Source organism: Mycobacterium sp. Soil_C_30 (assembly GCF_057656995.1).
In genome coordinates, this window is sequence record NZ_JBDGJH010000007.1 from 280119 (window position 1) to 337789 (window position 57671).

Annotated in this window: 52 protein-coding genes and 1 pseudogene (2 of these 53 cut by a window edge); 30 read left to right on the top strand and 23 right to left on the bottom strand. The window is 67.2% G+C overall.

The features are described 5' to 3' along the window. The 7 genes from AC3A6P_RS16185 to AC3A6P_RS16215 form a co-directional block, all read left to right on the top strand. Positions 1-356, top strand: partial view of a phosphatidylinositol mannoside acyltransferase gene (locus tag AC3A6P_RS16185; RefSeq protein WP_487692665.1) — the final stretch only. It extends 547 nt beyond the left edge of the window; 356 of the gene's 903 nt are visible here — the last part of the coding sequence; the start codon falls outside the window, past its left edge; its stop codon occupies positions 354-356. After that, positions 357-1481: a glycosyltransferase family 4 protein gene (locus AC3A6P_RS16190; RefSeq protein ID WP_487692666.1), complete on the top strand. Its 1125-nt coding sequence runs from the start codon at positions 357-359 to the stop codon at positions 1479-1481. 2 nt (positions 1482-1483) lie between these two features. Continuing rightward, a complete protein-coding gene (locus tag AC3A6P_RS16195) occupies positions 1484-2518 on the top strand; it encodes an NUDIX hydrolase (protein ID WP_487692667.1) in 1035 nt (344 codons plus the stop codon). A gap of 73 nt (positions 2519-2591) precedes the next feature. Further along, positions 2592-3521 (top strand): pyridoxal 5'-phosphate synthase lyase subunit PdxS, encoded by a 930-nt coding sequence (gene pdxS / locus AC3A6P_RS16200; RefSeq protein WP_487692668.1) that lies wholly within the window; start codon positions 2592-2594, stop codon positions 3519-3521. A gap of 39 nt (positions 3522-3560) precedes the next feature. Further along, a complete protein-coding gene (tesB, locus tag AC3A6P_RS16205) occupies positions 3561-4406 on the top strand; it encodes an acyl-CoA thioesterase II (protein WP_487692669.1) in 846 nt (281 codons plus the stop codon). Beyond that, positions 4403-4993, top strand: coding sequence for a pyridoxal 5'-phosphate synthase glutaminase subunit PdxT (gene pdxT, locus AC3A6P_RS16210; protein ID WP_487692671.1), 591 nt, complete (start codon positions 4403-4405; stop codon positions 4991-4993). Before tesB ends, pdxT begins: the two co-directional genes overlap by 4 nt. Positions 4994-5142: 149 nt before the next feature. Continuing rightward, complete coding sequence (locus AC3A6P_RS16215; RefSeq protein WP_487692672.1) at positions 5143-5898, top strand: YebC/PmpR family DNA-binding transcriptional regulator; 756 nt, start codon at positions 5143-5145, stop codon at positions 5896-5898. An 18-nt stretch (positions 5899-5916) separates the two neighbouring features. Here the strand turns inward: AC3A6P_RS16215 and AC3A6P_RS16220 are convergent, their stop codons facing one another. Beyond that, positions 5917-6750, bottom strand: a complete 834-nt coding sequence (locus tag AC3A6P_RS16220) for an alpha/beta fold hydrolase (protein ID WP_487692673.1) — start codon at positions 6748-6750, stop codon at positions 5917-5919. Between the two features lie 66 nt (positions 6751-6816). Between AC3A6P_RS16220 and AC3A6P_RS16225 the strand changes: the two genes are divergently transcribed. Beyond that, a complete protein-coding gene (locus AC3A6P_RS16225) occupies positions 6817-7428 on the top strand; it encodes a TetR/AcrR family transcriptional regulator (protein WP_487692675.1) in 612 nt (203 codons plus the stop codon). On the opposite strand, the gene AC3A6P_RS16230 is transcribed toward AC3A6P_RS16225, so the two are convergent. From AC3A6P_RS16230 to AC3A6P_RS16240, 3 genes are read right to left on the bottom strand one after another with little or no spacing between them, the layout of a single operon-like run. Further along, complete coding sequence (locus AC3A6P_RS16230; RefSeq protein WP_487692676.1) at positions 7379-8917, bottom strand: GMC family oxidoreductase; 1539 nt, start codon at positions 8915-8917, stop codon at positions 7379-7381. The genes AC3A6P_RS16225 and AC3A6P_RS16230 overlap by 50 nt on opposite strands. Continuing rightward, positions 8892-10412 (bottom strand): APC family permease, encoded by a 1521-nt coding sequence (locus AC3A6P_RS16235; RefSeq protein ID WP_487692677.1) that lies wholly within the window; start codon positions 10410-10412, stop codon positions 8892-8894. Before AC3A6P_RS16235 ends, AC3A6P_RS16230 begins: the two co-directional genes overlap by 26 nt. 31 nt (positions 10413-10443) lie before the next feature. Then, positions 10444-11922 carry an aldehyde dehydrogenase family protein gene (locus AC3A6P_RS16240; RefSeq protein ID WP_487692678.1) on the bottom strand — a complete coding sequence of 493 codons (1479 nt, stop codon included), beginning with the start codon at positions 11920-11922 and terminating at the stop codon, positions 10444-10446. Positions 11923-12051: 129 nt separating this feature from the next. Between AC3A6P_RS16240 and AC3A6P_RS16245 the strand changes: the two genes are divergently transcribed. Continuing rightward, positions 12052-12414: a hypothetical protein gene (locus AC3A6P_RS16245; RefSeq protein WP_487692679.1), complete on the top strand. Its 363-nt coding sequence runs from the start codon at positions 12052-12054 to the stop codon at positions 12412-12414. A 6-nt stretch (positions 12415-12420) separates the two neighbouring features. On the opposite strand, the gene AC3A6P_RS16250 is transcribed toward AC3A6P_RS16245, so the two are convergent. Further along, on the bottom strand, positions 12421-13959 hold the full coding sequence (locus AC3A6P_RS16250) for an acyl-CoA carboxylase subunit beta (protein ID WP_487692680.1): 1539 nt from the start codon (positions 13957-13959) through the stop codon (positions 12421-12423). 116 nt (positions 13960-14075) lie between these two features. Between AC3A6P_RS16250 and ruvC the strand changes: the two genes are divergently transcribed. The 7 genes and pseudogenes from ruvC (at position 14076) to AC3A6P_RS16285 (ending at position 20009) form a co-directional block, all read left to right on the top strand. After that, positions 14076-14630 (top strand): crossover junction endodeoxyribonuclease RuvC, encoded by a 555-nt coding sequence (gene ruvC / locus AC3A6P_RS16255; RefSeq protein ID WP_487692741.1) that lies wholly within the window; start codon positions 14076-14078, stop codon positions 14628-14630. Continuing rightward, positions 14627-15220, top strand: a complete 594-nt coding sequence (gene ruvA, locus AC3A6P_RS16260) for a Holliday junction branch migration protein RuvA (RefSeq protein ID WP_487692681.1) — start codon at positions 14627-14629, stop codon at positions 15218-15220. The genes ruvC and ruvA overlap by 4 nt, the downstream gene beginning before the upstream one ends. Then, on the top strand, positions 15217-16278 hold the full coding sequence (ruvB, locus tag AC3A6P_RS16265) for a Holliday junction branch migration DNA helicase RuvB (protein WP_487692682.1): 1062 nt from the start codon (positions 15217-15219) through the stop codon (positions 16276-16278). Before ruvA ends, ruvB begins: the two co-directional genes overlap by 4 nt. 265 nt (positions 16279-16543) lie before the next feature. After that, on the top strand, positions 16544-17725 hold the full coding sequence (locus AC3A6P_RS16270) for a Cmx/CmrA family chloramphenicol efflux MFS transporter (RefSeq protein WP_487692683.1): 1182 nt from the start codon (positions 16544-16546) through the stop codon (positions 17723-17725). Beyond that, positions 17722-17916 (top strand): annotated as a pseudogene (locus AC3A6P_RS16275) (helix-turn-helix domain-containing protein); the annotation flags it as partial. The gene AC3A6P_RS16270 and the pseudogene AC3A6P_RS16275, both read left to right, overlap by 4 nt. Positions 17917-18125: 209 nt before the next feature. Further along, on the top strand, positions 18126-19406 hold the full coding sequence (locus AC3A6P_RS16280; RefSeq protein ID WP_487692684.1) for an HNH endonuclease signature motif containing protein: 1281 nt from the start codon (positions 18126-18128) through the stop codon (positions 19404-19406). Positions 19407-19625: 219 nt separating this feature from the next. Then, positions 19626-20009 (top strand): DUF1304 domain-containing protein, encoded by a 384-nt coding sequence (locus tag AC3A6P_RS16285; RefSeq protein ID WP_487692685.1) that lies wholly within the window; start codon positions 19626-19628, stop codon positions 20007-20009. Between the two features lie 63 nt (positions 20010-20072). On the opposite strand, the gene car is transcribed toward AC3A6P_RS16285, so the two are convergent. Further along, positions 20073-23588 (bottom strand): carboxylic acid reductase, encoded by a 3516-nt coding sequence (gene car, locus AC3A6P_RS16290; RefSeq protein WP_487692686.1) that lies wholly within the window; start codon positions 23586-23588, stop codon positions 20073-20075. Between the two features lie 349 nt (positions 23589-23937). On the opposite strand from car, the gene AC3A6P_RS16295 reads away from it, so the two are divergent. Then, positions 23938-24573 (top strand): hypothetical protein, encoded by a 636-nt coding sequence (locus AC3A6P_RS16295; protein ID WP_487692742.1) that lies wholly within the window; start codon positions 23938-23940, stop codon positions 24571-24573. A gap of 65 nt (positions 24574-24638) precedes the next feature. On the opposite strand, the gene gabT is transcribed toward AC3A6P_RS16295, so the two are convergent. Further along, on the bottom strand, positions 24639-25979 hold the full coding sequence (gabT, locus tag AC3A6P_RS16300; RefSeq protein WP_487692687.1) for a 4-aminobutyrate--2-oxoglutarate transaminase: 1341 nt from the start codon (positions 25977-25979) through the stop codon (positions 24639-24641). A gap of 527 nt (positions 25980-26506) precedes the next feature. Here gabT and yajC point away from each other — a divergent pair. The 6 genes from yajC to AC3A6P_RS16330 all read left to right on the top strand — a co-directional run bounded on the left by yajC (position 26507) and on the right by AC3A6P_RS16330 (position 34698). Further along, a complete protein-coding gene (gene yajC / locus AC3A6P_RS16305) occupies positions 26507-26845 on the top strand; it encodes a preprotein translocase subunit YajC (protein WP_487692688.1) in 339 nt (112 codons plus the stop codon). Between the two features lie 121 nt (positions 26846-26966). Then, positions 26967-28778, top strand: a complete 1812-nt coding sequence (gene secD, locus AC3A6P_RS16310; RefSeq protein ID WP_487692689.1) for a protein translocase subunit SecD — start codon at positions 26967-26969, stop codon at positions 28776-28778. A 4-nt stretch (positions 28779-28782) separates the two neighbouring features. Beyond that, complete coding sequence (gene secF, locus AC3A6P_RS16315; protein ID WP_487692690.1) at positions 28783-30042, top strand: protein translocase subunit SecF; 1260 nt, start codon at positions 28783-28785, stop codon at positions 30040-30042. A gap of 5 nt (positions 30043-30047) precedes the next feature. Then, on the top strand, positions 30048-31709 hold the full coding sequence (locus AC3A6P_RS16320; RefSeq protein ID WP_487692691.1) for an ABC transporter substrate-binding protein: 1662 nt from the start codon (positions 30048-30050) through the stop codon (positions 31707-31709). A 14-nt stretch (positions 31710-31723) separates the two neighbouring features. After that, positions 31724-32248, top strand: coding sequence for an adenine phosphoribosyltransferase (locus AC3A6P_RS16325; protein WP_487692692.1), 525 nt, complete (start codon positions 31724-31726; stop codon positions 32246-32248). A gap of 95 nt (positions 32249-32343) precedes the next feature. After that, positions 32344-34698, top strand: a complete 2355-nt coding sequence (locus AC3A6P_RS16330) for a RelA/SpoT family protein (protein ID WP_487692693.1) — start codon at positions 32344-32346, stop codon at positions 34696-34698. Positions 34699-34764: 66 nt separating this feature from the next. Here AC3A6P_RS16330 and AC3A6P_RS16335 read toward each other — a convergent pair whose 3' ends face one another. From AC3A6P_RS16335 to AC3A6P_RS16350, 4 genes are all read right to left on the bottom strand, one after another. Beyond that, positions 34765-35421: a DUF2161 domain-containing phosphodiesterase gene (locus tag AC3A6P_RS16335; protein WP_487692694.1), complete on the bottom strand. Its 657-nt coding sequence runs from the start codon at positions 35419-35421 to the stop codon at positions 34765-34767. A 49-nt stretch (positions 35422-35470) separates the two neighbouring features. Continuing rightward, a complete protein-coding gene (locus tag AC3A6P_RS16340) occupies positions 35471-35803 on the bottom strand; it encodes a hypothetical protein (RefSeq protein WP_487692695.1) in 333 nt (110 codons plus the stop codon). Positions 35804-36130: 327 nt separating this feature from the next. Beyond that, entirely contained in the window at positions 36131-37147 is a 1017-nt protein-coding gene (locus AC3A6P_RS16345) for a peptidylprolyl isomerase (RefSeq protein ID WP_487692696.1), read from the bottom strand. 8 nt (positions 37148-37155) lie between these two features. Beyond that, the gene (locus AC3A6P_RS16350) at positions 37156-38046 is read right to left on the bottom strand and encodes a peptidylprolyl isomerase (protein ID WP_487692697.1); all 891 of its coding nucleotides are present in this window, start codon (positions 38044-38046) and stop codon (positions 37156-37158) included. A 109-nt stretch (positions 38047-38155) separates the two neighbouring features. Here AC3A6P_RS16350 and AC3A6P_RS16355 point away from each other — a divergent pair, with 109 nt between their 5' ends. Further along, a complete protein-coding gene (locus AC3A6P_RS16355; RefSeq protein WP_487692698.1) occupies positions 38156-38710 on the top strand; it encodes an MBL fold metallo-hydrolase in 555 nt (184 codons plus the stop codon). Positions 38711-38725: 15 nt separating this feature from the next. Then, positions 38726-39994 (top strand): histidine--tRNA ligase, encoded by a 1269-nt coding sequence (hisS, locus tag AC3A6P_RS16360; protein ID WP_487692743.1) that lies wholly within the window; start codon positions 38726-38728, stop codon positions 39992-39994. Positions 39995-40086: 92 nt separating this feature from the next. On the opposite strand, the gene AC3A6P_RS16365 is transcribed toward hisS, so the two are convergent. From AC3A6P_RS16365 to urtA, 6 genes are all read right to left on the bottom strand, one after another. Next, on the bottom strand, positions 40087-40626 hold the full coding sequence (locus AC3A6P_RS16365; protein WP_487692699.1) for a hypothetical protein: 540 nt from the start codon (positions 40624-40626) through the stop codon (positions 40087-40089). Between the two features lie 112 nt (positions 40627-40738). Continuing rightward, positions 40739-41431, bottom strand: coding sequence for an urea ABC transporter ATP-binding subunit UrtE (gene urtE, locus AC3A6P_RS16370; protein WP_487692700.1), 693 nt, complete (start codon positions 41429-41431; stop codon positions 40739-40741). Next, positions 41432-42250, bottom strand: coding sequence for an urea ABC transporter ATP-binding protein UrtD (gene urtD / locus AC3A6P_RS16375; protein ID WP_487692701.1), 819 nt, complete (start codon positions 42248-42250; stop codon positions 41432-41434). Further along, positions 42247-43356: an urea ABC transporter permease subunit UrtC gene (urtC, locus tag AC3A6P_RS16380; RefSeq protein WP_487692702.1), complete on the bottom strand. Its 1110-nt coding sequence runs from the start codon at positions 43354-43356 to the stop codon at positions 42247-42249. The genes urtD and urtC overlap by 4 nt, the downstream gene beginning before the upstream one ends. Next, positions 43353-44237, bottom strand: coding sequence for an urea ABC transporter permease subunit UrtB (gene urtB / locus AC3A6P_RS16385; protein ID WP_487692703.1), 885 nt, complete (start codon positions 44235-44237; stop codon positions 43353-43355). The genes urtC and urtB overlap by 4 nt, the downstream gene beginning before the upstream one ends. A gap of 11 nt (positions 44238-44248) precedes the next feature. Beyond that, the gene (gene urtA / locus AC3A6P_RS16390) at positions 44249-45514 is read right to left on the bottom strand and encodes an urea ABC transporter substrate-binding protein (RefSeq protein ID WP_487692704.1); all 1266 of its coding nucleotides are present in this window, start codon (positions 45512-45514) and stop codon (positions 44249-44251) included. Positions 45515-45802: 288 nt separating this feature from the next. On the opposite strand from urtA, the gene AC3A6P_RS16395 reads away from it, so the two are divergent. Both AC3A6P_RS16395 and AC3A6P_RS16400 read left to right on the top strand, forming a co-directional pair. Continuing rightward, positions 45803-46228 carry a hypothetical protein gene (locus AC3A6P_RS16395; protein WP_487692705.1) on the top strand — a complete coding sequence of 142 codons (426 nt, stop codon included), beginning with the start codon at positions 45803-45805 and terminating at the stop codon, positions 46226-46228. Positions 46229-46293: 65 nt separating this feature from the next. Then, positions 46294-47310, top strand: a complete 1017-nt coding sequence (locus AC3A6P_RS16400; RefSeq protein WP_487692706.1) for an Rv2578c family radical SAM protein — start codon at positions 46294-46296, stop codon at positions 47308-47310. Positions 47311-47319: 9 nt separating this feature from the next. Here AC3A6P_RS16400 and AC3A6P_RS16405 read toward each other — a convergent pair whose 3' ends face one another. From AC3A6P_RS16405 to AC3A6P_RS16415, 3 genes are all read right to left on the bottom strand, one after another. Further along, on the bottom strand, positions 47320-47751 hold the full coding sequence (locus tag AC3A6P_RS16405) for a nuclear transport factor 2 family protein (protein ID WP_487692707.1): 432 nt from the start codon (positions 47749-47751) through the stop codon (positions 47320-47322). Positions 47752-47817: 66 nt separating this feature from the next. Then, the gene (locus tag AC3A6P_RS16410) at positions 47818-49059 is read right to left on the bottom strand and encodes an acyl-CoA dehydrogenase family protein (protein WP_487692708.1); all 1242 of its coding nucleotides are present in this window, start codon (positions 49057-49059) and stop codon (positions 47818-47820) included. Beyond that, a complete protein-coding gene (locus tag AC3A6P_RS16415; RefSeq protein WP_487692709.1) occupies positions 49056-50192 on the bottom strand; it encodes an acyl-CoA dehydrogenase family protein in 1137 nt (378 codons plus the stop codon). The genes AC3A6P_RS16410 and AC3A6P_RS16415 overlap by 4 nt, the downstream gene beginning before the upstream one ends. Before the next feature lie 132 nt (positions 50193-50324). Here AC3A6P_RS16415 and AC3A6P_RS16420 point away from each other — a divergent pair, with 132 nt between their 5' ends. Further along, complete coding sequence (locus AC3A6P_RS16420; protein WP_487692710.1) at positions 50325-51206, top strand: acyl-CoA thioesterase; 882 nt, start codon at positions 50325-50327, stop codon at positions 51204-51206. Position 51207: 1 nt separating this feature from the next. On the opposite strand, the gene AC3A6P_RS16425 is transcribed toward AC3A6P_RS16420, so the two are convergent. Together AC3A6P_RS16425 and ypfJ are read right to left on the bottom strand one after the other, a co-directional pair. Further along, the gene (locus AC3A6P_RS16425) at positions 51208-52848 is read right to left on the bottom strand and encodes a DUF885 domain-containing protein (RefSeq protein ID WP_487692711.1); all 1641 of its coding nucleotides are present in this window, start codon (positions 52846-52848) and stop codon (positions 51208-51210) included. Further along, positions 52841-53728: a KPN_02809 family neutral zinc metallopeptidase gene (gene ypfJ, locus AC3A6P_RS16430; protein ID WP_487692712.1), complete on the bottom strand. Its 888-nt coding sequence runs from the start codon at positions 53726-53728 to the stop codon at positions 52841-52843. Before ypfJ ends, AC3A6P_RS16425 begins: the two co-directional genes overlap by 8 nt. Positions 53729-53804: 76 nt before the next feature. Here ypfJ and AC3A6P_RS16435 point away from each other — a divergent pair, with 76 nt between their 5' ends. Then, positions 53805-55310, top strand: a complete 1506-nt coding sequence (locus tag AC3A6P_RS16435) for a carboxylesterase/lipase family protein (RefSeq protein ID WP_487692713.1) — start codon at positions 53805-53807, stop codon at positions 55308-55310. Here the strand turns inward: AC3A6P_RS16435 and AC3A6P_RS16440 are convergent. After that, positions 55296-55802 carry an SRPBCC family protein gene (locus tag AC3A6P_RS16440; protein WP_487692714.1) on the bottom strand — a complete coding sequence of 169 codons (507 nt, stop codon included), beginning with the start codon at positions 55800-55802 and terminating at the stop codon, positions 55296-55298. The genes AC3A6P_RS16435 and AC3A6P_RS16440 overlap by 15 nt on opposite strands. Before the next feature lie 171 nt (positions 55803-55973). Between AC3A6P_RS16440 and aspS the strand changes: the two genes are divergently transcribed. Further along, a protein-coding gene (aspS, locus tag AC3A6P_RS16445; protein ID WP_487692715.1) for an aspartate--tRNA ligase crosses the window boundary here: on the top strand, positions 55974-57671 show its 5' portion. 93 nt of this gene lie beyond the right edge of the window; only the first 1698 of its 1791 coding nucleotides appear in the window; it begins with the start codon at positions 55974-55976; its stop codon lies off the right edge, out of view.

Below are 57671 nucleotides of genomic sequence, written 5' to 3' on the forward strand. Positions count from 1 at the left end.
AACGGCTGCAGCAGAACATGTTCGTGTGCCTGATGGCCGAGCGCGACCTGACCCGAAGCGGCGTCGAGGTCAAGTTCTTCGGTGCCAAGACCCGGATGCCGGCCGGCTCGGCGAAGCTGGCGATCGCCACGGGCGCCCCGCTGCATCCGGTGCACGTGTACTACGACGGCGACGACTGCGTCGTCGAGGTCCACGATGCCCTCGACACCAGCTCCGGTGACGTCAACGTCGTCACGCAGGCGCTGGCCGACAGGTTCGCTGCCAACATCGCCGCCCACCCCGAGGACTGGCACATGCTGCAGCCGCAGTGGCTCGACGATCTGTCCGAGGCTCGCCGAGCGCGGCTGGAGGGCTAGATGCGCATCGGGATGGTGTGCCCGTATTCGTTCGATGTGCCCGGCGGTGTGCAGTCGCACGTGCTGCAGCTGGCTGAGGTCATGCGCGAGCGCGGGCACATGGTCAGCGTCCTGGCGCCCTCCTCCGCCGATGTGGAACTGCCCGACTACGTGGTCTCCGGTGGAAAGGCGGTGCCCATCCCGTACAACGGGTCGGTGGCCCGGCTGCGGTTCGGGCCCGCGACCCACCGCAAGGTCAAACGCTGGCTCGCCGAAGGTGAGTTCGACGTCCTGCATCTGCACGAGCCGAATGCCCCGAGTCTGTCGATGCTGGCGCTGCAGGCCGCCGAGGGCCCGATTGTGGCGACCTTTCACACCTCCACCACAAAATCGTTGACGCTCAGCGTGTTCCAGGGGATCTTGCGGCCGTACCACGAGAAGATCGTCGGCCGGATCGCGGTGTCGGACCTGGCGCGCCGCTGGCAGATGGAGGCACTGGGCTCCGACGCCGTGGAGATTCCCAACGGTGTCGACGTGGGGTCGTTCGCCTCCGCGCCGCCGATGGCCGGTTACCCGCGGCCGGGAAAGTCGGTGCTGTTCCTGGGACGCTACGGCGAGCCACGCAAAGGCATGGCGGTGCTGTTGGCGGCCCTGCCCGCACTGGTGGCGCGATTCCCCGATATCGAGGTCCTCATCGTCGGCCGCGGTGACGAGGACGAACTGCGTGAGCAGGCCGGCGCGTGCGCGTCGCACCTGCGTTTCCTCGGCCAGGTCGACGACGCCGAGAAAGCCTCTGCGCTGCGCAGCGCCGACGTGTACTGCGCGCCCCACACCGGTGGGGAGAGCTTCGGCATCGTCCTGGTGGAGGCCATGGCCGCGAACACCGCGGTGGTGGCCAGCGATCTCGACGCCTTCCGCCGCGTCCTTCAGGATGGCCACGCGGGAAAGCTTGTGCCGGTTGATGATCCGGCCGCCATGGCGGCCGCGTTGATCGAGGTGCTCGCCGATGACGCGGTACGCACCCGGTATGTCGAGGCGGCCGCCGAGGCTGTCCAGCGCTACGACTGGTCGGTGGTGGCGGGGCAGATCATGCGGGTGTACGAGACCGTCGCCGGCGCCGGAATCAAGGTGCAGGTGGCCGGCTGAGCATGGAATGGCTGATCATCCTCGCGGTCCTGCTGATCATCGGGTTGGCACTGGTGGCCGGCTGGGCCTATCAGACCGCCAACCGGCTCGACCGCCTGCACGTGCGCTACGACCTGTCCTGGCAGGCGCTCGATGGTGCGCTGGCCCGGCGGGCGGTGGTGGCGCGCGCGGTGGCCGCCGATGCCGGCGTGGTGCACGGCCGGCGCTTGAGCAGGCTGGCCGATATCGCCGAGCGCTCCGACCGGGCATCGCGCGAGACCGCCGAGAACGAACTGTCGGCGGCGCTGACCCGGGTCGACATCGCGTCGTTGCCCGCGGCGCTGGTGGCCGAACTGGCCGACGCCGAAGCGCGGGTGCTGCTGGCCCGCCGGTTCCACAACGACGCGGTGCGCGACACCTTGGCGCTGCGGGAGCGTCCCGTGGTGCGGTGGTTGCGCCTCGGCGGGCACGCGCCCCTGCCGACATATTTCGAGATCACCGAACGCGCTTCCGAAACCAGGGGGGCCGACAGCGCGGTGCCGGTGGGTGCGCCGCGCACCTCGGCCAGGGTGGTGCTGCTCGACGAGACCGGGCGCGTGTTGCTGTTCTGCGGGTCCGATCCCGCGATCACCGACGGCAGCGCGCGCGTCTGGTGGTTCACCATCGGGGGGCAGGCCCTCGACGGCGAACGCCTGCCCGACGCCGCGGTACGCGAACTGGAGGAGGAGACCGGTCTGCGCGTCGACGCCGCGGAGATGATCGGCCCCGTCTGGCGGCGCGATGCGGTGATCGACTTCAACAACGAAGTGATGCGCAGCCAGGAGTTCTTCTTCGTGTACCGCACCCAGAACTTCGAGCCGTCCGCCGCGGGCCGCACCGAGCTGGAGCACCGGTACATCCGGGGTCATCGCTGGTGCGACGCCTCCGATATCGCCGCCCTGGAAGCCGCGGGTCAGACGGTCTATCCGGTGCAGCTCGGGGAGCTGTTGAGCACGGCAAACGAGGTGGCCGACGGCGCCGGAATCCAGTCCAGTCCGCCGCTACTGGCCATCCGGTGACCGCGCAGGTAAAACCTGCTCCTCCAGACCCTTAGACTGGGTGTTCATCAGTTTTGTCTAAGGAGAGATAGCAGTGTCCGCTGAAGCTAATGGAACCGCTCATACCAATGGGTCGGCCAGCGGCCAGACCGGTACTTCCCGGGTCAAGCGCGGCATGGCTGAGATGCTCAAGGGCGGCGTCATCATGGACGTCGTAACCCCCGAGCAGGCCCGGATCGCCGAAGGTGCCGGTGCGGTTGCGGTGATGGCCCTGGAGCGCGTGCCCGCCGACATCCGCGCCCAGGGCGGGGTGTCGCGGATGAGTGATCCCGACATGATCGAGGGCATCATCTCCGCGGTCACCATCCCGGTGATGGCCAAGGCCCGCATCGGGCACTTCGTCGAGGCGCAGATCCTGCAGAGCCTGGGTGTCGATTACGTCGACGAGTCCGAGGTGTTGACCCCGGCCGACTACGCCAACCACATCGACAAGTGGCGTTTCACGGTGCCCTTCGTCTGCGGTGCCACCAATCTGGGGGAGGCGCTGCGCCGGATCACCGAGGGCGCGGCGATGATCCGCTCCAAAGGTGAGGCCGGCACCGGCGATGTCTCCAACGCCACCACCCACATGCGCAAGATCGGCGGCGAGATCCGGCGGCTGACCTCGTTGAGCGAGGACGAACTGTATGTCGCGGCCAAGGAGCTGCAAGCCCCGTATGACCTGGTGGTCGAGGTGGCACGGGCCGGCAAGCTGCCGGTGACGCTGTTCACCGCCGGCGGTATCGCCACCCCGGCCGATGCGGCGATGATGATGCAGCTCGGTGCCGAGGGGGTGTTCGTCGGTTCGGGCATCTTCAAGTCCGGTAACCCCGCCGAGCGGGCCGCCGCGATCGTCAAGGCCACTACCTTCTACGACGATCCCGATGTGCTGGCCAAGGTGTCGCGCGGCCTCGGTGAAGCCATGGTCGGCATCAACGTCGACGACATCCCGGTACCGCACCGCCTCGCCGAACGCGGCTGGTAGCGCCCGCCGATGAGCGCTTGCGCGAAGAAAAGAAAATAAGTGTCGATCGAGGAGATCCTTGACCTCGAGCAACTCGAGGTCAACATCTATCGCGGTGGTGTGTTCAGCCCTGAATCCGGGTTCCTGCAGCGCACATTCGGTGGACATGTAGCCGGGCAGTCGTTGGTGTCGGCGGTCCGTACCGTCGATCCGAAGTATCAGGTGCACTCGCTGCACGGCTACTTCCTGCGGCCCGGCGACGCGCGCGCGCCGTCGGTGTACCTGGTGGAGCGCATCCGCGACGGTGGCTCGTTCTGCACCCGACGGGTCAGCGCCATCCAGCACGGCGAGACCATCTTCACCATGTCGGCGTCGTTCCAGACCGACCAGAGCGGGATCGAGCACCAGGACGCGCCGCCGGTGACTCTGCCGCCCGACGACATCCCGGACTTCAAGTCCGCCAGCAAGGTCTTCGACGACGCCAGCTTCCGGCAGTTCGACGAATGGGACGTCCGGATCATCCCGCGGGATCAGCTGAACAAGGTGGCGGGCAAGGCATCTCAGCAGCAGGTGTGGTTCCGGCACCGGGACCCGCTGCCCGACGATCCGGTGCTGCACATCTGTGCGCTGGCCTACATGAGTGACCTGACGCTGTTGGGTTCGGCCCAGGTCAACCATCCGGAGGAGCGCAATCACCTGATGGTGGCGTCGCTGGATCATGCGATGTGGTTCATGCGGCCGTTCCGCGCCGACGAATGGCTGCTGTATGACCAGTCGTCGCCGTCGGCGTGCGGGGGCCGTTCGCTGACCCAGGGCAAGATCTTCAACCGGTACGGCGAGATGGTGGCCGCGGTGATGCAAGAGGGGCTGACGCGCTACGCCCGCAACTTCAAGCCCGCGCAGTGAGCGCGCCCCGCGTCGGCGTGCTCGCCCTGCAGGGGGACACGCGTGAGCACCTCGCGGCGTTGCGCGAAGCCGGGGCCGAAGTGCTGACCGTGCGGCGTCAGAACGAGTTGGACAGCGTGGACGCGTTGGTGATTCCCGGCGGTGAGTCCACCGCGATGACCCATCTGCTGAAGGCCTTCGACCTGTTGGAGCCGCTGCGTTCGCGTCTGGCCGAGGGCATGCCCGCCTACGGGTCGTGTGCCGGAATGATCCTGCTGGCGTCGGAGATCCTCGATGCCGGGGTCGCCGGACGTGAGGCCCTGCCGCTGTCGGGTATTGATATGACAGTGCGCCGCAACGCTTTTGGCCGTCAGGTTGATTCGTTCGAAGCCGATCTCGATTTCACCGGCGTCGACTCGTCGGTGCACGCGGTGTTCATCCGCGCCCCGTGGGTCGAGCGCGTCGGGACCGATGTCGAAGTCCTGGCCAGCGCCGGCGAGCACATTGTCGCCGTCCGTCAGGGCAAGGTGATGGCGACGTCGTTCCATCCGGAGATGACCGGCGACCGCCGCGTCCACAAACTGTTCGTGGAGTCGCTCTCGTCCTAGGGATTTGGGCGCGCTCGTAACCGCTGAGCGGTTACGAGCGCGCCCAAATCACTCTTCAGTGGAGGCAACTGCCGCAGCGATGCCCGGCGATGGGAAACCACCAAGTAGACTGGCGGGTCGAACTCGAGCGGGAGAGAGGTAGTTCGCCGATGAGCGGCCATTCCAAGTGGGCGACCACGAAGCACAAGAAGGCAGTCATCGATGCGCGTCGGGGTAAGAACTTCGCCAAGCTGATCAAGAACATCGAGGTCGCGGCCCGCACCGGTGGCGGCGACCCTGCCGGTAACCCCACTCTCTACGACGCCATTCAGAAGGCGAAGAAGAGCTCGGTTCCCAACGACAACATCGAACGCGCCCGCAAGCGCGGTGCGGGCGAGGAAGCCGGTGGCGCCGACTGGCAGACCATCACCTACGAGGGCTACGGCCCCAACGGCGTGGCGATCCTGGTCGAGTGCCTGACCGACAACAAGAACCGCGCCGCCGGCGAGGTCCGGGTGGCGATGACCCGCAACGGCGGCAACATGGCTGATCCCGGTTCGGTGTCCTACCTCTTCTCCCGCAAGGGCGTGGTGACGCTGGAGAAGAACGGCCTGTCCGAGGATGACGTGCTGGCCGCGGTCCTGGAGGCCGGCGCCGAGGAGATCAACGACCAGGGCGACAGCTTCGAGATCATCTCCGAGCCCACCGATCTGGTGGCCGTGCGCACCGCGCTGCAGGACGCGGGTATCGACTACGACTCAGCCGACGCGAGCTTCCAGCCGTCGGTCACTGTGCCCGTCGACCTCGAAGGCGCCCGCAAGGTGTTCAAGCTCGTCGACGCGCTCGAAGACAGCGACGACGTACAGGACGTGTACACCAACGTCGACATCCCGGACGACGTCGCCGCCCAGCTCGACGAGGAGTAGACCCCTGGCACACGGGCGTCAGGTGCGGGTCAGGAAGGCGCCGATCTCGCGGGCGGTCTGCTCGGGCTGATCGAGCATGACCAGAACGCTCGCGTCGTCGATGTATCGCAGCTGGCTGCGCGTCAGTTCGGCCAGCCGGTGCGCGTGATCGTCGGGCATCACCGCGTTGCAGCTCCACAGCACCAACACCTCGCCTTCGAAGAAGGCCAGCCGGTTGGTGGCGCGCACCAGATCACGCCGGTCGAATCGGGTGCGGGAGTACTTCAGGAGATCACTCCGGATGGCCCGGTCCGCCAGCCCGGGTTCGGTCCACGCGTCCATCGTGGCTTGCGGAATCGACTTCTTGGCCATCATTCCCCACATGAAGAAGCGGTCACGCAGCCACGGGATCCGCATCTGTTTCATGGCGAGGGCAAGAGTGCCGGTGGTGCGGCTGGCCACCCAGGTCATCTTGCCGGGAAAGCCGGGCGGGAAGTTGCCGAACGCCTCGCACGGACAGATCACCATCCGGTTGATCCGCTTGTCGCGGCCGATGTCGGTCAAAAACAGCGGCCCGCCCCAGTCGGTGACCACCAGGCAGACGTCCATGAGATCGAGTGCGTCGAGGAAATCGGCGACGACACCGACCATGCCGGGCATCGTCAGGTCGGCCTCCGGGCGCATCGGAACGCGATGGCCACCTAGCGGGAGCACCGGCAGGAGATAGCGAAAACCGCTCGGCAACAACGGGATCACCATGTCCCACTGCGAGTCGTTCATCAGCAGTCCGTGTAACAGGACGACGGGTGGTCCGTCCGGGTCGCCTTCTTCTCGGTACTCGACGGTGCCCGCGGTGAGGTCAACGGATTTCATAGCCCAACCCTCCACTAGAACGGCGATTCTAGAACGTATGCTCTAGTGTGTCGGTAGGAGGCGACAATGGCAAGGTCCACCCGGGAATCGATCGTGACGGCCGCCGCGGAGTTGATGCGGTCCAAGGGCTACGGCGCGGTGGGGATGAAAGACATCGTGGCAGCCAGTGGCGCCCCCACCGGTTCGCTCTATCACCATTTCCCCGGCGGCAAACAGCAGATCGCCCGCGAGGCATTGACCAATGCCGGCATCGCCTACGGCATGCTCATCCCCACCCTGATGGACCCGCACACCGACCTCGCCGACGCCATCGAGTCGGCCTTCACTCAGGCCGCCGAGGACATGGCCGCCACCGGGTTCGCGAACATGTGCCCGGTGGCCAGCGTCGCCGCCGAGACCGCCGACCTCGATGAGGAATTGCGCCAGACCGCGGCCGCGGTGTTCACCGGCTGGCTCGACGGCGGGACCGCGTATTTCGTTGCGCGCGGACTGGATTCGGATACTGCGCGCGGGTTGACGGTGGCGCTGGTGTCGGCGCTGGAGGGCGCCTTCATCGTGGCCCGCACCTTGCGCAGCACCGAACCGCTGGTGGCGGCGGGGCGCGCGCTGGCGCCGGCCTACCGTGGGATCACGTTGAAGTCCGCAGGAGATCTGCGCATTTCTCCGCCATCGTCATGACGGTGATGTTCGGGTTCACCGCCGGTAGTTTCGGCATCGCCGAGGCATCCACCACCCGCAACCGTGACACCCCCTTGACCCGCAGTTCGGGATCGAGGACGGCCAGGGGGTCGGTGGGTGAGCCCATCCGGGCGGTGGCCGCAGGGTGGTACACGGTGTTGTGGCACTGGTGCACGTAGTCCAGCAATTCGTCGTCGGTGGTGGCGTCGGGTCCCGGCGCCAGCTCACGAGCCACCCACGCCGCCAGCGGCGTCTGCTCGGCGATCCGGCGCGCCAGCCGCAACCCGGCGAGCATGATGCGCTCGTCATATCCGTCGGGATCGGTGAAATACCGCGGATCCACTCTGGCGCGGTCCCGGAAATCGCGGCTGCGCAACCGCACCGAACCGCGGCTGTGCCCCTGTGTCACGTTCGGCGTCAGGCAGAATCCGTTGTCGGTGGTCGGGTAACCGCGCCGCAGCGTGTTCATGTCGAACGGCACGCTGCCGTAGTGCATCATCAGATCGGGTTGGGACACCCCGGGGTCGACGCAGGTGAACAGCCCGATCTCCCACCACTGGGTCGAGGTGGTCACCATCGGCCGCGCAGCCTCCCAGAACAACAGCCCTTCAACGTGGTCGTCGAGGTTCGCGCCGACGCCGGGGGAGTCGACCCGCACGTCGATCCCGAACTCGCGGAGATGCGCTGACGGCCCGATCCCGGAGAGCATCAACAACTTCGGGGTGTCGATGGCGCCGGCGCACAGGATGACCTCACGCCGGGCGGATACGCTGTCATAACCGGTGAGGTCGGGTCGTTGATAGCGCACCCCGGTGGCGTTGTCGGCCTCGTCGAAGAGGATCTCGGCCACCCAGCAATCGGTGCGTACCTCGAGGTTGGGCCGGGTCTGGATGATCGGATGCAGGAAGGCATACGAACTCGACATGCGGGTGCCGTCCTCGCCGGCGTTGATCTGGAACCAGCCCGCGCCGTTGCGTACCGTCTCCCCGCGGTTGAACGCCACGGTGGGCAGGCCCACCTCCGCGGCCGCCTCCAGCACCGCCGCACCACACGGATCCTCGGGAGGAACGTCGCGCAGCAGTACCGTCTCGGTCAGACGTTTTGTCAGCGGCAGGATTTCGGCCGCGCCCCAGCCCTGGGCGCCCATGCCCACCCAGTCGTCGAGTGCCTCTGCCGGCGGCCAGAATGCGATACACGAATTGTGCGAGGAACAGCCGCCGAGCACCTTGGCCCTGGCGTGCCGCATGAACGAATTGCCCCGCTCCTGCGGCTCAATGGGATAGTCCCAGTCATAACCCGAATCGAGCAGGTGCATCCACTCGGACAGCACCAGGATGTTGTCGTCGCCCACATCGGACGGACCGGCCTCGACCAGGCACACCGTGACCCCGGGATCTTCCGAAAGGCGCGCTGCCAGTACACAACCCGCCGTACCACCGCCTGCGATGACGTAGTCGAAGGTGTCAGTCACGGACAGTCTCCGCGGCATGGGACTTCAGGCACCCGATGTGGTGGCGGCCCTTGACGGCGTACCAGAGCAACCCGGCTCCGACGATCACACCGATGTAGACGAAGGCGCCCCAGGTGTTGTACCAGGGCTCCCCGTACACGGCAGCGCGCGGCCAAGCCAGGTTCAGCGCCATCGCCACACCCCAGACCACGGCGAAGATGTTCACCGGGAGACCCCAGCGGCCCATCGTGAAATAGCCCTCCGCCTTCAGGTCCGCCGGTGGCCACTGGCCCTGCAACCGCTTCTTCAGCAGAGGCCCGGTGACCATCAGATAGGCCAGGTAGATCATGATGATCGCAATGGACGTCAGCACCGTGAAGATCTTGGGCTGACCGATGTTGATGACGAGGATCACCACCGCGATGATCCCGATGGTCACCGCGGGCACGATCGGTGTCTGCGTCTTCGGGTTGACGGTGGCCAGCCGTTCGCCGAACGGCAGCGCATTGTCGCGCGCCATGGCGAACGTGAGCCGGATCGCCGCGGTGTGCACGGCCAGCGTGCACACGGTCACCGCGATGACGATGCAGACCAGGAACACCTTGCTCAGCGGGCCGCCCATGACCAGTTCGACGATGTACTGCAGACCGCCCGAGCTTTCGCCGAGCGCGGGATCCTGCAGATTCGGCGCGGCCATCACCGCGAAAACCAGGATGGCGCCGCCGATCACGAACGACGCGAGGATGGCCCGGGCAATGGCCTTGGGTGCAGTGCGCCGGGGATCTCTGGTCTCTTCGCCCAGCGAACTGGCCGTGTCGAAGCCGTACATGACGTAACCGGAGGCCAGTGAGGCGACCAGGAACGCGCCGAGATACCCCATGCTCTCGTCGGCGCCGTACCCGTTGGCCGAGAAGAACACATCGGGACCGTTCTGGATGTGGATGGCGAGCAGGAAGGCGATGAGCACCGCGGCGATCAGCTCGATGAAAACCCCCGCGCTGTTGATCATCGCCATCAACCGCACCCCGAGTGCGTTGACCACCGTGGTGAACACGATCAGCACGGTGCCCAGCAGCACCGCGTTGGCGGCGTAGTCGTATTCCCCGGTGCCGTCGCCGATGATCTGGAATCCGCTCCACAGCCGTGGCAGGTTGAGCTGATACGCCAGCGCCACCGCCGAAATGGTGACGATCGAGGCGGTGAGCATCAACCAGCCCGAGGTCCAGCCCACCAACCTGCTGGCCAGTTTCTTGCTCCAGTTGTACACCGAGCCGGCCACCGGGTACTTCGCGGCGAGTTCCATGAAACACAGCGCGACGGCCATCTGCCCGAGGAAGACGATCGGCCAGGACCACAGGTAGGCCGGTCCGGCGGTGCCGAATCCGAAGTAGAACAACTGGAAAGTGCCGGTCAGAATCGAGATGTAGCTGACGCCGGCGGCGAAGCTGGCGAACTTGCCGATACTGCGGTCCAAGGATTCTCGGTAACCGAACTCGTCCAGGCCGCTGTCGGCGTGCGTTTCTCTGATGACCATGACTGTCTCCCTAGCCTTGGCTCATCGGGCGTCAGCCCTTGAACCACCCTGCGGCCTGCGGCGCCGTGTTTTGCCAGATATGTTTGATCTCTTGGTATTCGGCGAGGCCGGTCGGTCCGAGCTCGCGTCCGTTACCGGACTTCCCGTAGCCGCCCCACTCCGCTGCCGCGGTGTAGTAGCCGAAGTCGTTGAGCCACACGGTGCCGTGCCGCAGTGCCCGCACCACCCGCTCGCCCCGGGCGCTGTCCGATGTCCGGACACCCGCCGCGAGACCGTATTGCGTGTCGTTGCCGAGTGCGATCGCCTCGGCTTCGTCGGTGAATCGTTCGACGGTCAGGATCGGACCGAAGGTCTCCTCGGTGACGATCCGCATCGACCGGTCGCACCGGTCGAAAATCGTGGGAAGGTAGAAATAGCCCTTGGCCAGCGCCGGGGCCTCGGGCCGGCGGCCCCCGCAGACCAGCGTGGCACCTTCGGAGATCCCCAGCGCCACATACGCTTCCACCTTGTCGCGGTGCGCCTCGGAAACCAGAGGACCGGTTTCGCTGGCCGGGTCCAGCCCGTCGCCCACCCGGATCTTCTCGGCGCGGATGGAGAGTTCGGCAACAAACCGCTCGGCGATCGACTCCTCGATGATCAGCCGGGTGCCCGCCGAGCACACCTGACCGGAATGAAGGAACACCCCGGTCAACACGTGATCCACCGCGGTGTCGAAATCGGCGTCGGCGAACACGATGTGGGGGTTCTTGCCGCCGAGTTCGAGCGCGACCTTCGTGACGTGTTTGGCGGCGACTTCGGCGATGGTGCGCCCGGTGGCCAGTCCGCCGGTGAACGAGATGAAGTCCACCTCGGCGGTGTCGGTCAGTGCCGCCCCGAGCCTGGCGCCGCTGCCCTGCACCAGGTTGACCACGCCCGTCGGCACACCCGCTTCTTCCACCAGCGAGGTGAACGCGATGGTGCTCAGCGGCGTGACTTCGCTGGGTTTCATCACCATGGTGCAGCCGGCGGCCAGCGCCGGTGCCACTTTCCAGGACATCTGCAGCAGCGGGTAGTTCCACGGCGCGATGAGCACGCACACCCCGATGGGTTCGTGGACCACTCGGCTGAGCACGGCGGGATCGCCGACATCGACGATCTTGTCGGTCTGCACCGCGACCAGGTGGGCGTAATAGCGGAACACCGAGATCACGTCCTCGATGTCGATCCGGCTCTCTGCCAGCGTCTTCCCGGTGTCGCGTGTTTCGAGAAGCGCCACGTGCTCCTTGTCCCGGGACAGGAGGTCGGCGATGCGTTGCAGGATTGCGGCTCGCTCGGCCACCGGCGTGGCGGGCCAGCTGCCCTCGTCGAAAGCGGCGCGTGCCGCGGCGACGGCCTCGCGGGCGTCGTCGGGACCGGCTTCGTCGACGGTGGCGACGACGCTTCCGTCGGCCGGGTTGATGATGTCGCGCGTGCCGCCGCCGGACGCGCGCCGCCAGGAACCTCCGATGTAGAGGTCTGGTTCACCGTTCATGGGTCAGCCCCTTGCGCAGTCCTTCGACGTGCCGGGATGGGACACTACTCACCGAATCGGCATCTCGTGCCCCGTAGTGCACGATCCTCAGGAAACGCCAGGGTTGCGCGGTGCATTTACAGTGATCGCATGCCAGAGTTCCGTGACGCCGACGGCGTGAAGTGGCGGGTGCGCCGTGCTCAGTGGCCGTTGCTGGGGGCAATGGACATGGCGTCGTGGGGCAGTAGCACTTTCGGCATCGTGCTGTTCCTGCTGGCGCTACCGGTGTTGCTGGCCTGGCCGTTCTGGTTGCTGGCCAAGTTCCTCGGAATGCCGTGGAAGGTGATCACCGAACGCGACGGCCAAGAGGTGGGCCGCGAGAAGGTGAAGGGCTGGCGCGCCTCTGGCCGTCGCATCAACGAGATCGTCGCCCAGAAGCGCAGCGCACAGGCGGATGTGACCCACGAGGGCGGTGCCGTCGAGTTGCGCAACAGCACCGGCCTCGAGCGGTGAAAAGCTTCACCAGGTGTCGATGAACCGGCGCCGGCCGGAGCGGTGGTGCCCGTCGGCCGCCGCCAGGGTCGCGATGATCAACGCCCGGGTGTCGGCCGGGTCGATCACATCGTCGATCTCGAACACCGATGCCGCGTTCAGTGCGCCGGCGTTCACCTGTGCCGCGTCGGTGAGCTGACGAACCCGTTCCTCGCGTTCGGCGTCGTCGGCGATGGCGTCCAGTTCCTTACGCATGCCCAGGCGCACCGCGCCCTCCAGACCCATGGGTCCCAGGTGCGCTCCCGGCCATGCCACGGTGAGCAGCGGTTCCTGCAGACTGCCGCCCGTCATCGCCTGCGCGCCAAGACCGTACCCACGGCGCAGCACCACCGCGATCAGCGGCACCTCCAGCGACGCGCCCGCGATCAGCAGTCGCGATCCGCGCCGCACCAGTGCGTCGGCCTCGGCGGCCGGACCGACCATGTAGCCGGGGCAGTCCACCAGCGACAGCACCGGCAGGCCGAAAGCGTCGCAGAGTTGCAGGAATCGTGCCGCTTTCTCGGCGCCTGCCGCGGTGATGGCGCCGGCCATGTAGCGGGTGTCGTTGGCGATCACCCCGATCGGGCGACCGTCGATGCGGATCAGCGCGGTCACCATCTCACGGGCAAAACGCTTGCGCAGCAATGTCACCGAGCCTTCGTCGGCCAGCGTCTCGATGACGGGTGCAACGTCATAGGCGCGACGTGCCCGCTCGGGGACGACGGTGCGCAGCGTCCGCTGATCGGCCGCCGGGCCGGGCGTGGTGCGGCCCTGGAAATAGCCCACCAGCTTCTTGGTCACCGCCACGGCCTCGCGTTCATCGGCCACCACGACGTCGATGACGCCGTTGGGTTCCTGCACCGACACCGGGCCCACGTCATCCGGGGCGACGTCGCCGAGGCCGCCGCCGGCGATCATCGCCGGGCCGCCCATCCCGATCGAGGTGTCGGCGGTGGCGACGATCAGATCAGCGCATCCGGCGATCACGGCATTGCCCGCGAAACAGCGACCCTTGACCACCGCGATCCGGGGCACCAGCCCGGACAGCCCCGCCCACAGCGCGAAGGCGCGGACATCGAGGGACGAGACCACCGGGTAGTCGGTGTCACCGGGTCGGCCGCCGCCGCCTTCGGCGAAGAACACCGTGGGCAGCTGCAATCGCTCGATGAGCTCGAAGAGGCGATCCTTCTTGCGGTGCCCGAGCGCACCCTGGGTGCCGGCCAGCACGGTGTAGTCGTAGGACAGCACCGCGCAGGCCGCCCCGTTGATGCGGGCGGTGCCCGCCACCAGTCCGTCGGCCGGGGTCCGGGCCATCAGGTCGGTGACCTCGCGGCGCTGCCGCTGGGCCGCGATGGCGAACCGCCCGTACTCGACGAACGACTCCGGGTCCACCAAGTCCGCGATGTTCTCGCGCGCGGTCCGCCCGCCTGCGGCGTGGCGGCGGTCCACGGCGTCTGGCCGAGCGGAATCTTCGGTGAGCGCGCGGCGCCGTAGCAGTTCGGTGAGATCACTGCGCGGTTCTGGCATCGGTTCCTCCGGTCGGCGGTGCCCAGCTGGCGTGTCCCTACCGTAGGGTGTCCCCGGTACCGGCTAGGCTCTCGAACAGCTGTTCGGTGTTTTCTGGTGGGAAGGGGTCCCAGTTGTTGCGCGTCATGGGCGTCGACCCGGGACTGACCAGGTGTGGTCTCTCGGTGATCGAAGGCGGCACAGGGCGGCAGGTGATCGCCCTGGATGTCGACGTGGTGCGCACGCCGTCGAGTGACCCGCTGCACCACCGGCTGCTCACCATCAGCAACACCGTGGAGTACTGGATGGACACCCACAAACCCGATGTGGTGGCCGTCGAGCGGGTTTTCGCCCAGCAGAACGTGTCCACGGTGATGGGCACCGCCCAGGCCGGGGGCGTGGTGGCGCTGGCCGCCGCCAAGCGGGACATCGAGGTGCACTTCCACACCCCGAGCGAGGTCAAAGCTGCCGTCACCGGCAACGGCCGGGCCGACAAGGCTCAGGTCACCGAGATGGTCACCCGGATCCTCGCGCTGCAGCAGAAACCCACCCCCGCCGACGCCGCGGATGCGCTGGCGCTGGCCATCTGTCACTGCTGGCGCGCGCCCATGATCGCGCGGATGGCGAAGGCGGAGGCCATGGCCGCTGAGCAGAAGAAGCGTTACCAAGCCAAACTCAAGGCCGCCCGATGATCGCCTCCGTGCGCGGCGAGGTCGTCGACATCGCCCTCGATCACGCTGTCATCGAATGCGCCGGGGTGGGCTACAAAGTGATGTGCACACCGTCGACGCTGGCCGGGCTGCGACGCGGCACCGAGGCCCGTCTGATCGTCGCGATGATCGTTCGTGAGGACTCGATGACGCTGTTCGGCTTCGCCGACGCCGACGCGCGGGATCTGTTCACCACGCTGCTCGGGGTGTCCGGGGTGGGACCGAAGATCGCGCTGGCCACCTTGGCGGTCTACGACGCCACCGCGTTGCGGCAGGCGCTGGCCGACGGTGACGTCACCGCGCTGACCCGGGTGCCCGGTATCGGCAAGCGCAGCGCCGAACGGTTGGTCCTGGAACTGCGTGACAAGATCGGCCCGGTGACCGGTACGGCGGGCTCCAGTGCCGCCAGTGGCCACGCGGTGCGAGGCCCGGTGGTCGAAGCCCTTGTCGGACTTGGCTTTGCGGTCAAGCAGGCTGAGGAGGCCACCGACAAGGTGCTGGCCTCTGAACCCGATGCCTCCACCTCGACGGTGCTGCGGTCGGCGCTGAATCTGTTGGGCAAGAACAAATGAGCCGATTCGACGACGACGATGCCCCGGAGGAGCGGGAGGTCTCCGGCGCGCTGACGGTCGGTGAAGGGGATATCGACGCCAGCCTGCGGCCGAAGTCGCTCGACGAGTTCATCGGTCAGCCCAGGGTGCGCGAGCAGCTGCAACTGGTCATCGAGGGGGCCAAAAATCGCGGCGGCACCCCGGACCACATCCTGCTGTCGGGCCCGCCCGGGCTGGGCAAGACATCGCTGGCGATGATCATCGCCGCCGAACTCGGCTCGTCGCTGCGGGTCACATCGGGCCCGGCGCTGGAACGGGCCGGCGATCTGGCGGCCATGCTGAGCAACCTCGTCGAAGGTGACGTGCTGTTCATCGACGAGATCCACCGGATCGCCCGCCCGGCCGAGGAGATGCTCTACCTCGCCATGGAGGATTTCCGCGTCGACGTCGTGGTGGGCAAAGGTCCTGGGGCCACCTCGATTCCGCTGGAAGTCGCACCGTTCACCCTGGTCGGTGCCACCACCCGCTCGGGCGCGCTGACGGGGCCGCTGCGCGACCGCTTCGGGTTCACTGCGCACATGGATTTCTACGAGCCGGTCGAACTGGAACGGGTGCTCGCCCGCTCGGCGCGAATCCTGGGCATCGAGCTCGGCGACGACGCCAGCACCGAGATCGCGCGGCGCTCCCGCGGCACGCCACGGATCGCCAATCGTCTGTTGCGCCGGGTCCGCGACTTCGCCGAGGTGCGCGCCGACGGCGTCCTCACCAAGGATGTCGCCAAGGCCGCGCTGGAGGTCTACGACGTCGACGAACTCGGCCTCGACCGGCTTGACCGCGCCGTGCTCTCGGCGCTGACCCGCAGTTTCGGGGGTGGCCCCGTCGGGGTGTCGACGCTGGCCGTTGCGGTGGGGGAGGAAGCCACCACCGTCGAAGAGGTCTGTGAACCGTTCCTGGTGCGCGCCGGGATGCTGGCGCGTACGCCGCGCGGGCGGGTGGCAACGGCACTGGCATGGACCCACCTGGGGATGAAACCGCCCGCCGGGGCGGCCGGGCTGGGGCAGAGCGCGCTGTTCGATTAGATGTTGCGGGGCAGGACGTTCATGTCGATGGCGTGGCCATCCAATCAGAGTGCGGTGCTCGATCGGCTGTGTTTAGACTTTGCTCTATGTCGAGCCCTGAATCGGACACTGTGGGGGCTTTCGGTCGCGCCGTCAGCCCCCTGAACCACTGAGGATCTAGCCTTCCCGCCCCGCTTGCATGCGTGGGTGGCCGTTCGGGCAACTCCATCGGGCTGGCCGTGGTGACGAGACGCCTTCTGCTCGTTTCTTCCCTCGGAGTAACTCGATGCCTCTCGCTCTGTACCTGCTTGCCCTCGCGGTCTTCGCCATGGGCACCTCAGAATTCATGCTCGCCGGCCTGGTACCGGACATCGCCACCAGTTTCGACGTCTCGGTCGGGACTGCTGGACTGCTTACATCGGCGTTCGCGGTCGGGATGATCGGGGGCGCCCCCACGATGGCCGCCTTCGCTCGCCGATGGCCTGCGCGGGCCACACTGCTCGGTTGCGTGGTGGTCTTCGCACTTTGTCACGTCGTCGCCGCGATCACCCCGTCCTTCTCCGTGCTGTTCGCCACCCGTGTCCTGGCCGCGGTCGCCAACGCCGGTTTCCTGGCAGTCGCCCTGAGCACTGCGACCCGTCTTGTTGCCCCTGACCAGAAGGGACGTTCCCTGGCAATCCTTCTGTCCGGCACCACGATCGCGACCGTCGCCGGCGTCCCCACCGGCGCTCTGCTCGGTAGCGCGATGGGGTGGCGGGCCACGTTCTGGACCGTCGCGTTGCTATGCGTTCCCGCCGCAGCCGGCATCCTCGTCGGGATTCGGCCCCACACAGACTCAGCATCGGAACGGTCCGACGGTGCGAAGTCTCTGGTTTTCGAACTCGCTCAACTCTGTTCGCCCCGTTTATTCATGGCGATGCTGCTCGGAGCCTTGGTCAACGGTGGCACGTTCGCCGCGTTCACGTTCCTCGCCCCCGTCGTGACCGGGACCGCTGCCTTGGATGAGGTGTGGGTACCGCTGGCCCTGGTGCTGTTCGGCCTTGGATCTTTTCTCGGAGTGGCTGCGGCCGGACGCCTTTCCGACCGATACCCGCGTCGGACTCTCGGCGTGGGCGCACCCATCCTGCTTTCGGGATGGGTGGCTTTCGCGCTGCTTGCCGCACACCCGGTGCTTCTCTTGATCCTGATCTTCGTCCAAGGAATGCTGGCGTTCGCCGTGGGGAGCACCCTGATCGCACGGGTACTCTACGCGGCGTCCGGAGCGCCCACCATGGGCGGTTCCTATGCGACCGCCGCGCTCAACATCGGGGCGGCGGTAGGTCCGGCAGCTGGGGCGGTGGCGCTCCCGTGTTCCGGTGATCTCGGGCCAGTGTGGGTAGCCATCGCCCTAACCGGCGTCGCCTTGATCATGCTGCTGCCCTCGCAACGCCTGATCGCACCTCGATACCGAAGCGACGTTGTCGGGTGAGTCACGCAGATGCTCCGCTGAGCGTCGAAGGCCGTCGACGGCTTGTCCATCGATGCCGAACTCGGCCCCTCGCTCACATCGCCGCAGAGATGGGCATCTCACACGCCTGCGCCTCGAAGTGGGTCAACCGGTGGCGTCCGCATGGTGACGCTGGCCTCCTCGACAAGCCCTCTACGCCCCGCACCGAACCCCTCGTCATGGTCCTTTCTGCGATGGCTCCACAGCCACGACAGTCTCGGTCACCAGGTGGCCCTTCCGCCCCCGGTACACCGGGGGCCGTAAGGCCACTTACACCGTTACTGCGACACTCCCCAGCCCCGGGGACGAGGGGGAGAACGGGCCGGCCTTGTTCGGCCCAGAGCTCAGCTTTCTTGTCGGACGTGTCTGCTTTGATGGTGTCATGCCTTCCACTGCAACGCCTTTGGCCGCTGCTGGGGTTTCTCCCAAGCAGCGGCTGGAGGTGTTGCTGGACAGGCTCGGGGAGCTGACCGGCCAGCGCAATGCGATCGACGGGGAGATCGTGGAGATCGTCGCCGAGATCGACGGTGACGGGTTGGCGGGCGCCACGGGGTATCGGTCGGTGGCGTCCTTGGTGGCTGCCAAGACCGGGGTCTCGCCGCACACCGCCACGGTCATCACCACGGTGGCGCAGCGGTCCGCTGAATTCCCACAGTGCGCTGCAGGTATGCGCGAAGGTTGGTTGTCGCTGGACCAGGTGGGAGCCGTCGCTGAGAAAGCCGGCGCGGGTTCCGATGCGCATTACGCGCAGTTCGCCCGGTTTGCCACCGTCAAGCAGATCCGTCAGGCGGTTGCATTGGAACCGCGTCCCACACCTGAACCAGAGCCCGACGTCGAGCCCGAGCCGATACCGGAACCGGAGGCGCCGCGGTCGATCACCAAGACCTGCGGTGAGCAGTCCACCACCTGGCATGTCACCTTGCCTGCCGAGGAGGCTGCGGAGTTCGACGCCGCGCTGCAGTCGCATCAGGACAAGGTTGTCGCCGACTGGAAAAGAGACCACGGTGATGAAGAATCCGATCAGACACCGCCGTTCCCGGTCCCGGTCGACGGATTCATGAGCTTGGTGCGAGCCGGCTGGGACGCTGATGTCACTGCCCGCCCGCACGGACAGCGGACCACCGTCGTCGTGCATCTCGATCTCGAGTCCCGCGTTGCCGCATTGCATCTGGGGCCGTTGCTCTCCGATGCCGACCGCCGGTACCTGCTGTGCGATTCCACCTGTGAGGTGTGGTTCGAACGCGACGGCCGCCCCATCGGCGCCGGCCGCGAAACCCGCACCATCAGCCGCCGGCTGCGCCGCGCCCTCGAGCACCGCGACCACGGCACCTGCGTTGTGCCGGGGTGCGGGGCCACCCGCGGACTCCATGCTCATCACGTCGTCCATTGGGAGGACGGTGGCCCCACCGAGCTCTGGAACCTGGTGCTGGTATGCCCATTTCACCATCGGATGCACCACAAGCATGTCATCACGATTACCGGTCCGGTGGATCGCCTCGTGGTCACCGATGCAGCCGGGCATCCGCTACGCGCCGGATCACTGGCGCGTCCGCCGACCACACCACCACCTGATGTTCCACCGCACCCCGGGCCCGGCGGGCAACGCTGCGACTGGTGGTGGTACACGCCATACCAGCCGAAACCACCATTTACCGCCGCCTAGTCTGGCGGGAATCGACGCCGGTCTGCGCGTTCTCGCCGAGCTGCTCCCGGCGGTCGACGTCGCGCGGGTGGCCATCGCGGCACGGGCCCGCGGCGTCGAGTTGCTGGATCACGATGGGTTCCTGACAAGGCGTGGTGTTCGATTACAGTGCACATCCACCGACAGCACATCCACCGACAGCGCTGAGCGTGGCGCTCTTCGCGAGATACCGGAGCTTTCATGATCACTGCGGCATCGATCTTCGCCGGGCTCGCGGCGCTGCTGCACGTCTACATCTTCGTGATGGAGTCGCTGACATGGACCAGCCCGCGCACCCGGGCGGCTTTCGGCACCACCAGGGAAGAAGCCGAGGCCACCAAACTGCTGGCCTTCAATCAGGGTTTCTACAACCTGTTCCTGGCGGTGATCACCGCACTGGGTATCACCGCGGTCGCCCTGGGCCACAAAGGTATCGGTGCGGCGCTGGTGTTCGCCGGCGCCGGGTCCATGGCGGCTGCGGCGCTGGTGCTGGTGGCGTCGTCGCCGGACAAAGCCCGTGCGGCGCTGACCCAAGGCACCTTCCCGGCCATCGCCGTGGTGCTGCTGGCCCTCGCCCTGGTGTGAAGGGCACTACGCCAGGACCGGTGAGCGGGGAGGGCACCGGCCCTGGCGTAGTCGAGGCTGGGTCTAGAGCAGACCCAGCAGCTTCAGATCCGTCACGTACTTGACGACGACGGGGGCGGTGATGTGCGGGATGTCCTTGTCGTGGCCGATCTTGGCCTCCTGCACGGCGGTCCGGAACCGGTCGACCGGTGCCATGGACCCCCGCATCGGATGTTCCGGGCGGGCGTAGTTGTGCAGCAGCGGCAACAGCGAGGCCTGCCGCTGCTTGTCGGGCAGCCCCCGCAGGGCCGTCTCGAACCGGGCCAGCCAGGTGGCGTAGTCACCGACGCGGTGCACCGGATACCCGGCTTCGATCAGCCAGTCGACGAAGGTGTCCATTCCGATACCGTCGTCGTAGGGGTTCATCACGTGATAGGTCTCGAATCCCTCGACCACATTGGCGCCCAGGGTGGAGATCGCGTCGGCGATGAACTCGACCGGCAGGCCGTCGTAGTGGGCGGGCTGCCGTTGTCCGGCGCTGTCGAGTTCGTAGAACGACTCCGGCGCGATTCCGGAGGCCACCAGGCTCAGCATCATCCGGGTGAACATGTCCGGCAGGTTGAGCTGCCCGGCATAGGTCACGTCGGCCAGGATCATGTCGCAGCGGAACACCGATACCGGCAACCCACACAGGTCGTGCGCCTCGCGCAGCAGCACCTCGCCGGCCCACTTGCTGTTGCCGTACCCGTTGGCGTAGCTCTCGTCGACGGTGCGGGTGGCGCTGATCTCGCGGATGTCGGCGTCCTCGACGAACGTGCCGGGCTCGATGCCGGCGCCGACGCCGATTGTCGAAACGTACACGAACGGCTTGATCTTCGTGGTCAGCGCGATGCGGATCAGCTCCGCGGTGCCCAGCGCGTTCGGCGCGAACAACTGGCTGTACGGCAGCACGTGGTTGACCAGCGCGGCGGGGTCGACGATCAGGTCCACGGTATCGGCCAGGCGCTGCCAGGTGGCTTGATCGAGCCCGAGGTCGGCCTCGCCCTTGTCGCCGGCGATCACCTCGAGATGCGCGGCGGCCAATTCCTGGTAGTGCCGCAACAATTCGGGGTCACCGGAGTCGAATGTCGCCTCCAGCCGGCGGCGGGCGTCTTCATCGGACTTGGCCCGCACCAGACAGATCAGTTTGCCGTCGACCAGGCTCAGGCGTTCGAGCCACTCCAGGGCCAGGTAGCGGCCGAGGAATCCGGTGGCGCCGGTCAGCAGCACGGTACGGACCTGTTCGGCGGGGCCCGGCAGGGTCGGTGCGGCGGCCAGCGTATGGGCGTCGAGGAACTTGTCCAGCGTCAGATCGCGGGCGTGGACCTCGGTGGCCTCCCTGCCGTGCACCGAAGCGTACGTCGGACGCTTGCTCCCACCGGCGCGCTCGGCGTCGATGAACGCCGCGATGGCAGCCAGATCCGTGGCCGGGCTGACGATCACGCCCACCGGCACGTCGACCCCGAAGATCTCGTGCAGCAGGTTGGCAAAGGTCAACGCCGACAGCGAGTCTCCGCCCAGATCGGTGAAGTGGGCGCCCGCCTGCAGGTCGGAGGCCGCCGCGCCGAGCAGTGCACCGGCGGCCCGGCTCACGGTCTCCAGCACGGGCTGCTCGGCACCGCTGTGGCGCAGCGCGCGCAGCTCGGCGGCCTGGCCGTCGGCGAGCTCACTGTAGAGCTCCTCCAGCCGGGGGCCGTAGTGTGCCTTCAGGTTCGGCCGGGCCAGTTTGCGGATACCGGTCAGGAACCCGTTCTCCAGCGTGAAAGGCGTTGTCTCGATCAGGAAGTCGCGGGGGACCTCATAGGACTGCAGATCCGCCGACCGCGCCGCCCGCTGCAGCGACTCGCTGATGCGCGCCTTGAGCGTCTCGGGGTCCGACTGCGCCAGCGCGTCCTCGGTCGGCACCACCACCGCCAGCAGATAGGAGCGCGCGCTGTTGCCATAGAGATAGATCTGCCGCACCAGCGAGGCGCTGTCGAAGACCGCTTCCAATTTGGAGACGGTGACGAATTCACCTTGCGCCAGCTTGAGCACGTTGTTGCGGCGATCGACGTATTCCAGCTGATCCGGTCCCAGCTCGGCGACGATATCGCCGGTCCGGTAGAAGCCGTCGGCGTCGAACATCTCGGCGGTCACATCGGGCCGCTTGTAGTACCCGGGGAACAGCTGCTCGCTCTTGACCAGCAGTTCACCGCGGGGGTGGGGCCGGTCGGTGTGGAAGTATCCGAGTTCGGGGACGTCGACCAGCTTGTAGTCGATCACCGGAGGACGTCGCACGACACCGTCGACGAACACCGCGCCGGCTTCGGTGGAGCCGTAACCCTCCACCAGATGCATGTCCAGGAAACGCTCCACCCACGCCTTCATCTCCGCCGAGATGGGCGCCGATCCGCTCATCGCCGAGACGAACCGATTGCCGAGCAGCTTCTGCCGCAATGCGGTCAGCACCTGATCGTCATCGTCTGCCGCCGAGCGATCCAGTTCGCTCTGATACTCGTTGAACAGCATCTCCCAGATCCGTGGCACGAAGCTGAGCTGGGTGGGGCGGCTGAGCGCGAGGTCTTCGAGGAAGGTGGACAGGTCACTGCGGGCGGCGAAATAGACTGTGCCGCCGCATGACAACGCACCGAAGAGAACACTGCGTCCCATCATGTGGCTCATCGGCATGAAGCTCAGCACGATGGCCGGCAGTGGGGACTGCTCCGGGAGCCACGCGGCGCGGGCCGATGCCTGCCACATGTTGGCGACCTTGTTCTCCGGATACATCGCCCCTTTGGGTGCGCCGGTGCTGCCGGAGGTGTAGATCAGCAGGCTCAACGGATTGTCCTCGGTGGAGTCCGGCTTCGGTGCGGCCGGCAGGTCTTGACCGCGGGTCAGCACTTCGGACAGGGGCTCCACCGGCAGGGGGTGACCGGCTTCGGCGAGGCGGCGACGGGCATCGGCGAGCGCGTCGCGATGGTCGTCCACCTGGGGCAGGTAGTCGAACACCACCACGCGTTGCGGCTGGTGGCCCGTCAGGATGAGCTCTACGGCGTCGTCGAGGAAGTCGATGCTGGAGGCGATCAGCGCCGGTTCGGTTTCGGCGACGATCGGGCGGAGCTGGGCTACCGGCGCGCTGGTCTGCAGTGGCACCGACACCGCACCCAGTCCGACGAGCGCCATGTCGACGGTGGTGTAGTCGACGCTGGTGAAGCCGAGGATGGCCACGCGGTCACCGGCGTGCAGACCTTCGTGGTGCCAGGTGTTGCGCACCGCGCCGATGCGTTCCCAGAGCTCACCGTAGGTCAAGGTGTCGAACCGGGGGAGCAGCGTCGCGGTGGTGCGGCCGGTGGCCGAGTCGACGACGAGATCGACGGCGCGCTGGGCCAGGGCGGGGCGGTCGGAGTAGCCGACCATCACGGTTTCGACGATCGTCGGCAGGCTCAGGCCGGGTTGGTCGATCGCCGCGCTGATGGCGTCACTGGGGCGAGCGCCTGCGAACTGCGCGTCGTGGGCGTAGAGATCGGCGATCCGGTGAGCGAGGCGGGTCTCGCGGTCCTGGGCTGACTGTGCAGCGTTCATAGAGGTCCCCTTGGAATTAGCAGGAATGAGGAAGAAAGGCGGCGTGGTGACCGCGCCATCTAAAACTACGTTAGTAAAACTAAGTTTAATCCCGTGGGGGCTGTCAGTTGACTGTGAACTTTGCTTCGTGTGTCTGCCGTCACAGTCGAAATCTTCTGCGCGCCAGAGTGATTGGAGTCACACCGGCGGAGCCGGCCGACGGGATCGGGGCCGGGCGCCGCGCGCGAGTTAGTCCCCGCGGTCCGGTGGGTATCCAGTGCCCCAACAAGAGGAGGCAACAATGAAGAGGACTCGCACGGTCGATGCCTCGACGGGCACCGTGGATGTGCACCAGCTCAAGGGTGGCCGCATGAAGATCGCCCGTAGCCGCGGTGCGGCCAGCGGCTTCCTGTTGCTGTTGCTGGGTGTGTGGGGAGCGTTGATCCCCTTCGTCGGGCCGTATTTCGACTTCGCATACTCACCCGACCAGCCGTGGGTGTGGACGGACGCGCGCGGCTGGCTCGAGGTTCTGCCCGGAGCTGTGACGGTGCTCGGCGGTCTGCTCCTGTTGACCTCTCGGAACCGCGCCAGCGCCACCCTCGGCGGCTGGCTCGCCGTGATCGCCGGTGCCTGGTTCGTCGCTGGGCGCGCCTTCGCGTCGATGCTGTCCATGGGCGAGCTGGGTGTTCCCGTCGCCGCGACGCCGGCCAAGACGGTGGCCCTGGAACTGGCCTTCTTCTCCGGCCTGGGGGCGCTGATCGTGTTCCTCGGCGCTTTGGCTGTGGGCCGGCTCTCCATCCGGAGCGTGCGGGACGTCGCCTACGCCCAGCGCACCGAGCCTGTTGTGGCGGAGACCGATACCGCGGCGCCCGTGTCGACGCCGCTGCCGATGGCCGACCAGCGCACCGAGGTCATCGGCCCCACCGCTGAGAGCCGTCCGCGGCGCAGCTGGCGGAACCTGTTCCGCGGCAACGGAACCGGCCACCGCCCTCTGGTCCACCACTGATCCCGCGAGAGAAATCCGGCCGTGGAGCGACTTGCTCCACGGCCGGGATTGTTTTTCGAGGTTGCCTACAGGTCGGCGAGCAGCAATGCCAGCACGTCGAGGCCCTCGATCAGCAGCTCGTCGGTGATACTCAGCGGCGGCAGGAACCGCAGGATGTTACCGAACGTGCCGCAGGTCAACACGATCACACCCGCGGCATGGGCGGCCGAGCTGAGAGCCTTGGTGAGCTCCGGATCCGGTTCAGAGCTACCGGATTTCACCAGTTCGACAGCGATCATGGCGCCGCGGCCGCGGACATCGCCGATCCGGTCGTCCTCGGCCTGCAGCCGATGCAGGCGGTCCTTCATCAACGACTCGATCTCAGCCGCCCGCGCGACCATGCCGTCGAGCTCGATGGTCTCGATGGTGGCCAGCGCGGCCGCACAGGAGATCGGGTTGCCGCCGTAGGTACCGCCGAGGCCGGACACGTGGGGGGCGTCCATGATCTCGGCGCGCCCGGTCACCGCCGACAGCGGCAGTCCGTCGGCGATGCCCTTGGCGGTGACGATCAGGTCGGGCTCGATGCCCTCGTGCTCGCAGGCGAACATCGCACCCGTGCGGGCGAACCCGGTCTGCACCTCGTCGGCGATGAAGACCACGCCGTTGTCGGAGCACCACTGGCGCAGCGCGGGGAGGAAACCCGGCGCGGGGACGATGAATCCGCCCTCGCCCTGGATGGGCTCGATGATCACCGCGGCCAGGTTGCCGGCGCCGATCTGCTTGTCGATGACCGAGATCGCGCGTTCGGCGGCCAGTTCACCGTCGGTGCCCAGGTCCTTGTTGATCAGGCCGTCACGGTAGGGGTAGGACAGCGGTGCGCGGTAGATCTCGGGAGCGAACGGGCCGAAGCCGCTCTTGTAGGGCATCGACTTGGCGGTCAGTGCCATGGTCAGGTTGGTGCGGCCGTGATAAGCGTGATCGAAAGCGACGACCGCCTGCTTCTTGGTGTAGGACCGGGCGATCTTGATGGCGTTCTCCACCGCCTCGGACCCGGAGTTGAACAGCGCCGACCGCTTCTCGTACGAGCCGGGGGTCAGCCGGTTGAGGTGCTCACACACCGACACATAGCCGTCGTACGGGGTGATCATGAAGCAGGTGTGGGTGAAGTCGGCGACCTGCGCGGCCACCGCGTCGACCACCCGCGGTGAGGCGTTACCCACCGTGGTGACGGCGATACCCGACCCCAGATCGATCAGGCGGTTACCGTCGACGTCCTCGACGATGCCGCCGCCGGCGCGCTGGGCGTAGACCGGCATGGTGGTTCCGACGGCGCGTGATACCGCTGCGGTCTTGCGACCGGCCAACTCCACCGACCGGGGACCCGGGATCTCGGTGGCCAGCAGACGGCTCTGTTCGAGGGTGGACACGTAAGGACTCCTGTCAACGGCTGGACTCACGGGGACCGATTTCGCTGGTGTTCCCCGCACGACGAGCCTAGTCGTCGGGGTGCGCCCGGCCTACTGGAATCCCCAGCTACTTCTCCGATCGGCGATGGAATACGTATCAGTTCGTCGAATTGCGTACGTAATCGGTGGCAGTTACTTTCTAAAAGTCCCCCGGTGGCGGTCCCACCGGGGGACAGTCCATTTCCAGGCCAGTCTCGCCCGCCTCGAGGCGTGAGTTCTCCGGCCGGTGCTGGGGAGCGCAAGACCGGGCATGTGACTGGTGGGGCCAATCCGTGCGATCATCGTCGCGACCTCGGCAGCCGGCGACCCTCGGCACGCTGGACGCATCCGGGCGGTGCGGGTCGGTGCGATCAGCACCAATGGCACACTGGACACTTATGAGGTGCCGGTGACCTGCTGGTCCAGCACCGAATGGTCAGGGACGTAGCCGCCCCGGAACGAAATCGAAACTGAAGTAGCCACGAAAGAGTAGAAGGACTCGAGCTGTCATGGATCTGGTCGTATTTTTGCCCCTGCTGATCATCTTGGGCGCGTTCATGTTCTTCGCATCGCGTAAGCAGAAGAAGGCGATGCAGGCGACCATCGACTTGCACGAATCGCTGCAGATCGGGGACCGCATCCACACCACGTCGGGCCTGCAGGGCACCATCACCGGCGTCGGCGACGACTACATCGACCTGGAGATCGCCCCCGGTGTCGTCACCACCTGGATGAAGCTGGCGGTCCGCGACAAGATCGCCCCCACCACCGAGGTCGACGACGAGCTGGAGTCGGGAACCGAGATCGGTGACACGCCCTCGGACCCCGACCGGCTGCACAGAGACTGATCGCCAGGTACGGCACGTACCCTTTCCGGGTGCGGGCGACCGATCGCCCCTAACGCCACGGCCCGAAACCGGGCCTGAGCATGGATGACTGCATGCACGACCTCGGAGGAGACACAACAACGTGGCATCGTCTACGGCGCAGGTGCACCCGTACCGCTACCTGACGCTGTTCCTGGTTCTGCTGGTAGGTGCCTTCGCGCTGGTGTTCTTCACCGGCAACAAGCAGCCCGACCCCAAGCTGGGCATCGATCTACAGGGTGGTACCCGGGTCACGCTGACCGCACGCACCCCAGATGGAACCGCCCCCACCCGGGAATCGCTGAACCAGGCGCAGCAGATCATCAGCAGCCGCGTCGACGGGCTCGGGGTGTCCGGCTCCGAAGTGGTCATCGACGGCGACAACCTCGTGATCACGGTGCCAGGAAACGACGGCTCCGAGGCGCGCAACCTCGGGCAGACCGCCCGCCTCTACATCCGTCCGGTGAAATATGCCGTGCCGGTCGACCAGCTGGCCGCGGCTACCGGTCAAGGTCAGGGCCAACCCGCCCCCGGCGCCGTCCCGCCCGGAGCGCCAGGCGCACCCGCCCCCGGCGCACCGGCACCCGGTGGACTGATCCCCGGTGCTCCTCCGGGAGCAGGGGCACCTGCTGACGGCCAGCCGGCCGCTCCGAGCGCGCCGCCGGCGCAGCCGCGGCCCTACCCGCTCGAGCCGGCACCGACCCCGACGCCGTCACCCGCACCGGCCCCGGCAGGCGAGACGCCGGCCGCTCCGGCACCCGGGACGCCCGCGGCCCCGGGAGACCAGTCGCCGCCTGACCCCCGCAAGGATCTGGCCGAGCGCATCGCCTTCGAGAAGCAGCTGCGCCAGAGCGACAACGAGAGCGTTCAGGTTCTGGCACTGCAGTACCAGGCCGGCCGCTGTGGTGACGACGACGTCCTCGCCGGTAACGATGACCCCAACCTGCCGCTGGTGACCTGCTCGCAGGACAAGGCCACGGTCTATCTGCTGGATCCGTCGATCATCAGCGGTGAACAGATCGCCAACGCGTCGTCCGGTTTCGATCAGCAGCAGGCGCGCTACATCGTCGACCTGGAATTCAAGAGTGATGCCGCCACGACCTGGGGCGAGTTCACCGCGCAGAACATCGGCACCCAGACGGCGTTCACCCTCGACTCGCAGGTGGTCAGCGCTCCCGAGATCCAGGAAGCCATTCCCGGTGGGCGCACGCAGATCACCGGACAGTTCACTCAGCAGTCGGCCGCTGAACTGGCCAACGTCCTGAAGTACGGCTCGCTTCCGCTGTCGTTCGAGTCCTCTGAGGCCGAGACGGTCTCGGCGACTCTGGGGCTGCAGTCGCTGAAGGCGGGGTTGATCGCCGGTGCGGTGGGCTTGGTGGCGGTGCTGCTGTACTCGCTGCTCTACTACCGCGTGCTCGGCTTGCTGGTGGCGCTGTCGTTGATTGCCTCCGGCGCGATGGTGTACGCGATCCTGATCCTGCTCGGGCGCTACATCGGGTACACCCTCGACCTCGCCGGTATCGCCGGCCTCATCATCGGTATCGGAACGACGGCCGACTCGTTCGTGGTGTTCTTCGAGCGCATCAAGGACGAGATCCGGGAAGGCCGCTCGTTCCGCTCCGCGGTTCCACGAGGTTGGGCACGCGCCCGCAAGACCATCGTGTCGGGTAATGCCGTGACGTTCCTGGCCGCGCTGGTGCTCTATGTCCTGGCCGTCGGGCAGGTGAAGGGCTTCGCGTTCACCCTGGGCCTGACCACGATCCTCGACGTCGTGGTGGTGTTCCTGGTGACGTGGCCGCTGGTGTTCCTGGCATCGAAGTCCGCATTGCTCGCGAAACCGGCCTTCAACGGGTTGGGAGCGGTACAGCAGATCGCCCGGGAACGCCGGGCCGCGGCGTCGGCGGGACGGGGTTAAGGCAATGGCAGACAAAACGGCAGACAAGAACAACGCAGACGCACTCGATGTCGAGCCGGCCGGCGCCGGGCAGGTACCGCAGCACGGCTTCTTCGTTCGCCTCTACACCGGTACCGGTGCCTTCGAGGTCGTCGGGAAGCGCAAGCTCTGGTACACGATCAGCGGTGTGATCATGCTGATCTCGATCGCGGCAATCGTGTTGCGCGGCTTCACCTTCGGTATCGACTTCGAGGGCGGCACCAAGGTGTCCCTCCCGGTCGCGGGTGTCAACGGCTCAGCGGACGCCACGCAGGTCGAGACGGTGTTCAGCGAGACCCTGGGTGAGGCCCCGGAGTCGGTCGTCATCGTCGGCAACGGTCCGTCGGCAACCGTCCAGATCCGGTCGGAGACGCTGGACAACCAGCAGACCGCCGATCTGCGGCAGGCGCTGTTCGACAGGTTCCAGCCGATCGGGTCCGACGGACAGCCCAGCCCGCAGGCGATCTCCGACTCCGCGGTGTCGGAGACCTGGGGCGGGCAGATCACCGAGAAGGCGTTGATCGCGCTGGTGGTGTTCCTGGCCATCGTCGCGGTCTACATCACCGTGCGCTACGAGCGCTACATGGCGATGGCCGCACTGGCCACCCTGGTGTTCGACCTGGTGGTCACGGCCGGCGTCTATGCGCTGGTGGGCTTCGAGGTCACGCCTGCGACGGTCATCGGCTGGCTCACCATCCTCGGCTTCTCGCTGTACGACACGGTGATCGTGTTCGACAAAGTCGAAGAGAACACCCACGGTTTCGAGCACACCACCAGACGGACGTTCGCCGAGCAGGCCAACCTCGCGATCAACCAGACCTTCATGCGCTCGCTGAACACCGCGTTGATCTCGGTGTTGCCGATCGTGGCGTTGATGGTGATCGCGGTGTGGCTGCTGGGCGTGGGCACTCTGCAGGACCTCGCGCTGGTGCAGCTGGTCGGCGTCGTGGTCGGTACGTACTCGTCGATCTACTTCGCCACGCCGCTGTTGGTGACGCTGCGGGAGCGCACCGAGAAGGTCCGGGTGCACACCCGCCGGGTGATGAACCGGCGCAATCGCGCCGGGGGCGCCGGCTCCGGTGCGGTCACCGATGCGAAGGTCGGCGACGCCGACACCGATGAGGACGCGGAAGTCAGCGACGCCACTCCGGCTGCGGTATCCGCGCCTGCCGACGCGGCCCGTCCGTCACGGCCCACCCGTTCGACCGGCCGTCCGACGGGCAAGCGCAGCCCTCGACGGAGCTAGCCGCGATGGGAGTCAGATCGCGGCGCATCGCGGCGATCGCGATGACGGCGGTCGCGGTGTTGGTGGGTTCGGTGGCGCTGGCCGGCTGCGGTGGCGGCGGCGGTGACGAGATCGACTACGCCGTGGACGGCGCGCTGGTCACGTACAACACCAACACCGTGACCGGTGCGGCCTCCGGCGGTGCGCAGGCCTTCGCGCGGGTGCTCACCGGCTTCGGCTACCACGGACCCGACGGCCAGGTGGTGGCCGACCATGACTTCGGGTCGATCGCCGTGGTGGGCCGGGAGCCGCTGATCCTCGACTATCAGATCGCCGACAACGCGGTGTACTCCGACGGGAAACCGATCACCTGCGATGACATGGTGTTGACCTGGCTGGCGCAGTCGGGGCGGTTCCCGCAGTTCGACGCCGCCAGCCGTGCCGGTTACATCGACATCGCCGACATCGACTGCCAGCCCGGGCAGAAGAAGGCCCGGGTGTCGTTCGCCATCGATCGGGGCTTCGCCGAGTACGGCCAGTTGTTCACCGCCACCTCGCTGATGCCCTCGCACGTGATCGCCGACGAACTCGGTCTCGGTGAAGGCGGGGTGACCCGCGCGTTGCAGGCGGCCGATGTGCCCGTCATCGAGCGGATCGCGCAGGTGTGGAACACCGGCTGGGATCTGAAACCCGGCGTCGACGTCAAGAAGTTCCCGTCCTCGGGGCCGTACAAGATCGAGTCGGTACGTGACGACGGCGCCGTTGTGCTGGTCGCCAACGACCGGTGGTGGGGCACCAAACCGGTGACCCCGCGGATCACGGTGTGGCAGCGCGGCCTCTACGTCCAGGATCGTGTCAACGACGGCACGTTCGAGGTCGTCGACGTCGCCACCGGGTCGTCGGGCACCCTCACCACCCCGGACAACTACGACCGCGTGGACTCGCCATCGACCGGCATCGAACAGATGATCTTCGCCCCGCAGGGCCCGCTGTCGCAGATCCCGGAGCGTCGGGCGCTGGCGCACTGCACCCCGCGCGACGTGATCGCCCGCAACGCCGAGGTGCCGGTCTCCAACGCCAGGCTGAACCCGGCCAACGAGGATGCGCTGGCCATGACCGAGAACGTCCCGGAAGCGGGTCCGTTCATGACGTCGAATCCGGTCGCGGCGCGCGACACGCTGGAGAACCGGCCGCTGACGGTCCGCATCGGCTACCAGACTCCCAACGCCCGGCTGGCGGCCACCGTCGGGGCCATCGCCAAGGCGTGTGAACCGGCGGGCATCACGGTCACCGACGCGTCCTCGGATGTGGCCGGCCCGCAGGCATTACGGGACGGACAGATCGACGTGCTGATCGCCAGCACCGGGGGAGCCACCGGCAGCGGATCCTCCGGGTCGTCGGTGGTGGATGCGTACACCTTGTTCGCCGGCAACGGCGACAACCTGTCGAGATACGCCAACGGCCAGATCGACGGCATCATCAGCGCGCTGGCCGTCACGCTCGACCCGAAGGAGCAGGCCCGTCTGTACGGCGAGGGGGCTCCGATCCTGTGGGCCGACATGCCGACCATGCCGCTGTACCGTCAGCAGCGCACACTGATGACGTCGAAGAACATCGAGGCCGTCAGCAGCAACCCGACCCGGTGGGGTGCGGGGTGGAACATGGACCGCTGGAGTATGAAGTCTTGAGTGAACGGGGCCCCATGAGCGACGTTGCCCGGATCATCGCGTCCCTGACGCGTGAGGTGCCCGACTTCCCGGAACCAGGGATCCAGTTCAAGGACCTGACACCGGTGCTCGCGGACCGGGACGGACTGGCGGCGGTGACGGAGGCGCTGGCCGAGATCGCCCAGGGCGCCGATCTGGTGGCCGGTATCGACGCGCGTGGGTTCCTGCTGGGTGCAGCGGTGGCGACGCGCCTGGGTACCGGGGTGCTGGCCATCCGCAAGGGCGGCAAGCTCCCGCCGCCGGTGCACCGCGAGGAGTACTCGCTGGAGTACGGCACCGCGGTCCTGGAGATCCCCGCCGACGGCATCGACCTGGCCGGCCGCACCGTGGTACTCCTCGATGACGTGCTGGCCACCGGCGGCACCATGGTCGCCGCGCATCGCCTCCTGGTGCAGAGCGGTGCGGTGGTGCCCGTCGCCGCGGTGGTCCTTGAGCTCGCCGACCTGGGTGGCCGCGACAAGGTGGCCCCGCTGTCGGTCACCAGCCTGCACAGGGTATGACCGGCACTGCGGCGACCTGCGGGTAAGGGCGAGTCGCAAGGGATACTCTCGGTGAGGAGTCATGAACACCGATACGACAAGGAGGTGGCGCGCCAGTGGCCGATGACCAGTCAACGGTGACCTCACCCGCAGCCTCTCCTGGTCAGACCGTGCCGTCCGCCGAGCCGCGGGTCGAGACTCCGAAGGCCTCCAGCAGCGCGTCGCGGCGGGTGCGGGCACGCCTGGCGCGCCGGATGACCGCACAGCGCAGCGCCATCAACCCGGTTCTCGAACCACTGGTGGCGGTGCACCGCGAGATCTACCCCAAAGCGGATCTGACGCTGCTGCAACGGGCCTACGCGGTGGCCGAGGAACGCCACGCCACCCAGTTGCGCCGTTCCGGCGACCCGTACATCACCCACCCTCTGGCGGTCGCCAACATCCTCGCCGAACTCGGTATGGACACCACCACCTTGGTGGCCGCGCTGCTGCACGACACCGTCGAGGACACCGGTTACACGCTCGAGGCGCTGACCGCCGAGTTCGGCGACGAGGTCGGCCACCTGGTCGACGGCGTTACGAAACTGGACCGCGTGGTTCTCGGCACCGCGGCCGAGGGCGAGACCATCCGCAAGATGATCATCGCGATGGCCCGGGATCCGCGGGTGCTGGTGATCAAGGTCGCCGACCGGCTGCACAACATGCGCACCATGCGGTTCCTGCCGCCGGAGAAGCAGGCCCGCAAAGCCCGTGAGACGCTGGAAGTCATTGCGCCACTGGCGCATCGGCTCGGTATGGCGACGGTCAAGTGGGAACTCGAAGACCTGTCGTTCGCGATCCTGCATCCCAAGAAGTACGAGGAGATCGTCAGGCTGGTCGCCGACCGGGCGCCGTCGCGGGACACTTACCTGGCCAAGGTGCGGGCGGAGATCGTGGCGACGCTGAACTCGTCGCGCATCAGTGCCACCGTCGAGGGCAGGCCCAAGCACTACTGGTCGATCTACCAGAAGATGATCGTCAAGGGCCGCGACTTCGACGATATCCACGATCTGGTGGGTGTGCGGATCCTCTGCGACGAGATCCGCGACTGTTATGCCGCTGTCGGGGTGGTGCACTCGCTGTGGCAACCGATGGCCGGCCGGTTCAAGGACTACATCGCCCAGCCACGGTTCGGGGTCTACCAGTCACTGCACACCACGGTGATCGGACCCGAGGGCAAACCGCTGGAGGTGCAGATCCGCACCCGCGACATGCACCGCACCGCCGAATACGGGATCGCCGCGCACTGGCGCTACAAAGAAGCCAAGGGCCGCAACGGACTTTCGGCCACTCACGCCGCCGCAGAGATCGACGACATGGCGTGGATGCGTCAACTGCTCGACTGGCAGCGGGAAGCCGCCGACCCGGGCGAGTTCCTCGAGTCGCTGCGTTACGACCTTGCGGTACAGGAGATCTTCGTCTTCACCCCCAAAGGTGATGTCATCACGCTGCCGGCGGGCTCGACGCCGGTGGACTTCGCCTACGCCGTGCACACCGAGGTCGGGCACCGCTGTATCGGAGCTCGCGTCAACGGCCGTCTCGTCGCGCTGGAACGCAAACTCGAGAACGGGGAAGTGGTCGAGGTCTTCACCTCCAAGGCGCCCAACGCGGGGCCGTCGCGCGACTGGCAGACGTTTGTGGTGTCACCGCGGGCGAAGGCCAAGATCCGGCAGTGGTTCGCCAAGGAGCGTCGCGAAGAGGCCCTGGAATCCGGCAAGGACGCCATCGCCCGCGAGGTGCGCCGCGGCGGACTTCCGTTGCAGCGGTTGATGACTGCCGAGTCAATGGGTGCGCTGGCGCGCGAGCTCCGCTACACCGATCTGTCGGCGCTCTACACCGCGGTCGGTGAAGGTCACATCTCGGCGCACCATGTGGTGCAGCGTCTCATCGCCACTCTGGGAGGAGCCGACGACGCCGAGGATGAGATCGCCGAGCGGTCCACCCCGTCGAACGTGCCGATCCGGCAACGCAGCAGCGACGACGTCGGGATCGCCGTGCCCGGCGCGCCCGGGGTGCTGAGCAAGCTCGCCAAGTGCTGCACGCCGGTGCCTGGTGACGCCATCATGGGTTTCGTCACCCGTGGCGGCGGGGTGAGCGTGCACCGCACCGACTGCACCAACGCCGCCTCGCTGCAGGAGCAGTCCGAGCGCATCATCGACGTCCAGTGGGCGCCGGGGCCCAGTTCGGTGTTCCTGGTGGCCATTCAGGTCGAGGCGCTCGACCGGCACCGGTTGCTCTCGGATGTCACCCGCGTGCTGGCCGACGAGAAGGTCAACATCCTGTCCGCCTCGGTCACCACCTCCGATGACCGGGTGGCGATCAGCCGGTTCACCTTCGAGATGGGCGATCCCAAGCACCTGGGACACGTGCTGAACGTGGTGCGCAATGTCGAGGGTGTCTACGACGTGTACCGAGTGACGTCCGCCGCCTGACCGACCCTCGCGAGGTACGAGCGTGGGGAGGAAGGCGGCGATCAGGCACCGCCGCCTGACCGGCGTTCATGACCCGGTTGCAGAAGTCGGTGAGTACCGCGCGATCCCGGTCTGACCCACGGGTGTGAGCGCGTACGTGCCACGCTCGACGCGCTCGAACCAGCCGTAGTAGTCCTTCTGCAGGATCTTGGCAGCGTTGGGCACATCGGCGCTGGCCCGCATGTCCGCCAACCGCATCGGGCCGTCGCGCAGCAACTCGGCACAGCGGACCGCCTCCTGGCGGTAGGCGGTGATCATCGGGACCCGGGTCGACGAACCGCCGAGGTTGGGGTCCCCGACTCGGCGGGCGTGTTCGCCGAGCAGCCGCCCGGCCTTGCGCTTGTTCTTGCGCGGGGCGTACGGCGCGGGGTCGATCAGCACTTCGGCCCGTTGACCGGTCACCACGATCAGCCCCAGCCCCAGCCGCCGGCACAGGGTGCGGATTTCCTTGCTCTGCTTGGGTATTCGCCCGATGCCGAGGTACACGGTGTCGGTCAGTGTCAGCCTGTCGACGCCCTGGAGCAGTAGGCCCAGGCTGAATGCGCGTTTGAGTTCCACGATCACCGGCGGCTCATCCCCGCGGACCCCCACCACATCGCAGTGGCTGACTTCGCCCTTGACGACGTAACCCTGACCTTCGAGCAGCGCCTTGACCGGCGGATAGAGGTCGCTTTCCAGCGGCATGGGCAGCAGGCTAGTGCAACCCTTGCCGCGGGTGTGGGACGTGAACGGGTCAGAATCCGAGGATGGCGATGGTGGTCTGGACCCGGACCGGTTCGCCGTCGGCGTCCTTGGCGATCACCGACACAGTGTCGCGGTGGTGACCGAGGAATGCGGCGTCGGGCCGCGAGGCCGCTCGGCGCGCTTCGGTGGACGGCGTGTAATGAACCGTGCCGTCCCGGTAGACGCGGGCCAACCCGCGTGCGGTGCGCACCGCGCCCGGGATGAACGTCAGCGGGCTGGAGGTTGCCAGCGACCCGGTGACCGAGCCCGTATCGCAGTCCAGCGCCAGTCCGGTGATCGAGACATATAGACAAACAATTGACGTGGGCGTCGACGAATTCATTAGCTGTGAGTCGGTGGTTGCTTCGGTCAGCGCACATCTGTCAGCGGCCGTCAGATCTCGCATCCGGCCGGACAGGGCTGTCGTCGCGCGCCACCACGGTGGCGTAGTTCGGGTCATAACCGCCGTTTGATCAGCCATTTTGCCCCCTCTTGAACAGTGCTACCGCATCCCCGGTGGGGCAACACAGTCTCAAGTTGCTCATGTGTCTCTATCGACCATAAATGCAAGCAACGGGGTCAGCAAGAAGTTGTTTTGTATCGGTTCGTTTGCTGAATCTTCGTTCGCTTTCGGGCTCCCACCCCTGCGCGCGCAATCGAGCGTGCGGATTCAGTCGAGCCGGATGGATTCGACGGTGACCGGCTTTGCCGGTTCACCGTCCAGATTGCCCCCGGTGACCCCGCGGGCGGCGATCTCGTCGACCGTCGCCAGTCCCGTCTCGTCGACCGAGCCGAACACCGTGTAGGTCGGCGGCAGCCTGGAGTCCTCGTAGACGATGAAGAACTGGCTGCCGTTGGTGTCGGCACCGGCATTGGCCATGGCCAGGGTGCCGCGCGGATACAGCAACGGCTTTTGCAGGCCCGGATCGTCCGGCGGGTACTGGTTCGTGGGGTACTCGTTGGCGAACTCGTATCCGGGTCCGCCGGTGCCCGTGCCGGTCGGGTCGCCGCACTGAAGTACCGACAACGAGTTGTTGGCGGTCAGCCGGTGGCACGGGGTGTCGTCGAAGAAGCCCTGCTGCGCCAGGCTGACGAAGCTGTTGACCGTGCACGGCGCCCTGCCGTTGTCCAACTCCAGTCCGATCGCGCCGTCGTTGGTCAGCAGAGTGGCCGCCACCGTGGCGGGGTCGGTGGGCACCACTCCACCACGCGGCGGCCTGGCCGGCTTGCTCGCCGGCTCACCGGTCGGGGAGTAGGTGCACGCGCTGCCCAGATCCGCGGGTGGATCGAACGCGGGCAGATCCTGCGGCATCGGGCGGGCCGTGAGCGGCGGAGGCTCGGGAAAGCCGGCGCGGCTGTCGAATTGGCTGTTGGCCCACGAGAAGAACGACGACACCGCCACCACGGACACCACCGCGATGACGGTGAGTGAATAGCCGACGATCAGCCCCGCCACGGCGAAGTTGCGCCCCTCCTGGGCATCGGGGCCGCGGCGCTTGATCTGCCAGAGCGACAGATGGCCCAACAGCACCCCCAGCGGGGCGAACAACACCGCACAGATCAGCGACGCGATGGCCAGGCCGTTGGTGGGTTTGTGCGGCTCGGGAGGGTCGGGGTAGGGCCAGGGCTGCGGCGGGCCCGGCCACTGCGGGCTCGGCGGCGGCCCGTAGGGCGGCGGGACCGTCATCGGCGAGATCAGTCCAGCGCGAGCGTCTTGATCGTCACTTCTTGCGCCGGTGGGCCGTCCTGGCCACCGCCGTCGACCCCGGCCTCGCCGATCTTGTCCAGGGTCGCCAATCCGGTCTCGTCGATGGTGCCGAACACCGTGTACTGCGGCGGCAACTGCGAATCGGCGTAGACCAGGAAGAACTGACTGCCGTTGGTGCCAGGGCCGGCGTTCGCCATGGCCAGGGTGCCGCGGGGGTACAACACCGGCTGTTGCAGTCCGGGATCGTTCTGCGGGTACTGGTCGGTGGGGTACTCGTTGGCGAACTCATAGCCCGGGCCGCCGGTGCCCTGCCCGGTCGGGTCACCGCACTGCAGAACCGACAACGACGGCGAGGTGGTCAGCCGGTGGCACGGGGTGTCGTTGAAATAGCCCTGCTGGGCCAGGCTGGCGAAGCTGTTCACCGTGCAGGGCGACTTGGCGTTGTCCAGCTGCAGGCCGATGTTGCCCTGGGAGGTCGCCATGCTGGCACTGATCAACGCCGGGTCGGTGGGCACCTTGCCGGTGCGCGGAGGGGTGTTCTCCTTGCTGGCGGGCTGTGCGGCGGGATACTGGCAATCAGCCCCGGTGCTGGCCAGCGGGGTGAAAGGCGGCAGCTGGCCGGTGGCGGGCGGAGCCGCTGTCGGCGCGTCGAACACCGACGAGGTGGGTTCGGTGGTGGAGGCGGAGGCGGTGGTGCTGCTGGAATCACGCTGGGTGATCACCACGGTGGCCACCACCGCCGCGATCACGACAACCGCTGCCACCGAGCCTCCGATGATGGTCATCGTCCGGCGCTTCCTGGCCTGCGCCTCGCGCTGCTGCACCTGCTCCTCGAGCTTGCGCTTGGCTGTCTCTCGTCGTTCTTCGTTCGTCGGCACCGCCGATGCCCTCCGTGTTTTCTCTGGGGGTCGATTGACTTCGTTGGCTCCGAGTGTGCCAGCCCGCGGCCGCTGGGTCGGTGTCGACCCGCGTGCGAAACTTGTCGGCGTGCTGATCACAGGCTTCGCCACCGGACCCGGCGGCGTCAACTGCTACCTGGTGGCCGCGGCGCCGGGCGCGGAGGCGATCGTCATCGATCCCGGTGACGAGGCGGTGCCCACCCTGGAGTACTACTTCGCGGTCAACGGCTTCACCCCGGCCGCTGTCCTACTGACCCACGGCCATGCCGCCCACGCTGCCTCGGCGTTCGACCTGAGCGTCGGCTGGGGCATCCCGACCTATCTCCACTTCGCCGACCGGTCGCTGCTGGAAGACATGGGTGCAGAACAGCCGGACACCCTGATGGACGTGCGCGACGGCGACGAGCTGGAGATCGCGGATATCCTCGTCACCGTCGACCACACGCCGGGTCACACCGCCGGCTCGGTGGTGTACCGGGTGACCGCCGACAGCGACGAAGAATCCGTCCCGGTGGTGTTCATCGGGGATGCCGCGCCTGCGGCCCTGGGAAAACTGATGGTCCTCGAGGACGACGCCGTGGTACTACCGGGTCACGGCTCGTCCACCACCGTCGGCGCCGTGCGCCGACTCACCCGCAACTGATTAAGAGAGCTGACACTGCAAGTGAGCGAGTTCAAGGCGCCCAAAGGCATTCCCGACTATCTGCCACCGGACTCGGCGCAATTCGTCGCCGTCCGTGACGGTCTGCTCGCGGTCGCGCGCCGCGCCGGGTACGGCGATGTCGAACTGCCGATCTTCGAGGAGACGGCGCTGTTCGCGCGTGGCGTGGGGGAGTCCACCGATGTGGTGTCGAAGGAGATGTACACCTTCGCCGACCGCGGCGACCGCTCGGTGACGCTGCGCCCGGAGGGCACGGCCGGGGTGATGCGCGCCGTGATCGAACACGGTCTCGACCGTGGGGCGCTGCCGGTCAAGCTCTGCTACTCGGGTCCGTTCTTCCGCTATGAACGACCGCAGGCGGGCCGGTACCGCCAGCTGCAGCAAGTCGGCGTCGAGGCCATCGGAGTCGACGATCCGGCGCTGGACGCCGAGGTCATCGCGATCGCCGACGCCGGGTTCCGGTCGCTGGGCCTGACCGGTTTCCGCCTCGAGCTGACCTCACTCGGTGATGACACCTGCCGGCCCGCGTACCGGGAGCTGTTGCAGGCTTTCCTGTTCAAGCTCGATCTCGACGAGGCCACGCGCACGCGCGCGCAGATCAACCCGTTGCGGGTGCTCGACGACAAGCGGCCCGAGGTGCGAGCGATGACCGCCGATGCTCCGGTGATGCTCGACCACCTCTCCGATGCCGCCAAGGCCCATTTCGACACCGTGCTGGCGCACCTGGACCGGATCGGGGTGCCGTACGTGATCAATCCGCGCATGGTGCGCGGCCTGGACTACTACACCAAGACGACGTTCGAGTTCGTGCACGACGGGCTCGGCGCCCAGTCGGGCATCGGTGGCGGCGGACGCTACGACGGGCTGATGAGTCAGCTGGGCGGGCAGGATCTGTCCGGTATCGGATTCGGTCTCGGGGTGGACCGCACGCTGCTGGCCTTGAAGGCCGAGGGCAAGACCGTCGGTTCGGCGAGCCGGGTCGACGTGTTCTGTGTGCCGCTAGGGGAGCAGGCCAAGCTCGAACTGGCGGTGCTCGCCGCGACGCTGCGGGCCGCCGGAGTGCGCGCCGACCTGGCCTACGGTGACCGCAGCCTCAAAGCCGCGATGAAAGCCGCCGACCGTTCGGGCGCCTCGATCGCGCTGGTGGCCGGTGACCGTGATATCGAGGCGGGCACCGTCGGCGTCAAGAACCTCGGCACCGGCGAGCAGGTGGACGTCGCATCCGATGCCGTTGTCGCCGAAGTGCTTTCACGCCTATCCCACTGACCTCCCACCTAGGGCGAGCGCGCGTGTCTGCCCGCGACACACCGGTCCCAGCGCGCACATCACGCACGCTCGCCGCGGGTACGGGCGGTCGGTCATGCGGGCAGGGCACCGCCCTGCACCACCTCGTTGAGGATCTGGTCGGCCTCACCGATGCTGCCGTCAAAAGGGTTGCCGCGCTTGAGGACATGGACGCCGCCGGGGGTGACGGCCACCAGTTTGGGCGAGCTGGAGCCCAGCTGCATGCGTCGTTCGAAACGGATCCGGTCCAGGGGCAGCAGTGCGCCGCCCGCGACGGTGAAGAGGTTGAGTTTGCGATCCAGGACGGCGACCGACCGACAGCTGCCCAGCGGCGCGGTGCGACGCTGCTTGACCTTGCGCACCACCAGCAGCATCAGGGCGGCGACGGCCAGACCGGCGGCGGTGAACACCGCACCGAGCAACCGCGACGGAGCGCCCGTCGCAACGGCCACCACGCCGAAACCGCCGACCACGAGTGCCACCACACCCAGCACGAAGGCCGTGATGGTCAATCCTCCGGTCGCGCGGTCGATCACGTTGACCCGTCGGCCGTCGTCGGTGACCACCAGTCCGCCGGTGTCGGCGAGGATCCGGGGCGTGGCAGGCGCAGTCATGCCCTGCAGCCTGCCACCGCCCCGGTGACGAGCGTGCGTGTTTGTACGAGAAACCCGGCGTGTTGCTGTGCAAACACGCGCGCTCGGCCTGGTTCTCAGATGGCCGCGGTTCTCAGATCGCCATCGCGGCGCGGACGTCCTCTTCGGAGGCCGAGCCGCCGGTGCCGCTGTGGGTCACCCGGCCGGCCTCGAGGATGTAGTACTGCTGTGCCGATTCCAGCGCGAACCCGATGTGCTGCTCGACCAGCAGGACCCCGAGGTTGCCGCGCTGCGTCAACGCCGTGATGGTCTCCTCGATCTCGTGCACCACCGACGGCTGGATACCTTCGGTGGGTTCGTCGAGGATCAGTGTCTTGGGCGTGGTGATCAGCGCCCGCGCGATGGCCAGCTGCTGGCGCTGGCCGCCCGAGAGCAGACCGGCGCGACGGGTCAGCAGTTCCTTGAGGGCCGGGAACAGGTCCAGCTGCTCATCGATCAGCTGCTTGCCGTTTTTGCGACCATCCGCCACCACCTGCAGGTTCTCCATGGTGGTCAGCTGCCCGAAGGACTGCTGGCCCTGCGGGACGTAGGCCAGCCCACGGGCCACCCGCGCCGACGGGCGCAGCTTGGTGATGTCCTCACCGTCGAACATCACCTTGCCCGCCGTGCACTTGAGCAGCCCGACCGCGGCCCGCAGCAGTGTCGTCTTGCCGGCTCCGTTGTGGCCCATCACCGCGGCCACGCCGTCCGAGGGCACCCCGACGCTGGCGCCGTGGATGACTTCGGACCGGCCGTATCCGGTGTGTACATCAACCAGTTGCAGCATCTACGACGCCTCCGTTTCGTCGAGTCCGTCGGCGCCGGCCGCGGCGGTTCCCAGATAGACCTCTTGCACCTTGGGGTTGGCCTGCACCTCGGCGACGGTGCCTTCGGCGATCACCTGGCCGCGGGCCAGCACCGTCACCGAGGTGGCGAACGCGCGCATGAAGTCCATGTCGTGTTCCACCACCACCACCGTGCGTTCGGCGCCGATGCGCCGCAACAGGTTTCCGGTCTCCTCCCGCTCCTCGGTGCTCATCCCGGCGACGGGCTCGTCGAGCAGCAGCACGTCGGCGTTCTGCACCAGCAGCATGCCGATCTCCAGCCACTGCTTCTGCCCGTGTGCCAGCACCCCCGCCGGTCTGTCGGCCAGATGTGCGAGCCCGGTGATCTCCAGGGCCTCCTCGATGGACGGCAGTACCGTCCCGCGGCGGCGCAGCAGTGTCCACCACGACCGGTCGGCGCCGGCTGCGATGTCGAGATTCTGCAGTACCGTGAGCTTTTCGAACACACTCGCGGTCTGGAACGTGCGTCCCACTCCGAGCTTGGCGATCTGGTGCACCTTCTTGCCCACCAGTTCCTTGCCGGACTTGTTGATCGATCCGGTGGCCGACACCAGGCCGGTGATCGCGTCGATCACCGTGGTCTTGCCGGCGCCGTTGGGCCCGATCAGAAACCGGAGATCACCCTGGAAGAGGGTGAGGTCGACGTTCTGTACCGCCTTGAACCCGTCGAAATCCACGGTGAGCCCGCGCACTTCGAGGTACTGGGCGCCCATGCCGGCGTTGCCGCCCGCGACGGGTTCCAGCGTGCCCGGGTGACTCATGAGGGCGCCCCCACTTTCTCGTTCTCGAGGTCAGGGTCGGAGTCCGGTACAGCTTCTTTCTCCGCGGCCTTGCGTTTCCGCTTGAGGAACACCGCCAGCCCGGCGAAGCCGGCGGGGAAGAAGCCGACGACCAGGATGAACAGCAGGCCCTGCCCGTAGGTCCACGCCGACGGGAACTGTTCGGAGAACAGGGTTTGCGCCCAGGCCACACCGATGGCGCCGAGCACCGGGCCCAGCAGGGTGGTGCGGCCGCCGATCGCCACGCCGATGAGGAACGCGATGGACGGCAGGATGCCGACCTGCGACGGGGCGATGAACCCGACGATCGGCGCGAACAGTGCACCGGCGATGCTGGCGAACAAGGCGGCGACGGTGTAGGCCACCACCTTGATGTTGGCGGGGTCATACCCCAGGAAGCGCACCCGCTCCTCGCCGTCGCGCACCGCCACCAGCAGTTCGCCATATCGGCTCTGCATGAGCTGCCGTGCGATGGCGACCACGGCGAGCAGCACTCCGGCGGCGATGAAGTACAGCATCTGGCGGTTCAGCGGGTCGTTAAGGTTGAACCCGAAGAACGTGCGGAACCTGTTGAGCCCGTTGGAACCTCCGAGGCCGGTCTGACCGATCAGCAGGATGGCCAGCGCCGCCGCCAGCGCCTGGGACAGGATGGCGAAATAGGCGCCCTTGACCCGGCGCTTGAACACCCCGAACCCCAGAGCCGCCGCGATCCCGGCCGGGATGATCAAGATGGCCAGCAATGTCACCAGGGGAGAGGCGAAAGGTGCCCAGTATCCGGGCAATTCACGGACACCCTGGATCTGCATGAAATCCGGCACGTCGTCGCCGGCGATCTGGGCATCGGCGACCTTGAGGTGCATCGCCATCATGTAGCCGCCGAGGCCGAAGAACACGCCCTGGCCCAGCACCAGCATGCCGCCGCGGCCCCAGGCCAGCCCGATGCCGACCGCCACGATGGCAAAGCACAGGAATCTGCCGAGCAGGCTGAGCCGGAAGTCCGACAGCACTGCGGGCATGACGCCGAAGAGCAGCACCGCGGCGATACCGAACCCCGCCCACGTCTGCCACCGGCCGAGAAGCCGTGTCATACGAGACTCCTTGTCCGAACGGTGAACAGGCCCTGTGGCCGGACCTGCAGGAAGATGACGATGAGCACGAAGAGGATCACCTTCGCCAGCGACGCCGTGGTGTTGTACTCGATGAACGAGTTCAAGAACCCGATGCCGAACGCCGCGATCACGGTGCCCTTGATCTGGCCCAGGCCACCGACGACGACCACCAGGAACGCGTCGATCAGATAACTCTGGCCGATGGTCGGGCTCGTCGAACCGATCAACGTCAGCGCCACACCGGCCACACCGGCCAGGCCGGAGCCGATGAAGAACGTGGTGATGTCGGTCTTGCGTGAGGAGATACCGCTGGTCTCAGCGAGATCGCGGTTCTGCACCACGGCTCGGATGCGGCGGCCCATGGGACTGACCTTGAGCACGACGGCCAGCACGGTCACACACACGACGGCCAGCACCAGGATGAAGATGCGGGTCTTGGGCACCACCGCGCCCATGATGTCGAAGCCGCCGGACAGCCAGGACGGGGCGATGACGTTGACCGCGGGTGCACCGAAGATGTCGCGGGCGACCTGCTGCAGGATCAGGCCGACACCGAACGTCACCAGCAGCGTGTCCAGCGGCCGGTGGTACATCCGCTGGATCAGCGTGACTTCCAGCAACACACCCAGCAGGCCGCCGATGAGGAATCCGACGATCAGCGAAATGATCAGTGAGACACCGGCACTGGAAACGATCTGTTGCACCAGGAAGGCGGTGTAGCAGCCGGCCATGATGAACTCGCCGTGCGCCATGTTGATGACGCCCATCTGACCGAAGGTCAACGACAATCCGAGTGCAGCGAGCAACAGGATCGAGCCGAGGCTCAATCCTGTTGCCAGCTGTCCGATCAGGACATCCATCTAGTCGTGCCTCAGCCGGAGAGTCCGGCGGCCCACGGGTAGGACTTCAGGAACGGATCCGGCTCGATCGGGCCGGGCGACTCCCAGATGGTGTAGATCAAACCGTCGGGCCGGATCTCGCCGATGCGCGCGGTCTTGGTGATGTGGTGGTTCTCGCCGTCGATGGTAACCAGACCTTCAGGAGCGTCGAACGTCACGCCGTCGGCGTTGTCCTGGATGGCCTTGGTGTCGAAGGCGCCGGCCTTCTCGACGGTGTTCTTCCACAGGTACACCGAGGTGTAGGCCGCTTCCATGGGGTCCGAGGTGGGCTTGTGGGCTCCGTAGGCCTTCTTGTAGGCCTCGACGAAGGCGGTGTTCACCGGAGTGTCGATGGTCTGGTAGTAGTTCCACGCGGTCAGCTGGCCGGTGATGTTCTCCACGCCGATACCGCCCACTTCTTCTTCGGCGATCGACACCGAGACCACCGGCATGTCCTGCGGGGTGAGGCCCACGTTGCGGTACTCGCGGAAGAACGCCACGTTGGAGTCGCCGTTGAGGGTGTTGAACACCGCGTCGGCATCGGCGGTGCGGACCTTGTTGACGATGGTGGAGAAGTCGGTGGAGCCCAGCGGGGTGTAGTCCTCGCCCTTGATCTCGATGCCGTTGGCCTCGGCGTAGGCCTTGATGATGCGGTTGGCGGTCTGCGGGAACACGTAGTCGCTGCCCACCAGGTAAAGGGACTTGACGCCCTTCTCCTTCAGGTAGTCCAGGGCGGGCACGATCTGCTGGTTGGTGGTGGCACCGGTGTAGAAGATGTTGGGCGAGGACTCCAGGCCCTCATACTGCACCGGGTAGTACAGCAGCGAGTTGGCGCTCTCGAACACCGGGAGCATGGCCTTGCGGCTCGAGGACGTCCAGCCGCCGAACACCGCGGCGACACAGTCGCTGCTGATCAGCTTCTCGGCCTTCTCGGCGAACACGGTGGGCTCGGAGGCGCCGTCTTCACCGATGAGTTCGATCTGCTTGTCCAAGACGCCGCCGGATGCGTTGATCTCGTCCACCGCCAGCTTGATGGCGTCGCGCACGGTCACCTCGGAGATGGCCATGGTGCCCGACAGCGAGTTCAGCGAGCCCACCTTGATCGTGGGTCCCTCGGTGTCGACGCACGATGCCGCCTCTGCGGCGGTGCCGGTGTCACTGGCTTTGCTACCGCAGCCGGACAGGATCAGGCTGGTAGCAAACAGCACGCCGCCGGCAGCAAGTGCCGACCGTTTCAACGACGAGCGATGGAGACGCACAGATCCACGCATCGAGAGCCTTTCATGAAAAGTAAGTGCGGCCCGCGACCAGAAATGCCCGTGAAAATGGCTCGTCGCGACCCGACCGGCACCCCCCGCGGGTGCCGAATCGGAACTTAAGGCGGTTATGTTTCTGGGAAATATCTGTGTGTCACGAACAAATTAACCTGGTGGCCAGACGGGGTTATCCCGATGTTTGACAGCTTGGCTATCGGCTTAGCTAGTCGGTGTTGCGTGGTCTGACCAAACTTCCGGCGGCGGTGTAACGATCAGGTAGCGTCGGCAGATATGACCAACATGCGAAAAGCGTCAATCACAGTTGGTGCGGCGGCTCTCCTGGCCGCTGCGGGCATCGCGGGTCCGGGCGTGGCCGGCGCCGAGCCGGTGGGCCAGCAGGTCAGGTACACGCTGGTGTCCGCGGCGCCCTATGAGTTCGACCTCTTCTACCTGACGTCGCAGCCGCCCAGCATGGCAGCCTTCAATGCTGACGCCTACGCCTATGCCAAGCGCGAGACGGTGAACCTGGCCCCGGGTGTGCCGTGGGTCTTCGAAACCACCATGGCCGACCCGCAGTGGGCCATCCTCCAGGTCGGCAGCACCACCCACGGTGGGCGGGCCGCTCCGAACGTGCACTGCGACATCGCCGTCGACGGCGTGGTCCAGGTTGCCCACGACGATCCCTACAACGTGCGGTGCCAGCTGTCGCAGTGGTGATCAACGGCTGACCGCCCTGGGCGCCCCATTGACAGCGCTGTCGAACATGTGTTCGCATTGAACGCATGCGGTGGGCAGCTCAGGGTGTGAACGTCGACGACGGGGCGCTGCCCGGTCTGCAGCGCATCGGCTTCATCCGCAGTGTCCGCACTCCACAGTTCGACGGCATCACCTTTCACGAGGTGCTGTGCAAGTCGGCGCTGAACAAAGTGCCCGACGCGTCCATGCTCCCGTTCAAGTTCACCGTGAACGGCTACCGCGGCTGCTCGCACGCCTGTCGGTACTGTTTCGCCCGCCCCACCCACGAGTACCTGGATCTCGATTGCGGTAACGACTTCGACACCCAGGTCGTGGTCAAGACCAATGTCGTCGATGTGCTGCGGCGGGAACTGAGCCGGCCCGGCTGGCGCCGCGAAACGGTGGCGCTGGGCACCAACACCGACCCGTATCAGCGAGCCGAGGGGCGCTATGCCCTGATGCCCGGGATCATCGCCGCGCTCACCGACTTCAAGACGCCGTTCTCGATCCTCACCAAAGGCACGCTGCTGCGGCGCGACCTCCCGCTGATCGCCGAGTCGGCCACGGAAATGCCTGTGTCGGTGTCTGTCTCGCTGGCCATCGGCGATGCCGAGTTGCACCGGCAGGTGGAACCCGGCACCCCGACCCCGCACGCGCGGCTGCAGCTGATCTCCGCCATCCGCGCGGCCGGTCTGGACTGCCACGTCATGGTGGCCCCGGTGCTGCCGTATCTCACCGATTCGGTCGAGCACCTCGACATCCTGTTGGGGCAGATCGCCGAGGCCGGCGCCACCAGCGTCACAGTGTTCGGCCTGCACCTGCGTGGCACCACCAGGGGCTGGTTCATGTCATGGCTGGCAAGCGCCTATCCGCAACTGGTGACGCCCTACCGCCAGCTCTATCGCCACGGGGCCTACCTACCGGAGGAGTACCGCGCCATGTTGCGCCAGCGGGCTGCTCCACTGGTGGCCAAGTACGGGCTCACCGGCGACGAGCGCCGGTTCTCCCGGGTGTCGCCGCCCGAGGCTGCACCTGCCGAGGACCTGCAGCCGACGCTGTTCTGATCTCGCTGTCTAATTCTGTTGTGCCGATTCGAATTTCATGACGTCCATGTTCCAGTAGCCGCGCATGTTGGCGATCTTGCCTTCGCTGTCGACGCGGTAGGTGAACACACCGCGGACCTCACTGCTGAACCCGCCCTCGAACTCGCTGCGCAGGACAAGGATGTGCGCGATCTCGTCGGGTGAGCTGGAGGGGAAGGTCTCCTCGCAAGTGATACGGAGCTTGTTCGACGCGATGTTGGTGTCATAGAACGCCGACACCGCCTCCTTGCCGCGCACGCCGGTGCCGTCGGGATTGGTGATGGCCTGGCCGATCGGGTCCTCGATCACCACGTCGTCGGCCATCAACCCCAGCCACGCCTGCTTGTCGTGCGACTGGACGGCTTTCCAGGAGGCTTGCGATGCGGCCAGAGCGGGGGAGACTTCGGTGGTGGGCTGGCTCATCGGGACAGAATAGCCAAACCGGAGTCCGAGGCGGCGCGGAACGAGCAGGTGTCGGAGCGGGTGGTTTCAGGTGCGGCTGCGCTTGACCTGGTTGAACGGCACGCCCCGGTCGGCGGCGTACTCGCGGGGGAAGCCGAGAATCCGTTCGCCGATGACGTTCTTGGCCATCTCGGTGCTTCCGCCGCCCAGGGCGGCGGTTTGCCGGGACAGATACCGCTCACCGACGCCGAGAAGCCCGTCGAGTTCGTCGACCACACCGGCGGTGCCTGCGATCGCCAGTGCGGTGTCGACTTCGAGTTCCACCTGTTCGGCGTGGTAGAGCCGGATCAAGGTGCCCGCCGTCGGCGGCAGCGAACCGTCGTTGACCCCGCGGAACACGTGGTCGATCAGCTGTTCTTTGACCGCTCGGTGCACCAGGGCGCGCCCGGCCAGCGCCTGGATCCGTGGATCGTCGGCCTGGCCGGTGGCCTCGGCGAGAGCGGCGAAGTCGGTGGGCGCCTCCTGGGCGTTCTCACTTCCCTTGCCGCTGGCGAACTCCGAGCCGCCGCCCACCGCGCGGCGTTCGTGGTACAGCTGCCGGGAGGCCACCGTCCAGCCGGCATTGACCTCGCCCACCACGGCGTCGTCGCCGAGTTCGAGGCCGTCGAAGAACTCCTCGCAGAACTCCTCCGACCCGTCGACCTGCTTGATGCGCCGCATGGTGATGCCGGGGCTGTTGATCGGCACCAGGAACATGGTGAGGCCCTCGTGCTTGGGTACGGCCCAATCGGTGCGCGCCAGCATCAAACCGTAGTCCGCGGCGAACGCGCTGGTGCTCCAGGTCTTGGCGCCGTTGATGATCCACGTGTCGCCCTGACGGTCAGCTCGGGTGATGACGCCGGCCAGATCGGACCCACCGTTGGGTTCGGACAGCAGCTGCACCAACACCTCGTCGCCCCGCAGTGCGGCCGAGATGCGGTCGCGCTTCTGATCCTCACTGCCGGTGTCGAGAATGGTGGCGCAGCAGATGGTGAAACTCGGTGTGTTGAGAATCAGCGGCATCTCATAGCTGCGGGTTTCCGCGTCGAACGCCTTCTGGTACTGGATCGGCAGTCCCAGCCCGCCATATTCGCGGGGGAAGCAGATTCCGGCGAATCCGCCTGTCCACAACAGTTTTTGCAGCTCGCGCGCACGGAGCCACGACCCTTCGTCGCCGCGGTCGGAGAACGGCGGGTTGTCCGGATCGATACGCGGCATGTTCTCGGCCAGCCAGGTGCGCGCCCTGGCGGCGAACTCGGCTACGGTCTCGGTGGCAACCGTGTCGGTCATGAGGCGAGTTCCACTTCGTTGAGCTGATGGTAGACGGCGATGTTCAGATCCTCCGGGGTGCCGAACAGCGAGCGGTACAGGGCAGCCCGGCGCAGGTAGAGGTGGAGGTCGTGTTCCCAGGTGACGCCGATCCCGCCGTGCAACTGCACACACTGCTGAACCGCGACCGGCAGGTGTTCGCCCACATAGGATTTGGCGATCTGTGTGGACAGCGCCGCGTTCGGTGAGCGCTGCGCCACGTCGGCCACCGCGGCCGCGGTGGTGGCGCGGCAGCATTCGAGCCACAGCTTCATGTCGGCGAACTTGTGTTTGAGTGCTTGGTAGGACGCCAGTGGGCGACCGAAAGTGTGCCGGTCGAAGGCCCACTGCACCGTCATGGTCAGCACGGCGTCGAAGATCCCCACGGATTCGGCGCACTGCAGCACCCGCGCAATCTGAGTCTGCCGGTCGATGAGCGCCTCCGTCTGCTCCGGGCTGCCCACCAGGGCGCCTTCGCCGACGTCGACGCCGTCGAAACGGACACGCGCATAACGCTTCACCATGTCCACCGACCGTTGCGGCTCGACGCTGACACCGGCGGAGTCCGTCGGCACCAGGAACTGGCGCACCCCGGCATCGGTGGCGGCAACCACCAGCAGCACACCGGCCTGGTCGCCGGCTTCGACCCGATCTTTCACCCCGTCGAGACGGTAACCGGAGCCGGTCGCGGCGGCCGTCACCTGAGGTGTCGACGGTGCCCATGGGCGTCGAGGTTCGTACACCGCCCAGGAGGCCACCAGTCCGCCCGAGACCAGGGCTTCGATGGTGCTTTCGTGCCCGGCGGGGGCTTCGGCCAGTGCGGCCAGCACCGTGCTGACCGGATGCAGCGGGCCGGGCGCCACGGTGCGCCCGATTTGCTGAGCCACCAGCGCCAGGTCGGACACCCCGTCCCCGGACACGCTGCCGCCGCCGAGTTCTTCGGGAACCAAGAGACTGGCCCAGCCCAGTTCTGCCGCGCGCTGCCACCAGTCCGGGGTGAAAGACGTGCCCTGTCGGTGCAGTTCGCGGACCCTGGCCAGGGACGCTTCCTTGTCCAGGAAGGCCTGAGCCGTGGAGGCGAACAGGATCTGTTCCGGGCTTGCGGCCTGCGTCACCGGCCCACCTCCCTGTAGTCCGTATGCCGAAAATGGCAATGGCATTACCGCTTTAGTGCAAACGACGTTACCATGCTGATGCGCCGCTGCATCAGGGGTGCGATATCCGCTGTCACTGCAGGTGGGAGGGTCATGACAACCGATTCGGACCAGGCGTTGTGGACGCTCGGCGAGCTCATCGACCTCTTCGACGTCGAGCTCACCGGAAGTGAACAGGTGAGCGCCGACACCGGTCGGGCCGGCGAGGACGACCGACAGGTGGTGGAGGGCACCCAGGTGCTGGCCCAGGCGATCGTCGCGGTCGCCAAACGGTTTCCGGACAAGTCCATCCGGTCAGCGCATGCGGTGTTCAGCAGGGCGGTGTTCGTCGGCGCCCCGGTGGAACTGGCCATCGACGTGGTGCATGAGGGACGGTCCACGGCCACCGCGGTGGTGACCGCCGCGCAGAACGGTAAACGGGCCATCACCGTCACGGTGCTCGCCGATGTGCCCTCCGGCGATGTCATCACCCACCATCTGCCCAAGCCGGAGGTGACCGCACCCGCAGACGCCAATGTCGCGCACATGCCCATGACCGGCAGGCAGGTGCGCCTGGTGGATGTGGTGGACGTCAACAGCCCCGACGAGGTGGGGCCACCGGAACTGCACGCCTGGCTGCACTACGACCCGGTGCCCACGCGTGAGGATCTGGCCAAAGCGCTGATCGCCTATTTCACCGGCCACCTGGGTATCTCGACCACCATGCGGGCACACGCCGGGATCGGCACCAGCCAGGCGCATCTGACCGTGTCGACGGCGCCCATGACCGTCACCGTCAGTTTTCACGAGCCCGTGCGCTGGGACGGCTGGCTGCTCTACACCCACGAGAGCACCCAGGTGGGCGCCGGCATGTCCTACGTGCGCGGCACGGTGCACACCGAGGATGGCGCCCTGCTGGCGTCGTTCGTCCAGGAGGGGTTGATCCGCCCGCTGCGTGCGGTCGACAACTCGATCGAGTCGAAGAGCCGGTTGTAGCTCACGCGAATTCGTTGCTCAGGGCCGAGGCGAGCACGCTCAGCGGCAGGCCGCCCAGATCCAGTGCGCGGCGGTGGAATTCCCGCAGCGAGACCCCGTCTGCGGTGACCTTGCTGCGCAACTGCTGCCAGATTCGCTGACCCACCGCGTACGACGGTGCCTGTCCCGGCCAGCCCAGATAGCGGTCCAGCTCGAAGCGCAGATTGTCCTCGGCCATCGCGCTGTGGGTGGTGAGGAACTCCCATGCGCGCGCGGCATCCCAGGTGCCGCCGTCGGGTGCGCTGAGTCCGCAATGGACACCGATGTCGATGACCACCCGGGCAGCGCGGAACCGCTGCGCGTCCAGCATGCCCATCCGGGTGCCCGGGTCGTCGAGCCAACCCAGCTCGGCCATCAGGCGTTCGGCGTAGAGCGCCCAACCCTCACCGTGCCCGGACACCCAGCACGCCAACCGTCTCCAGCGGTTGAGCTGATCGGCCAGCACCACCGCGCGGCCGATCTGCAGGTGATGCCCCGGCACACCCTCGTGGAACACCGTGGTGGTCTCCTGCCAGGTGTGGAAGGTGTCCACCGCAGGCGGCACCGACCACCACATCCTGCCCGGGCGGGTCAGGTCCTCGGAGGGCCCGGTGTAGTAGATGCCGCCGTTCTGCGTCGGCGCGATCCGGCACTCCAGTTTGCGCAACGGGTCGGCGATGTCGAAGTGGGTGTCGGCCAGGGCGTCCACCGCGCGGTCCGACAGATCCTGCATCCACCGCTGAAGCGCATCGGTTCCGGTGATGACGTAGCGCGGGTCCGCGTCGAGGCGTTTGATCGCGCCCGCCACCGACTCGCCCGGATACAGCTGTTGGGCGATCGATTCCTGTTCGGCGACAATGCTTTCCAGTTGCTGCAAACCCCAGGCGTAGGTTTCGTCGAGGTCCACCTCGGTGCCCAGGAAGGCCCGCGAGTGCAGCCGGTACGCCTCACGCCCACAGGCGTCCTCAGCGCCGGCCGCCGGCAGGATGTCGCTCTTCAGCGCGTCCGCCAACTCGGCGTAGGCGGCGCCGGCGGCTTCGGCATGGCGCAACAGGTCGTTGTTGAGCAGCGGGCTCTTGGCCGGCTCCCCGGCGACCATCCCCACGAACAGCCCCTGGGTCCGGTGTGCCTGGGCGATACCGCGCTCGACCTGACGGGCCGCCGGTGCATGGCCCCGGGCGGCGGCCTCCCGCAGCGCCGCGGCGTAACCGCGCACCCGTTCGGGGATCAGCGCCAGCCGGCGATCGATCACCGCCCAGTCCGAATCGGTGTCGGTGGGCATCAGATCGAAGACGTTGCGCATGATCTGCAACGGGGAGTCGATGACGTTCAGCTCGCCGATGTCGAGGCCCGCCTCGTGCCGATCCAGGGCGACGCCGAGGCGCTCGCGCATGGCGGCCACCGTGACCCGGTCGGTGTCGTCCACCGGGTCGACGGTGCCGAGCTCGGCCAGTGCCGCCCGCGCGGCGTCGGCGCGTGCCGTCACCCCGTCGGGGGAGTAGTCGGTCAGCTCGTCGTCATGCCCGAGGACGCCGAGTTCGGTTGCGCCGCAGGGGTCCAGCGTGGCAAAGGTGTCCAGGTAGCGTTCGGCGACCTCGTCGACCGCCGTCGTGCCCCTAGCCAAGGTCGTTCGTCGCGAAGGTGTCGCAGGTGTTCGGGTCGCCGGTGCGATAACCCTGCGTGAACCATTTCTGGCGTTGTTCGGCCGAACCGTGGGTCCAGGCCTCGGGATTCACCCGGCCCGTCGCCGCCTCCTGGATGCGGTCGTCGCCCACCGACGCCGCCGCGGACAGGGCATCGTTGATGTCGTTGTCGCTCAACGGTTGTAGAAAAGTCACATCGGTTCCCGGCTGTTTGGTGATGGCGGCGTAGTGCGCCCAGACCCCGGCATAGCAGTCGGCCTGCAGTTCGGTGCGCACACCGTTGCCCGTGGCGCCCTGTGCGCCCTGCTGCGCGCGGCCCAGCACGCCGAGCAGGTTCTGCACGTGGTGGCCGTACTCATGGGCCACCACGTACTCCTGCGCCAACGGTCCACCGCTGGAACCGAATTGAGTGACCAGAACGTCGAAGAAATCGGTGTCGAAATAGGCGGTCTGATCACCGGGGCAGTAGAACGGTCCCACGTCACTGGTGGCCGGCCCGCATGCGGTGTCGACCGATCCGGTGAAGAGCCGCATCTGCGGCCGGCTGTAGTCGGGCAGCAACTCGGCCCACACCGCATCCACGGAGTTGCCGGTGGCGATCACCCGGCAGTCGACGTTGGTGTTGGCGTCCACACCGCTGCGGCACTGGCTGATGTCCACACCGGGCGCCTCGACCCCCTGGGTGTCGAGTGGTTGTTGGCTCAGGATGTTTCCCGGGTCCACCCCGAGGAACAGCGCCAGCACCACGATCACCAGACCCCCGACACCGCCACCGATGGCCATGCCGCGACCGGGGCCGCGACCGCCGCCGCTGGATGTGGTGGTGCTCGTGTCGATCTGCATACCTTCGTTGAAAGTCATCGCAGACCCCTCCCTGACAGCTCTTGGGCCACCGGCCTCAACGTGCGCATAAAGCTTCGCACACTAGGATTCTGACGTGACCCACCTCGTCGAACTCTCGACTCTGGCGCACACGTCGGAGGGTGTGCTGCGCGGCACCACCGAAGGTGGGGTGGCGGTCTGGCGTGGTGTGCCCTACGCGCAGCAGCCGGTGGGTGACCGGCGCTTCCAGGCCCCCGCGCCGCTGCGTCCCTGGTCGGGTGTCCGTGATGTGGTGGAGCACGGGCCCCTGCCTCCGCAGGGCAGGTCCTTCGTCGGCGGCGGCCGCGACGATCCCAAGATCAGGGACGAGGCCTGCCTGACGGTGACGGTGTGGTCTCCCGACACGTCGGGCTCGTTGCCGGTGATGGTCTGGATTCCCGGGGGCGCGTTCGTCTACGGGGCCGGGCAACTGCAGCTGTACAACGGGTCGCGGCTGGCCGCCAACGGTGTCGTCGTCGTCAACGTCACCTACCGGATCGGGGTGTTCGGGGGTTTCGAACTGGGCTCACTGGGCGACGGGTTCGACGACAATCTCTGTCTGCGTGACCAACTCGCGGCGCTGCGCTGGGTGCGCGAGAACATCGCGGCGTTCGGCGGCGACCCCGAGCGGGTCACGGTATTCGGCGAGTCGGCGGGTGCGACGTCGGTGCTGGCGCTGTTGGCGTGCCCGGCGGCCGAGGGCCTGTTCGCCCGGGCCATCGCGCAGAGCCCGGCCCTGCCGCTGATCGCCGACCGGGAAACGCGCGCCGCACAGGCCGAGCGTTTCCTGGAGACGGTGGGGGTGGGACCCGCGGAGCTCAAGGAGTTGCCGCAGCGGCGGCTGCGCCGCGCCGCCGGCGTGATCCAGTTGCACAGCGCGGCGACGTCCCCGACGCTGGCCTACGGGCTGACCCATGGGACCGAACTGTTGCCGCACCATCCCATCGAGGCCGCCCGCCGCGGCGCCGTGAGCCGGGTGCCGCTGATCATCGGCACCAACAGCCACGAGGCGTCGATGTTCGCCTGGACCAAGCCGCCGATGCTGCCGACGACGCTGGAGACCGTCGACGCCTTCTTCTCCCGCGCCGATCCGCGGGCACGCGAACAGGTGCTGGGCGGATATCCGGAATTCCCGCGCCGGCGGGCGTTGATCTCGATCGGTTCCGATGTGATGTTCGGTGCCCCGGTTTGGGCGTTCACCGACGCGTACAGCGCGCATGCCCCCACCTACGTCTACCGCTTCGAGCACACCACCTGGACGCTGCGGGCGCTCGGTCTCGGCGCCACCCACGGCAGCGAGATCGTGCACATCCAGCACAGCTACGGGTCGTACCTGGGCCGCAAGCTGCACCCGCTCGGCCGTCGGCTCCAGCCCGGGGTGGGGCGGCGGATGCAGCGGACCTGGCTGAACTTCGCCACTCACGGCTGGGAACCGGACGCCGGGCGGGATCCGGTGTGGGATCCGGAGTGGCCGCGCTACGACGCCGACGCCCGCGCCACCCGCGTCATCCAGACCGCCCGCGACATCACCGTCGAGGATCCCGACCGGGTTCGTCGCGCTGCCTGGTCAGGCCTGTACTAGCCGGGCGTCGGTGTAGCGGCGCAGGTTGTGCAGGAACCGCTGGAACAGCCACCCCATCACCGGCCGGCCAAGGAACATGCCGAGGCTGCCCGCCGGCCCGTTCGGTTTGATGGCCATCACCCAGGTCAGGTGGCAACCCTGGGCAGTCTCGACGACGCGGTATTCCTCGGCGAAGGCGGAGATGGCGTTGGTGGTCGCGGTGTTGAACCGGAAAGCCATGTGTGTGAACGGTTCCCAGGCCAGGAACTCCTCCTCGCCCACGATGAAGCCGCGCATGTGCACGGTGCGGGTGGTGCCGACGCCGAACGGCTTCGGGCTGGTCCAGATGACTTTGGTGATCACCGAGGCCCACTGCGGCCAGGAGGTCTCGTCGGAGAGGACCTCGAACAGTTGTTGCGGGGTGATGGCCAGGTCGACGGTGCTCACGAACCGGTAGGGCGCGGTGTCGACGAAGCTCAGGTCGACGTGCTCGCAGGGATAGCTCTTGGCCATGGGCACCTCCAGGTAGACAGCTCACGATAACTGTCTACTGCCGTGGCGGGGAATGCCGGGCGACGCCCTCTTTTCATGGTGTCCGGCCCTGTCTCCCCCTCGTACCGCAGGCTCGTCGACCGGCCACCTAGACTGTTCCAGTCTTTCGAGCCATCCGAACAAGGAGTATTTGTGCTGCGCAGTCACACCGCGGGTTCGTTGCGGGCAACCGACGCCGGCCAGACCGTGACGTTGGCGGGCTGGGTGGCGCGCCGCCGCGATCACGGCGGTGTCATCTTCATCGACCTGCGCGACTCTTCCGGAGTGTCCCAGGTGGTGTTCCGCGAGGCGGGCGTGCTCGAGCAGGCGCACCGGTTGCGCGCCGAGTTCTGTGTCCTGGTCGAGGGTGTGGTGGAGATCCGTCCCGAGGGCAACGCGAACACCGAGATCGCGACCGGCGAGATCGAGGTGAACGCCACCTCGCTGACGGTGCTGAGCGAGAGCGCGCCGCTGCCGTTCCAGCTCGACGACACCGCCGGCGAGGAAGCCCGGCTGAAGTACCGCTACCTCGACCTGCGCCGCGAAGGCCCCGGCAATGCGTTGCGGCTGCGCTCCAAGGTCAACGCCGCCGCCCGTTCGGTGCTGGCCGAGCACGATTTCGTGGAGATCGAGACGCCGACGCTGACCCGTTCGACGCCGGAAGGCGCCCGCGACTTCCTGGTGCCCGCGCGCCTGCAGCCGGGCTCGTTCTACGCCCTGCCGCAGAGCCCGCAGCTGTTCAAGCAGCTGCTGATGGTTGCCGGGATGGAGCGCTACTACCAGATCGCGCGCTGCTACCGCGACGAGGATTTCCGCGCCGACCGCCAGCCCGAATTCACCCAGCTGGACATGGAGCTGAGTTTCGTCGACGCCGACGACGTGATCGCGGTGTCCGAGCAGATCCTCAAAGCCCTGTGGGCGCTCATCGGCTACGACCTGCCGCTGCCGTTGCCGCGTATCGGCTACGCCGAGGCCATGAGCCGATTCGGTTCGGACAAGCCCGATCTGCGCTTCGGTGTCGAGCTCGTCGAGTGCACCGACTATTTCAAAGAGACCCCGTTCCGGGTGTTCCAGGCGCCGTATGTCGGCGCGGTCGTCATGCCCGGCGGCGCGTCGCAGCCGCGGCGCACCCTGGACGGCTGGCAGGAGTTCGCCAAACAGCGTGGGCACAAGGGCCTGGCCTATGTCCTGATCGCCGAGGACGGCACCCTGGGCGGGCCCGTCGCCAAGAACCTGTCCGACGCCGAACGCGAGGGCCTGGCCGCGCACGTCGGCGCCGAGCCCGGCGACTGCGTCTTCTTCGCTGCCGGCACCCCGAAGGCTGCTCGCGGGTTGCTGGGCGCCACCCGCATCGAGATCGCCAAGCGCCTCGACCTGATCGACCCGAACGCGTGGGCGTTCACCTGGGTGGTGGACTGGCCGCTGTTCGAGCCGGCGGACGAGGCCGCCGCCCACGGTGACGTCGCCGTCGGCTCTGGGGCCTGGACCGCTGTGCACCACGCGTTCACCTCACCGCAGCCGTCGTCGCTGGACACCTTCGACACCGAACCCGGCTCGGCGCTGGCCAACGCTTACGACATCGTGTGCAACGGCAACGAGATCGGTGGGGGTTCCATCCGTATCCACCGCCGCGACGTGCAGGAGCGGGTGTTCGCGATGATGGGCATCGACCACGACGAGGCCCAGGACAAGTTCGGCTTCCTGTTGGACGCGTTCACCTTCGGCGCACCGCCGCACGGCGGTATCGCCTTCGGCTGGGACCGTATCGTCGCGCTGCTATCCGGGGTGGACTCCATCCGCGAGGTGATCGCGTTCCCGAAGTCCGGCGGCGGCGTCGACCCGCTGACCGAT

Bases quoted from the DNA above. Each gene is read 5' to 3' on its own strand.
- AC3A6P_RS16190 (WP_487692666.1), top strand. From the start codon at position 357: ATGCGCATCGGGATGGTGTGCCCGTATTCGTTCGATGTGCCCGGCGGT.
- AC3A6P_RS16195 (WP_487692667.1), top strand. From the start codon at position 1,484: ATGGAATGGCTGATCATCCTCGCGGTCCTGCTGATCATCGGGTTGGCA.
- AC3A6P_RS16215 (WP_487692672.1), top strand. From the start codon at position 5,143: ATGAGCGGCCATTCCAAGTGGGCGACCACGAAGCACAAGAAGGCAGTC.
- AC3A6P_RS16220 (WP_487692673.1), bottom strand. From the start codon at position 6,750: ATGAAATCCGTTGACCTCACCGCGGGCACCGTCGAGTACCGAGAAGAA.
- AC3A6P_RS16225 (WP_487692675.1), top strand. From the start codon at position 6,817: ATGGCAAGGTCCACCCGGGAATCGATCGTGACGGCCGCCGCGGAGTTG.
- AC3A6P_RS16230 (WP_487692676.1), bottom strand. From the start codon at position 8,917: ATGCCGCGGAGACTGTCCGTGACTGACACCTTCGACTACGTCATCGCA.
- AC3A6P_RS16235 (WP_487692677.1), bottom strand. From the start codon at position 10,412: ATGGTCATCAGAGAAACGCACGCCGACAGCGGCCTGGACGAGTTCGGT.
- AC3A6P_RS16240 (WP_487692678.1), bottom strand. From the start codon at position 11,922: ATGAACGGTGAACCAGACCTCTACATCGGAGGTTCCTGGCGGCGCGCG.
- AC3A6P_RS16245 (WP_487692679.1), top strand. From the start codon at position 12,052: ATGCCAGAGTTCCGTGACGCCGACGGCGTGAAGTGGCGGGTGCGCCGT.
- AC3A6P_RS16250 (WP_487692680.1), bottom strand. From the start codon at position 13,959: ATGCCAGAACCGCGCAGTGATCTCACCGAACTGCTACGGCGCCGCGCG.
- ruvA (WP_487692681.1), top strand. From the start codon at position 14,627: ATGATCGCCTCCGTGCGCGGCGAGGTCGTCGACATCGCCCTCGATCAC.
- ruvB (WP_487692682.1), top strand. From the start codon at position 15,217: ATGAGCCGATTCGACGACGACGATGCCCCGGAGGAGCGGGAGGTCTCC.
- AC3A6P_RS16270 (WP_487692683.1), top strand. From the start codon at position 16,544: ATGCCTCTCGCTCTGTACCTGCTTGCCCTCGCGGTCTTCGCCATGGGC.
- AC3A6P_RS16280 (WP_487692684.1), top strand. From the start codon at position 18,126: ATGCCTTCCACTGCAACGCCTTTGGCCGCTGCTGGGGTTTCTCCCAAG.
- AC3A6P_RS16285 (WP_487692685.1), top strand. From the start codon at position 19,626: ATGATCACTGCGGCATCGATCTTCGCCGGGCTCGCGGCGCTGCTGCAC.
- car (WP_487692686.1), bottom strand. From the start codon at position 23,588: ATGAACGCTGCACAGTCAGCCCAGGACCGCGAGACCCGCCTCGCTCAC.
- AC3A6P_RS16295 (WP_487692742.1), top strand. From the start codon at position 23,938: ATGAAGATCGCCCGTAGCCGCGGTGCGGCCAGCGGCTTCCTGTTGCTG.
- yajC (WP_487692688.1), top strand. From the start codon at position 26,507: ATGGATCTGGTCGTATTTTTGCCCCTGCTGATCATCTTGGGCGCGTTC.
- secF (WP_487692690.1), top strand. From the start codon at position 28,783: ATGGCAGACAAAACGGCAGACAAGAACAACGCAGACGCACTCGATGTC.
- AC3A6P_RS16320 (WP_487692691.1), top strand. From the start codon at position 30,048: ATGGGAGTCAGATCGCGGCGCATCGCGGCGATCGCGATGACGGCGGTC.
- AC3A6P_RS16325 (WP_487692692.1), top strand. From the start codon at position 31,724: ATGAGCGACGTTGCCCGGATCATCGCGTCCCTGACGCGTGAGGTGCCC.
- AC3A6P_RS16335 (WP_487692694.1), bottom strand. From the start codon at position 35,421: ATGCCGCTGGAAAGCGACCTCTATCCGCCGGTCAAGGCGCTGCTCGAA.
- AC3A6P_RS16340 (WP_487692695.1), bottom strand. From the start codon at position 35,803: ATGAATTCGTCGACGCCCACGTCAATTGTTTGTCTATATGTCTCGATC.
- AC3A6P_RS16345 (WP_487692696.1), bottom strand. From the start codon at position 37,147: ATGACGGTCCCGCCGCCCTACGGGCCGCCGCCGAGCCCGCAGTGGCCG.
- AC3A6P_RS16365 (WP_487692699.1), bottom strand. From the start codon at position 40,626: ATGACTGCGCCTGCCACGCCCCGGATCCTCGCCGACACCGGCGGACTG.
- urtE (WP_487692700.1), bottom strand. From the start codon at position 41,431: ATGCTGCAACTGGTTGATGTACACACCGGATACGGCCGGTCCGAAGTC.
- urtD (WP_487692701.1), bottom strand. From the start codon at position 42,250: ATGAGTCACCCGGGCACGCTGGAACCCGTCGCGGGCGGCAACGCCGGC.
- urtC (WP_487692702.1), bottom strand. From the start codon at position 43,356: ATGACACGGCTTCTCGGCCGGTGGCAGACGTGGGCGGGGTTCGGTATC.
- urtB (WP_487692703.1), bottom strand. From the start codon at position 44,237: ATGGATGTCCTGATCGGACAGCTGGCAACAGGATTGAGCCTCGGCTCG.
- AC3A6P_RS16395 (WP_487692705.1), top strand. From the start codon at position 45,803: ATGACCAACATGCGAAAAGCGTCAATCACAGTTGGTGCGGCGGCTCTC.
- AC3A6P_RS16400 (WP_487692706.1), top strand. From the start codon at position 46,294: ATGCGGTGGGCAGCTCAGGGTGTGAACGTCGACGACGGGGCGCTGCCC.
- AC3A6P_RS16405 (WP_487692707.1), bottom strand. From the start codon at position 47,751: ATGAGCCAGCCCACCACCGAAGTCTCCCCCGCTCTGGCCGCATCGCAA.
- AC3A6P_RS16410 (WP_487692708.1), bottom strand. From the start codon at position 49,059: ATGACCGACACGGTTGCCACCGAGACCGTAGCCGAGTTCGCCGCCAGG.
- AC3A6P_RS16420 (WP_487692710.1), top strand. From the start codon at position 50,325: ATGACAACCGATTCGGACCAGGCGTTGTGGACGCTCGGCGAGCTCATC.
- ypfJ (WP_487692712.1), bottom strand. From the start codon at position 53,728: ATGACTTTCAACGAAGGTATGCAGATCGACACGAGCACCACCACATCC.
- AC3A6P_RS16440 (WP_487692714.1), bottom strand. From the start codon at position 55,802: ATGGCCAAGAGCTATCCCTGCGAGCACGTCGACCTGAGCTTCGTCGAC.